A 56,446-nucleotide genomic window follows, 5' to 3' on the forward strand; every position below is an offset into this window, starting at 1 on the left:
CTTAGCTCAGCTGGGAGAGCATCTGCCTTACAAGCAGAGGGTCGGCGGTTCGATCCCGTCAGCNCCCTGTCGCGGGATGGAGCAGCTCGGTAGCTCGTCGGGCTCATAACCCGAAGGTCGCAGGTTCAAATCCTGCTCCCGCAACCAATTTTATTCCTTGTACTTCCTCGAGAAACTTCGAGTTCAAGGAAGATGGGAGTACCCGCAGGGTGCAACCAATTTTATATGGAGCTGTGGTGAAGTTGGAGTTCACGCCGGTCTGTCACACCGGAGGTCGCGGGTTCGAGTCCCGTCAGCTCCGCCATCTTTTTAAAAGATGGCAGGCATTCATAGAAGTGAAAAAATTTACTATTTGTAAAAAGACACTTGATAAACTATGAATGATTTGGTAAAATATATGAGTACGCCGGTATAGCTCAATTGGTAGAGCACCTGACTTGTAATCAGGGGGTTGTGGGTTCAAGTCCTATTGCCGGCACCATTACTGGGGAGATAGCGAAGTGGCTAAACGCGGCAGACTGTAAATCTGCTCCCTCTGGGTTCGGCGGTTCGAATCCGTCTCTCCCCACCAGTTTTATTTTTGAGAGCCATTAGCTCAGTTGGTAGAGCATCTGACTTTTAATCAGAGGGTCGAAGGTTCGAGTCCTTCATGGCTCACCAGTATTTACCCCCATAAAGTACACTGTGTCGATATAGCACATGTTTCGTACGTTCTTGGGACGCAGAAAATTCAAAATGCGGTCGTGGCGGAATTGGCAGACGCGCTAGATTCAGGTTCTAGTGGTGGCAACACCGTGGAGGTTCAAGTCCTCTCGACCGCACCAAAATACTTCACAATTAACATGCGGACGTAGCTCAATTGGTAGAGCGTCGCCTTGCCAAGGCGAAGGTCGAGGGTTCGAGACCCTTCGTCCGCTCCATATGTGCCCTTAGCTCAGCTGGATAGAGCGTTTGACTACGAATCAAAAGGTCGGGAGTTCGAATCTCTCAGGGCACGCCACTTTCTTTCCATTATTAAAATAATGTGGTAAGATTGTATGTATTGAATAGTCGGGAAGTAGCTCAGCTTGGTAGAGTACTTGGCTTGGGACCAAGGGGTCGCAGGTTCGAATCCTGTCTTCCCGACCATGATTTGCCCACCATTTTTTGCTTTGCCGGGGTGGCGGAATGGGCAGACGCAACAGACTTAAAATCTGTCGGGAGTTTCTCCCGTACCGGTTCAAGTCCGGTCCTCGGCACCATCAAAATTACATGCGGGTGTAGTTCAATGGTAGAACCCCAGCCTTCCAAGCTGGTCGCGTGGGTTCGATTCCCATCACCCGCTCCATATGTATAGAACAGGGAGCCATTACGGCACCCTGTTTTTTGTTTCTCACCTCAAAGCTTCCTTTATATGCAGCACAAAAAAGGATCCATGCACCCGTTACAGTACGGTCTGCTCAGATCCCTGGCATGTGTCGAAGTCTGTCTAATTTTTTAAGTGGTAGAAACATATGTTTTCGTGTAGAGTTAGCCTTAGATCGCTTACCAACGCAATCGGTAACGGATCTCTTGCCTCGCCTCCTGATTATCAGGGGGCTTTTTTTGCGTTGATCAGACTTTGGGGAGAGGTTGATCTGCTACAGATTCAATGGGCAGTGATACGATAAAACGGGTGCGCTTCTCATTGGAATCACAATGAATGGTGCCATGATGCTTTTCAATGATATTTTTGCAAATGGACAATCCGATGCCTGTCCCGTTTTGCTTGGTCGTAAAAAACGGTTGAAACAGACTCTCAACAATCTCCGGTGGAATCATTTCTCCGTTGTTCTCCACACTCAAATACAGCCAACCGTCCGAGGATGTGGCGATCACGCTTACAAATTTGTCCGGCCGATACTGTACCGCGTCTATGGCGTTGTTCAGTAAGTTGACGATGACTTGTTTTAGACCTTCTTCATAGCATGCTAGCGAGCAGGGGTGGATTAGTTTTTCAAAGCGTATGTTTTCTCCCAGTAAACGAGGGGTAATGAGCAATTCCACTTCTTCAAACAAGCTTTCTACCTGAACGGTCTTGAAAATTTCATCCAAGATCGGTTTTTTTGAAAAACTCAAGAAACCCGTAAGCTGCCGATGCAAATTCTCGAATTCATGCATGACAACCTGAATGTACGACTGCAATTTAGCCTGTTCCTTTGTGGATTCTCCAATCAGCTTTAGGAATCCTTCGATCGCACATAGCGGATTGCGGAGCTCATGGGCCATGTTTGCTGCTATTTTACCGAGCATCGTCAATTTGTCGTTGTGTAAGTACGATATGGTTTCTTCCTTTTGAACCAGCTCTTCGTTCATCATCTGCTCAAAATGATAGACCGCCCAAAAGACACTCTCGTCCATCGCTTTCCCGAGCTGGGTCTCCAGATAAAGCATATCTGAAGGGGACAAAGACCATTTGTGCAGTTCAGGTTGAAGAACCCGCCAAAATACATTTCGATACAGCTGATACGTACGCAAAATGGAGGAGAAGGGGAATTCCTGCGAGCGCAGCCACTCTCCCATATCCAGTGACCAAGTCTGCATGTCTTGATCCACATTTTCCACTAGATAACGAGCTAAGAGCGCCGTACGCTTTTCCGCAAAATCGCGGGGGATTGTTACAGGGATTTCCATGCTGCGAACAATTTCTTGCATCCACAACGTGGTAATACTTGGTGCCATATCTAAAATTTTCCTAGAAACATTAAAAAGGTTAAGCGTCACGGTCTCCACCATCTCTTATCCACCCCATTAAAATCGTAAAGGAAAAGGGTACGGTAAGACAAGGTATAATTCTCCTAATTTCGCAATAAAATGTTTTTTTATGGAAGTTTTTATCTACAAAATCCGCTAAAAAAATCCTTATTTCGGAAAAATCTTCAATCATGAGTCCGATTCTAGTCGCATAAAGTAGAATGGACAGACTTTGGTGGACCAGGGGAGGCAGAGATGGAAGAGCATTTTTGGCTGGGACTGGTGCATATCTTTATGATTGACCTTGTCTTGAGCAGCGACAATGCGGTTGTAATTGGGATGGCCTGCCGGGGGTTATCACGTAAAGAGAGAACGCGAGCCGTCATGTATGGGACATTGGGAGCTATTTTTTTGCGTATTTTACTGACAAGCTTGACAACCTGGATGCTTGATATCCCCCTGGTTAAGGCGATAGGCGGGTTTTTATTGCTGTGGATAGCATGCAAGCTGATGCTAGGAGAAAACGAAGATTTGGCAGATGTTTCACGCAACCAGACAGTTGGTCAGGCGGTGCGAACAATCATATTGGCAGATTTTGTAATGAGTCTGGACAACGTTTTGGCGGTTGGCGGTGCAGCTCATGGCGATTTATGGCTAGTCATGCTCGGGCTCCTGATGAGCATACCGCTACTTATGTGGGGGAGCGCCTGGGTAGCACGGCTCATGAACCGCTTCAGCTGGCTCGTCATCGTCGGAGGAGGCATACTCGCTTTTACAGCCGTTGAAATGTGTCTGGAAGATCCGTACATATGGAAATGGATCAATCCGTTTATGCTCAATCATATGTGGCTACCGGTCATTGTTGCTGCTCTCGTCATGCTGTGGGCTCGCATAAAAAGGGCGTAAAACGGTAATGAGGGTACCGTATTCTTGGGCATACTACAAAGAAAACATGTCCAGAAAGGATCCGGATGCAGATGAATTCGAGCCTCTTGATGCTCTGGGGGTTGTGGGACGACGTTTATCAGCGCTGCACGCGGCTTAGGTACATTGAAAAGGGAGCCAACATCTTCCGAGTAGTTCCACTGCGATATCGAGGTGAGACACTGGTCACATCGGACAATCAAAAGATTTACAACGGTGATCTCATTGTAAAGATACATATCCATAACTATTACTTTGCGACGCTATGCAAAGGGGTCAAGGACGATCTGCGGCTCGCCTTGCTTCTTCGGCGCCACATTATGCTCTCTTTGCCCAAGTTGGCAGCTTACTTGGAGACAATGGCGGAACGGGAAAGCATCAAAGGGATCGTCGGTACGACAATGCTGCACAAAGGTGTCCAGCCTTTGGGCTTTTCGATCTCGGATGTGCCCATGAACTGGTTTTTCCGCTACAAACGCTGGTACTTACGCCTACTCTTACGAATAATACACCCCGATGGTAAGCGTCGCGTGCAGACATGGAATCATGAAATGCCCTTGAAACGTGTGTACATGTCCAAGGAAGCATTGCTGGAGCGCTATGGCACCAACCAGTCACCTACAGGAGATTTACTCTAATGGGGAAACGATTTCTGTTAGTGACGGAAGAATGGGCTGGCAGCGGCCACCGAATGGCTGCTCAGGCTCTTGCAGAGGAATTGCGAGCAAGACCAGGTTCTGAGTCCACACGAGTCGTAGGAGGATTAGAGACGGCCAGTCCTGCTTTACGGGAGCTGTCCCGTTTTTTTTATCTGGGGATGTTGCGATATGCACCACCTCTCTGGCAGCGCCTCTATGAACAGGAGAAAATATGGAGTACGACATTGAGAAAGCCGCTGGGTTGGTGGCTTTCTTTGAAATTGACTCATGAACTACTAATAGAAGAACAGCCTGATGTAGTCATCGCGACTCATGCATATTGCTTGTCAGCCTTGGCACTCGCCAAGCAAAAAATGGACAAGCCTTTTCATCTCGTTAGCGTACCGACGGATTACCATATCAATCACTTTTGGGTACATCCACAAATCGATTCGTACATCGTTGCCCACGAGCAACTGGCAGCCGTTCTGACGAATAAGTACCAGGTGAGTGCTGACAAAATTCATGTTCACGGAATTCCGGTGCGCCCTGCGTTTCATGAAGCAGGAAAAAGGGACAAGCCTGGCTGGCGAACCAAGCTCGGCTTATCACTCGATCGTTTTACGGTGCTGGTGAGTGGAGGAGAAGGAGGGTACGGTGGAATCCAGGAGATGCTATACGAGCTGATAAAGATCCAGACTCCCCTGCAGATCATCGTAATCACTGGAAAAAATGCCAAACTGCAGATGCAGCTAGAAGCGTGGATACGACTGGAAACGAGCCAGCACCACGTCGTTTTCATTAAAGGCTACGAACCGCAGATGTGGCAATGGATAGGGGCAGCAGATGTGTATATCTCAAAGCCAGGGGGGATTAGCTGCGCTGAGGCATTGGCATTAAGGACTCCCCTCATCTTATATCGGCCACTGCCTGGTCAGGAGAGACGAAACAGTGCTTTTTTCATGCAGAATGAAGCTGCAGTCATAGTGGAGCGTCCTGAGGAAATTCATGAGGTCATAAACCGATTGAGAATCAGAGAGCAGTGGGAAAGGGTCATTGAGAAAATGGAGTCTTTGCGTCGACCTGAGGCAGCTTATCGAACCGCAGAATATCTGCTGGGGTTATAAAGTAATAAATTGGAATTGAAAATAATTCTTTTGACACGAATGAACTTCTCTTCCTTCACACATATTAAACCTACCAACGACGAGGAGGTGATATAGATGGCTAACAACAACAGATCCAGTAACAATCTGGTGGTACCACAAGCGAATCAAGCTTTGGACCAACTGAAATACGAAATCGCTTCTGAATTCGGCGTTCAGCTTGGACCTGACACCACTTCCCGTCAAAACGGTTCGGTTGGTGGAGAGATTACAAAACGTCTTGTCTCCTTCGCTGAACAGCAATTGGCTGGACGTGGCTAATTGAATAAGCTGGATGGGGAAAGGCACCTGCGGGTGTCTTTCCTTTTTGAACGTATAAGAAATCATCTGCAGATTGGCTGAAAAAGGAGGAAGAAGGATGCCAGACTGGCTTAACATAACACTTCGCTCGATAGGGGCATTGATCTATTTGTTTCTCCTCACCAAATTAATCGGCAAAAGACAAATTCGGCAGCTTACCTACATCGAATACATAGTTGGGATTACCGTTGGTTCCATCGCAGCATTTATGGCAACGGAGATGGATGGGCCCATTTATCACAGCCTCATTTCCCTCACGATTTTTGCAGCTTTCCCGGCGTTGAGTGAATGGCTTTCTCTGAAAAGCAAATGGTACCGTGATATTATGGAAGGGAAATCGACGATCGTCGTTCAGGACGGAAAGATTCTGGAAAACAATCTCGCGAAAGAGAAGCTGACCTCCGAGGATTTATTGGAGCAGCTGCGCGTGAAGAATGTATTTCGTGTAGCTGATGTAGAATTTGCCATGATGGAAACGAGCGGGGAATTGACTGTGCTATTAAAATCGGATCAACAGCCTGTCACACCAGGACAGCTTGGTCTCAATGTGGCACCAGCTAAAATGCCTCAAACGATCATTATGGATGGAAAAATCATGCCGAAACCATTGGCTACCATCGGAAAAAACCAAGTATGGTTGGAAACACAACTGAAGAAAAGAAGAACGACAGTAGAAGATGTGTTTCTCGGTCAAGTCGACGAAACTGGAAATCTCTACCTTGACTTTGTGAGTGATGCGGGTAGCAACAAGAAGAAGCCGCAAATTCAGGAAACATATGAAACGCTTAAGCAATGTCTTCAGGATCTTGAGCAGCAAGCGAATGCGGAACAAAACTCGAAGCTGCAGCAAAAATACAAAGATAATGCAACCAAGCTTGAGGAAATTTTGAAACAGATTCAGCCTCAATACAAGCATTGAAGGATGCGCAGCTGAGGTTCTTCCGAGGAATCGATTGGCGGATCTGGTAAAATACTTGAATTGAACCTTCTTTCGCCAGCTTGTAGAATGTGTGCGTAAGGAGGGGACGGTTTTATGTGGTTGAACAAAAAGACGCTGATTACCCTGCTGCTGGCAATCCTAGCCGTAGCAAGTGTTATGCCTACGGAGTCGTTTGCCGCTACGCAGCTGCAACGAGGGAGCGTAAGCGGTGATGTATGGGATTTGCAATATCGCTTGCAAATGCTCGGTTACTACAAAGACAATCTGGATGGCACATACGGTAGCAATACGAGCAATGCTGTCAAACAGTTTCAGAGAAATTACGGACTGGCCGCAGATGGTGTAGTCGGGAACAAAACGTGGAATGTCCTGAAAAAAGTGTCCGTCAATAAGACAGAGATGCAGCTGCTTGCTCAATTAGTTTATTCTGAGGCGCGCGGTGAGAAGTACGAAGGTCAAGTAGCAGTAGCTGCCGTCGCCATGAATCGCCTGCAATCGGGTGATTTTCCGGATACGGTCAAGGGTGTAATTTTTGAGCCGTACGCATTTACAGCGGTAGATGACGGACAGTTTTGGCTGACACCGAATGTAACGGCATATCAGGCTGCGTGGGATGCCGTCAGAGGGTGGGACCCTTCGAACGGTGCTCTGTACTATTTCAATCCAGACACAGCTACATCCAACTGGATTTGGACACGTCCTCAGATTAAAAAGATTGGCAAGCATATTTTCGCCCGTTAACCATACGTGGATGCCCTTGAATCAGGTGAAAGAGAGCCTGGTTCAAGGGCTTTTCTAATCGTTTTTCCAAGTAATTGGGAACAATTGTGCATTGTTTTTAAGCTCTGGTCCGATAAAATGTTATGAAAGATGTGCATATCACTAAATCGGAGGTTGATGATGAGGAAAACACTGATTCTGGCCTCGCTGGTAACCATGATGATCATAGGATCGCCAGTCGTAGAGGCAAAGACGAACGAAACCGAGACTTCTACCACCCCGTACTCAGACGTTGCAGGTCATTGGGCAGAAAAGCAGATTGAACAATTATACATAGCGGGAGCAGTAGGTCAAATGGACGCTTTTCGCCCAGATGACTCTGTGACGCGCGGCGAAATAATTACCATGTTCGTCAAGGCAAAGGGGATTGAACCCGTCAAATTGACACAATCTTCTTTCGCTGATATTCCTGCAGACAACTGGTTGTCACCTTACGCGGAGACAGCTTATCGATTGGGAATAGTTCATGGACAAAAACAAGGCAATCGGGTCTACCTGAATCCGAATCAGCCAGTACATAGAGAAGAGATGGTTTCCATTCTCACCCGTTCAATGGGGCAGAGCGGAGCTGTCAATCAGGTGAAATGGTCGACCACTGTTCAGTCCTTGGCCAAGTATCAGGACGGAGACAGCGTCAAAGAGGATTACCAGCGTCCACTCGTATACGCGTTGGAGAATCGCTTGGTCAGTCCTTACACAGATGGTACCCTCAAACCGCAAACGACGATCACACGGGCAGAAGCGGCTACCTATGCAGCCATGCATCTACTGACGTCTAAGGCAGCGGATCAACAGGCACTTACAAACGGGACAGCCTATCGTGAGAAGCTGACCGTAAAGACTACCGCCTACAGTTATCCGAGTAATTCATCGGTGCTGTCGTATCTCGAATACCCACTACGTAAAGGGGTAGTCGCTGTTGATCCGAATGTGATTCCACTCGGGACTCACTTGTACATCGATGGATATGGCTACGCGGTAGCAGCAGACATCGGCGGAGCTGTTAAACAACGCCATGTAGACTTGTACCTTCCCTCCCTTACTGAGGCACAAGGATATGGGATGAAGCAAGGGGTAAACGTATACATTCTAGATTGATCGTGATCGATGGACATAAATCCCATCTCTTCCACTCATACTATGAGGGAAAGGGTGGGATTTTTTGGTGAGCTGGCTGATTGTGATCGTAATCGTTATGGTCATCTTGTTATTCATTACTCCCGTACAGATCATGCTCTTCTACGGACGGGTCGGAGAAAACGATCATGTCATCGTTGAGCTGTCCGCATGGTTCCGCTTGATTCGCAGAAAGTACGAGATTCCCATGGTATTTCTAAAACAGTCAGAGGCGGGTCCTGAGCTGGTAGCTAAGGTAGAGACAGTTCAGCAAAAAAACAGAACCAAGGAAAAAATAAAGGATCTCACGCGAAAGCAAATGAACAAATGGTATCACAATTACCGTGACCTATTAGAGAAGATCCATGATCTTCAACCAATGTTTAGTCAGTTATTCAAGCGTATACGGTGCACCAAGCTGGATTGGCACACGGTAATGGGAACAGGACAAGCATCCGAGACAGGAGCACTGACCGGAATCATTTGGGGAGTCAAGAGCATGCTCATCGGCGTGATTTCCCACTCTATTTCCTTACGAGTCATCCCCCGTATGAGCGTACAGCCAACATGGAACCAAGCCATGATTCGTACACAGTTTCACTGTGTTCTCCATGTGACTTTGGGACATATCATTGTCGTTGCAGCCAAAATGTATTTTCAGTTGAGAAAAGGTCGAGATCGCAAGTGGCGAACAGCCCCTTCAGAGGCGTAACGCTTGAGGCAGAAATGCTGGCACAAAAAGCTTGCTGTACATGCTTCGAGTTTTTTAGGGCATGTTAACTAATGCGGAAAGATCGAAAGGAGGAAGCGACTTGGCAGACCACCCGATTCAAGGCTTAATGCGAACGGCGATGGAAAATATCAAGCAAATGGTCGATGTGAACACGATCATCGGGGATCCGGTTGAGACGCCGGACGGCAGCGTCATCTTGCCAATCTCCAAAGTGGGTTTCGGGTTTGCGGCAGGGGGAAGTGAATTTCAGTACGATCGTGACCACCCTGGCACGCTAAGTTATCCATTTGGTGGGGGGAGTGGCGGAGGCGTTTCCATCACTCCCGTAGCATTTCTAGTGGTAGGAAAGCAAGGAATTCGCTCTATCCCTCTGGAAAACTCGACGCATCTGTACGATCGAATTCTGGACTCCGTTCCTCAATTCGTGGACAAGATGCAAGCGATGTTTAGTAAAAAAGATGAGACGACGCTTCATTCCACTACGGTGGTGACAAAGGTCGAGGACAATGACCTGGAAGATTTGATGGAGCGGAGCTGACGAGAGCAGCAAAACAAAAACAGGTACGCCATCAATCCGCGGCGTACCTGCTTTTACTTGCGTTAGAACAAGAGGTTGATAAACAATCCGGTGCTGGCTACATGCAAGTAGTGCAGGCTGGATGGGGACAGTGATGCGTACGGCAGTCGGCTGCCTGCATCGTCAAAGGATCGGGAAAAGGAGCCTAGCGGCATGGTTTGGACGCGCAGGGTTTCCTCTCGAAACTGCTTCGCCAACCCTTTCATGGCTTCAGCAAAATCGTCGTAGCGGACTTGTACAGCCTCCAGCCACGTTTGGTCATCCAACTCCATCTGACCATCTGGCAACAGCCTGATGCCGTATTGATTCAGAACGCCTTTTGCAGCTTGAGCGACTCGTTCGAACGTCTCGAGCTTTTGTGTAGCCAAGGATTCCTGTTGTTCGTGAAGAAAGAGCTGCAGACGGTTAAAGGAACTCACCAATCGTCGTGTTTGTTGGAGCAAGCGTTCTGTAGCAGGTGAAACGGTGATCGATACCGTATCTCTTCCCGCTTGTAGCATCGACACGCGTACCTCACCGTTTCCGATGGTGATCTGGTTATCGGAAGAGTAGTGCAGGGATCCATCGAGAAGGTATTCGGCATCGCGAGCTGGTGTTTCTACATGCTGGACACCTAGTGCACGTACGCTGTTTCCTTTCTGATCGTGCAAAGAAAAGGAATGATCGGTTCCTGTCCCGCCGCTTTCGATGACGAGAGCTTGCATGCTACCGATAGCATCTACTCGCGGGGATACAGCGGAATGACTCTGGGTGTGTAGAGCGTTTTCTATCCGCTGAATACTCTGCGCGTGGGAATCAGAAGCGTGGGAATAAAACGCGAACGATTCTTCCTGTTCTCCCGTCACAACAGAAAACTGTTGTTGGCCTTCCGACACAGAAGTAGGGGACGCACTTTCTTTCATTTTCCCTTTGTTGGTCTGAGTTTTTGCCAAGCGGATGATGTCGAGGTGGTACGTGCGTGATTTGGCACGTGCATGTGCCTCTGCCGTCGCGGCCTCAGGATCTGAGCTGATCGCCAACCGTTCGTTGATCGCACTGTCTTTACGCTCGGGATCGAACTCGCGAGCTGCTTTATCCAGATCAGAGGAGTAGCGATAAAGTCGTGACAACGAATCGGACAGCTCTGTCATCCATTGTTGCTCTCGGGTGTAGAACGGTTGAAGGTTGTAACTGATAATCGGGTCGACAGGGGTGTGCAGTTTCGCCTGAACCATCTGAAAATGGTAGCGACCGACCCGCTGACTGAATGGGATATGGTTGATCCGGTTCACTTTCATACCGGTCACCTCCGTTCACTTTAGTTCTACACCCATTATAGTGGATCTTTATTCCATTTCAATGAGGAGATCTCCGGTCTCAATGGCTTCGCCTGCTTTTACATATACGGACTTAATTTTTCCGTCCATTGGGGCCTGAATGGTTGTTTCCATCTTCATCGCTTCACTAACCAGGAGATGCTCCCCTTTGCGTACCTTGTCACCCTCAGAGACGAGTACCTTTAGCACTTTCCCCGGCATGGAGGCCCCCAAATGAGCCTGGTTCTGCGCATCAGCCTTGCGACGTACTAGCTCACTTACGACGGCAGACTGATCGCGCACGAAGATTTCGCGAGGCTGTCCGTTCAATTCAAAGTAAATGATGCGTCGTCCGTCCGGATGCAGCTCGCCGACAGCGACAAGCTTGATGACGAGTGTTTTGCCTCGCTCGATCGTGATCGCTGTCTCTTCCCCTGGGCGCAGTCCGTAGAAGAAGGTGGAAGTATTCAGAACGGAGAGGTCTCCGTATTCCTTCATGCGTTGATCGTACTGCAGATACACCTGTGGATACATGATGTAGGAGAGGACGTCGAGCTCATTCGGTTCACGGTCGGTTTTATCTACCAGCTCCTTCGCCACTTGCGTAAAGTTGATCGGAGCGAGCAATTCACCCGGGCGAGCTGTGAAGGCATCGCGACCTTTCAAGACGAGCTCTTGCAATGGTTTCGGGAACCCGCCTGGCGGTTGACCCAGATATCCTTGGAAGAACTGAATGACCGAATCTGGGAAGTCGAGTCGTGCGCCTTTCTCCCAGATGTTTTCTTCCGTGAGATTGTTCTGCACCATAAACAACGCCATGTCTCCTACTACCTTGGAAGAAGGGGTTACCTTCACGATATCCCCGCACATCTGGTTGACGACGGCATACATTTGTTTGACTTCTTCCCAGCGTCCTTCCAATCCGACTGCTTTGGCTTGCTGCTCCAGATTAGTGTACTGACCACCTGGCATTTCGTGAACATACACCTCTGTGTTGCTCGCTTTCATGCCACTTTCAAAACCTTGGTAGTACGGGCGGACATCTTCCCAATAGTCCGAGAGTTTGTTAAAGGATTCGAGGGAGAGCTTACTGTCTCGCTCGGTGTGTGACAGACTGGCGATCAGACCGTTCAGACTAGGCTGGGAAGTCAGACCAGACATCGAGCTGACGCACGCGTCTACAATATCTACACCTGCTTCGATTGCTTTGAGGAGCATTGCTGCGCCATTTCCGGACGTGTCGTGTGTGTGCAGGTGAATCGGGATTCCAACCTCCTGCTTTAGGGCACGTACTAGCTCATAGGCTGCGTAAGGCTTCAACAAACCTGCCATGTCTTTAATCGCGAGGATATGAGCACCGGCTTTTTCCAATTGCTTCGCCAGCTCGACGTAGTAGGCTAGCGTGTATTTGGTTTTCGATGGATCGAGAATGTCACCTGTATAGCAGATCGAGGCTTCCGCAATTTTACCGGTGTCACGGACAGCTTCGATGGCTGTTTGCATGCCTGGCAGCCAGTTCAAGCTGTCAAAGATACGGAATACGTCAATGCCATTTTCAGCAGATGCCTTGACGAAGGAGTGGATGACATTATCCGGGTAGTTTGTATAGCCAACAGCGTTTGCCCCTCGCAAGAGCATTTGGAACAAGACGTTCGGAATGCGTTGACGCAAGATTTGCAATCGTTCCCACGGCGATTCCTGCAAAAAGCGCATCGAAGTGTCAAAGGTAGCGCCACCCCACATTTCCAGGGAGAAGAGCCCGGCTCCTAGCTTGCCAGTCGCTTCAGCCACGGAGGCAAGGTCGTACGTTCGCACACGCGTCGCAAACAACGATTGGTGAGCGTCGCGAAACGTCGTATCTGTAATGAGCACCTGTTTCTGATCCTGAATCCACCTTACGAGTCCATCAGCACCATCGCGATCCAGGATTTGTTTGGTGCCTTCCGGATAAGGCTGGCTAAATGGCGTACGTGGGATGCGCGGTGAATCGAAATGTGGTTTTTTCTCAGGCTTGCCGAGACCCGGATACCCATTGACAATCGTATTCCCGATGTAGGAAAGTAATTTCGTCCCCCTGTCTTGTCGACCAGGGAAAATAAATAGCTCCGGCTTTGTATCAATAAAGGAAGTGTCGTAGCTGCCACTCAGGAAATCGGGGTGAGTCACGACATTTTCCAAGAAAGGCAGGTTGGTCTTCACGCCACGAATCCGGAATTCGCGCAAAGTCCGCAGCATTTTGCGAGCAGCTTGATCAAAGCTTGTGCCATAAGTCGAGATTTTGACCAGAAGCGAATCGTAGAAAGGGGTAATAATCGCGCCAGGGTAGCCGTTTCCACCGTCGAGACGTACGCCAAAGCCACCACCGGTACGCCACGCCAAGAGTCGTCCTGCATCGGGCAGGAAGTTATTTTCGGCATCCTCTGTGGTCACACGGCACTGGATAGCAAATCCGTTCATCGAGATATCATCCTGAGAGGCAATGCCGATCTCCTCATCAGAGAGAACATGTCCTTCGGCGACGCGGATCTGTGCTTGTACGATATCAATCCCTGTGATCAGTTCGGTAATGGTATGCTCAACCTGGATACGTGGGTTTACTTCAATAAAATAAAAACGTTTGTCAGGTGTGAGCAAGAACTCGACAGTACCGGCATTGGAGTAGCCTGCTTTTTGCATCAAGGTTAGGGCTGATTGGCATATTTCATTTCGCAAAGCATCGTCGAGAGACAAGCTAGGTGCGACTTCGACTACTTTTTGATGACGGCGTTGCACGGAGCAATCGCGTTCGTAGAGGTGAACGATGTTGCCGTGGTTGTCACCCAGGATTTGAACTTCGATGTGCTTCGGTTGCTCGAGGTAACGCTCCAAATATACTTTTGCATTTCCAAACGACGAACGCGCTTCAGAGCGGGCGCGATCGAGGGAATCCTGCAGCTCGTCTTGACTGCGGACGATGCGCATGCCGCGACCGCCACCGCCAGAAACTCCTTTAATAATGATCGGATAGCCATGCTCCTTGGCAAAGAGGAGGGCTTCCTGCAGCGTTTCAATAGGCTCAGGTGTTCCAGGGATGACTGGAATGTTCGCTTCGATTGCGAGGCGTCTCGCTTCGACCTTGTCGCCAAACCTTTCAATCAGCTCTGGTGATGGACCGATAAAGATAATCCCTTCATCTTGACAGCGTTGGGCAAACTCTGCATTTTCTGCGAGGAAGCCGTAGCCTGGGTGAATCGCATCGATGTCGTTGCGCTTGGCAATTTCGATGATGCTTTCGATGTCTAGATAGGCTTCGATAGGTCCTTTTCCGGCACCTACCAAATAGGACTCGTCCGCTTTGAAACGATGAATCGAGACGTTATCCTGCTCAGAGTAAATCGCAACAGTACGGATTCCTAGCTCGGTAGCGGCACGGAAGATTCGGATGGCGATCTCTCCACGGTTGGCAACCAGTAAACGATTAATTTTTCTCTTTTGCATGGTTTCTCTCCCCTTTTGTCGCTTGTAAGAAACAATTGAAAAAAGTATATATAATTACAATATACAAAATATTCTCTAAGCAAAACAGCCTTTTTTCCCAGTATCTGAATCTGATAGAAAGATGGAGTGGTTATTTGTGAGACAGATGATACCCGTGTTTGTGTACGGCACACTTTTAGAGGGATTTCAAAACCACGGTTTATATGTAAAACCTTACCAACATCAAGCCATTCCTGCCAAAATCAAAGGCGAAATCTATCATTTGCCCCAGGGCTATCCGGGCTTGCTGGAGGGGACGGATGACGTCATAGGAGCCATTCTCTACTTTTTACCAGAGGAGTACGAGGCTGCTCTGGCTGGGCTGGACGAGCTGGAAACGTATTTCGGGCCGAATGATCCACGAAACGAATACGACCGTATCAAGGTGACTGCAGTCCTATTACATACAAACGAAGAGATGACTACCTACGTCTATCGCTATCTGGACGAGGAGTATGTCAGGAGTCTGGGATGCCGAGTGCATGATGGGGATTGGCGCAGCTATATGCTAGCTCAGGAAGCTGAATAGCTGGAGGTGCTTTTGCCAAAACTGGTAGGGAAAAGGAGGGATCCCTGCCATGGAACTGTTACATGCGGAACCAGCTCAAATATGGCGTCTGCTCATTCCACCCGGTCAATGGATGTTCCCTGATGAAGTGCCGGAAGACGAACTGATCTTTCATTACCGCGACGATATTTACTTTGTAAATAATGACGGCTCGGTTCTGTCCATGCCAAAGCCCGCTTGCTACGATCTGTTGGATTTGGGCACACTGCTGGAGTATCTGGCGACATCAGATCATACCGTTGATTTTGACGACGAGGGGGAATTTGACTACGGCTTTGTCTTGAAGCGGATGGGTTATATCGTTCCGGTCAGACAAAAAGGGAAGAGGGCGACGTACCAGATCGATATCATTAATACAGCGCTGCCCAAAGCACATACCAATCGTTACGAATTGAAAAATGTTCACTTTGTTTTCGCACTCTATCATGCTTTGATGCGCTGCCATGAGCTGAACGAGAAAACGGATTGGGAGTATGAGCACGAAGTAAAGAGAATAGAAAAGTTGGAATCCAATTCGTCAGAGAAAGTGCAACTGAATCTGTAATTTCTACTATTGGCATAGTGAAAAAAAGCAATTGATAGGGTATGATGAGTAAGTACATATGAATGATTGGTGAGGAGGAAGAAATCATGACAACTGCTGTAGAGCGCCAAGGCGCATTTGTATTCAAAGGTGGCCCTGTTACTTTGTTGGGTCCAGAAATCAAGGTGGGCGATACTGCTCCTGATTTCACTGTAGTAGGTGGCGACCTCGGCCCAGTAACTCTGGCTGATTCCAAAGGAACGGTTCGCATCATCTCCGTAATCCCTTCTATTGACACAGGTGTTTGCGATGCGCAAACTCGTCGTTTCAACGAAGAAGCAGCGAAACTGGATGGTGTAACTGTCCTGACTGTGTCCGTTGACCTGCCATTCGCGCAAAACCGTTGGTGCGGTGCTGCTGGTATCGACAAAGTGAAAACTGTGTCTGACCACAAAGACCTGTCCTTTGGTACTGCGTATGGCGTAGCCATCAAAGAATTCCGCCTCTTGTCCCGCGCAGTATTTGTAATCGACGCGAACGACAAAGTGGTACACGCTGAGTATGTTGCGGCTGCTGGTGAGCATCCAAACTACGAAGCTGCGATCGCTGCTGCACAAGCTGCGAAGTAAGCTCAAATCGCTGAAAATGAAATGACCAAGCCCTCTTCGTCTATTGGACGAACGAGGGTTTTTTCATGGATAGGCAGAGCTCGACGAAGATGCTAAGCTTGTTGTAATCCAAAAAGGTAGGAGTGGTTGGGATGTTTTTTGAAATTCATAAAGACATTCCACGCGAAGGTCCTGGGAACAACGAGAGTACGAGAAGAGCCTTTCACATGCTGACCGATCTTACCGTACATCCGCACGTTCTCGATGTGGGCTGCGGACCAGGTATGCAGACAAAAGAACTCGCCAACTTGACGGACGGTACCATTACGGCTCTCGATCGTCATGCACCGTTTCTGCAAAAGCTGGATGCTTGGATCGCGGAGAATGGACTCACGAAGAAGATCAAGACCGTACAAGGCGACATGTTCGACCTCCCTTTTGAGGAACAGAGTATGGATTTGATCTGGTCAGAAGGCGCTATTTATATCATTGGGTTTGAACGCGGTCTGCGCGGGTGGAGGAAATTGCTCAAGCCTCGTGGTTATCTGGTACTGGTAGTCTCAGAATTGACATGGTTAAAGGAAGAGCGCCCGTCTGAGATAGAGGCCTTTTGGATGGAAAACTACCCGGGGATCAAATCGGCCGTGGCAAACGAGGGGATCGCAGAGCATGCTGGCTATCAACTCATCAACCATTTTACGCTGCCCGAAGCAGGCTGGTGGGAATACTACAGACCGCTCGAACAGCGGGTCGAGATGCTTCGTGAGCAGTTCCCTGGCCAAGTGAACATGCTGGACGCACTGGATGAGACACAGAGAGAAATCGAATTGTACAAAAAGTATAGCGCCTATTACGGTTACACGTTCTACATTTTGCAGCGACAAGATCGGGAATAAAAAGCTCAAACATAGACGCTCAGCCCACTCGAGGGTAGGGCGTTTTTCTTTGTGAAGCCAGCGAAGGAGCCCAAACTCCTCGTGTTGGAAAAAAGTGTATTGACGAATTTGTAACCAGTGGTTATATTATAACCATCGGTTAGTTTCCGGTGGTTAGTAAATGCTTCATCAATATCGGCTAGGAGAGTTCATGACATGGTAAGCAAACAGGAAATGAGATCCGAAGAAACCAAAAAGGCTATTTTAACAGCGGCTGCCGAGTTGTTTTCCGTAAAAGGCTTTGATGCGGTATCCATCCGCGAGATCGCTAAGGCAGCAGGATGCTCGCATACGACACTGTACATTTACTTTAAAGACAAGGAAGCCCTGCTTCACCAGCTGTCTGTAGAGCCTTTGCAAGCTCTGCAGCAGCAGATGGAGAACGTCTTGTCTCAGCACAGCCTTTCTCCCGAAGACCAATTGAAGAAGGTCAGTACGCAGTTCATTGAGTTTTGCTTGCTCCATCGTACGATGTACACGTTGTTCTTTATAGTGAAGGCGTCTCGAATTGATGTAGAAGCCGAACCGTCAACGGAGCTGCAAAAGCTGCGTACGAAGCTTTTCGGGACCTTGAGACTGGCACTGCTGCAATGCCTTCCAGCAGGAGGAAAGGAAGAACAAGTGCTCGCATTCGCACGCATCTACTTTTATACCTTGCATGGAATCATCGGGACGTACACGCAATCAGAGGAAACGATGGAGCAGTTGAAGGAAAGGCTGGCCTCGACTTTTGAAATGTCGGTCGAGGTCGTGCTCGCGGGAAGTAAACAAATGATGGACAGAGGAGAGGGTTAACGATGAAAGTAGAACAAATCTCTCAGCACATTTGGAGTCTGCATACTTGGATGGTCATTCCTCTTCGTGTCTGGGTCGTGGTGGAGCCAGATGGCGTCACGCTGGTGGACGCAGGAATACCTTTTATGGCAAAAGGAATTCTTTCTTTTATCGATCAGCTGAACGCAGGACCACTGAAGCAAATTTTACTGACGCACGGACACTCTGATCACGTGGGGGCAGTGAAGCGCATATTGGCGAACAGGAAAGCTCCGGTGTACGCCCATGAGATCGAAATACCTTATTTGGAAGGAAAGCTTGCATATCCTCGTCGTAAAAAGGCGGAGGTTACGGTGACGCCGGGAGTCGTGCAGCCACTTCGGGCAAAGGAAGAGGGAGGCCTTGCGACTACTGCAGGACTGACGCCTTATCTCACGCCAGGTCATTCTCCTGGCCACGTAGTCTACTATCATGAAGCCGATCAAGTGATGTTAGCAGGTGATTTGTTTACGTCGAAGGCGGGGAGGCTGCACAAGCCGATGCCGATGTTTACTGCCGATATGGCAGAAGCATTGAAGAGCAGTCTGATCTTACGGGAACTTCAGCCAGTTCATTTGGAGGTATGCCACGGAAAGCCTGTAAAGAATCCAGCGGAACATCTGGAAGAGTATTTACAAGCAACAGCAGCGGCGCATGCGATTCCAAGAAGTGTGTGATCGGGTTCCATAATAAGACAAGTCGGGTGTAACATCCCGGCTTTTTTTGCGTCTTAGTACAGAGGTGATTGCATGAAAAATGTTGGAATCATTCGAATTTGTCTAGCTGCCACTGTATTGCTGACAGGCTGTCAGTTCTGGCAGACGAATCAATCCACCAACAAGCAACTCCCCGCACCACCCGATCCAGTGATTTCCTGGAAAGGCCAATCAGCTGTCACCATCCCCACGTCGTCCTGCTGGCACTATGAGGATCAAGGAGTGTGCACAGATACAGCAGCCCCTCCAGAGATCGTTGGCGAAAAAAAGCCCAAGGCGCTCTCTGTCCAACCGGGAGCGACCCTCACCGTGACGTTTCCCCAACCACCTATCGAAAAATCGTTGCGCGTCACACAATGGCTAGGAATTGATCAGATCGAGCAATTGCTGGAGAACGGCAATGAATGGAAAGCACCGAATGAGCCTGGCTGGTACTTGTTTGATGTCCGCGGTCAATGGGATCAAGGAGATGCGGGACATGCCTTCGTGATTGAAGTGAGAGAGCCGCGACTGTAACTGGCTGCGTTGTCTGCGGACTTTTCTCTGGTCTTTTTGGTATACTGACATCAGGTATGATCCAAAGGAGAGACAACATGTTAGAAGAGTTGATACGTTTTACTGCAGACGAAGCGGATGCAGGGCACACAGTTCGAGATGTGCTGCAAAAGCGATATGGAGTGTCCCGCCGCTTGCTGATTCGGGCGAAGTTCAAAGGCTTGATTACCCGCAACGGACAGCTGGTGTTCGTCAACGAAAAGCTGCAGGCAGGAGACGAGATTGCGGTCATGGTCAGCGAGGATGCGGAAGAAACCGTGGCTCCAGAAGATATGCCGTTGACGATCCGTTACGAAGATGATGATTTGATGGTGATCGCGAAACCTTCTGGCTTGGTCGTACACCCAACTGGAAATCACGCAGGGGGAACGCTGGCTAATGGAGTAATCGCTTACTGGCAAAAACGGGGGGAACACCGGAGATTTCGGGCAGTGAACCGTTTGGATAAAGATACATCAGGGCTCTTGATCGTCGCTAAAAATCAGTGGGCGCACGAGCAGTTCAGCCGGATGCAGCAGGAGCGTACCTTACACCGCATTTATCAGGCGATCGCAGAAGGTGTGGTTGAATCTGATGAAGGAAAGATCGATGCACCGATCGGACTGGCGGAAGACTCCTTTATTACAAGGCAAGTACGCCCCGATGGCCAGACGGCTGTCACCCATTTTCGTGTGCTCGATCGCGGAAATGGCATGAGTCATCTCGAATTGAAGCTTGATACGGGGCGCACCCATCAGATTCGCGTTCATATGAGCAGCCTGGGGCATCCTTTGGCTGGGGATGACTTGTACGGAGGAAGCCGAGAGTACATCGGCAGACAAGCGTTGCACGCATCCCGGCTGTCGTTCATCCATCCGCGCAGTGGTATCAGCATGGAGTTGACGGAGCCCTTGCCTGCGGATATGAGCCATTTGGCAGCTACGTTTTTTACGAAGTAGTGTTTGAAGGAGAAAGGAAAGTGCAAAAGGGTGATTTTTGGCATTTTCTTCTGGAAAAGTGTAAGCGTTTTCGTTATTATGATAGTATTGAATGATTTCCAGACAGTGGAAACAATTGGACGACAGCTGGTTGTCTGCGGGGAGGAATCCACAAGATTTTTTCTCATGTAGCAGACAGGGCCCAGCTTGCGCCTGATGCATGTTTCGGAACGTTTGACAGCGGGGAGACCCCATCTTTGTCATGCAACCGAATCGGCTTAGGGGTGAGCTGGGCTTTTTAGCGTCTTCTGATAAGCGAAAACGGTCTGGGTGGCAAAGGAGTGATACCTCTTGAAACTCGTCTCCTATCGAAAGAACAACGGAGAAGCTTGGCGGGCAGGACTTTATGAAGAGGGCTACATCGTGGAAATGAACCATCTGTTCCCTGACGCTCCTGACACGATCCCTGAATTGCTGGGAGAATGGGAAGTGTGGGGGAAAAGACTGCAGACCGAAGTGGCGAGCAAGAACGGGCAAGGTCAGAGATTGAAGAGAGAGGAAGTCCAGCTGGGTTCGCCTCTCCCTCGCCCTGGCAGCTTTCGCGACTTTTATGCGTTTGAGGCACATGTAAAAACAGCTCGTGCCCAGAGAGGACTAGAAATGGTCCCAGAGTGGTATGAGTTCCCGGTTTTTTACTTCTCCAACGCAGCTGCTTTTTCCGGTCCAGAAGCCGTCATTCGTAGACCCAAAGCGACCCAGTGGCTGGACTATGAACTGGAAGTGGCATGCGTCATTGGAAAAGCGGGGGTGAATATTTCTGTAGAAGAGGCCGCTGAGCATATCGCAGGGTATTGTATCCTCAACGACTGGAGCGCGCGCGACATCCAGAGAGAAGAGGTAAAGGTAGGGCTCGGTCCGGCAAAAGGCAAGGATTTTGCTACCTCGATGGGGCCTTGGCTGGTGACGCCAGATGAGCTGGAAAATGCCAGGATCGCAGGGGAGCGCGGTGACCGCTACGATCTGGCTATGGTCGCCAGAGTGAATGGGGTAGATTATTCGCGGGGCAATTTGAAAGACCTTCACTTTACCTTCGCTGAAATGATCGCCAGGGCTTCTGCTGATTGCATGCTTTACCCTGGTGATGTTATCGGCTCCGGTACGGTGGGAACCGGCTGCATTTTAGAGCTGGGAGCAGAGCGCTATGGCTGGCTGGCTCCCGGGGATGTGGTTGAGCTGGAAGTAGAACGGCTCGGCATTTTGCGAAATCGGATCAGCGAATAGACAGGATAACAGGGAGAAGGGGGAAGTACGATGTCCTTTTATCATCGGATGGGGGAAGTACCAAAAAAGCGGCATACAACCTTTTACAAGCCGAACGGAGAGCTTTTTCGCGAGCAAGTAATGGGGACCAAAGGATTTTCTGGCATACAATCGATCCTGTATCATCACAATCCTCCTACTCAGGTGCGTGCTACACGCAAGTTTGCAGACGTCACACCTGAATTCGTCGAGCAAGATGATTTGAAGCATCAGCATTTCAAAACATTTGATGTTCGTCCTGGAGGCGACCCGATCGGTGGACGCCGATATTTGTTGGGAAACAATGATGTGCTCATGGGGGTTTGTGCACCTACAGAGCCGATGGATTATTTTTATCGTAATGCAGATGGGGATGAAGTCGTCTTTGTCCACGAGGGAGAAGGGGAGCTCCAGACGATATTTGGCACACTGACATACCAGCCGGGAGATTACTTGGTGATTCCGATTGGCACGACGTACCGCATCGTCCCTTCCGTGCAGAGTCGTTTTCTCGTGATCGAGTCGCATAACGAAATCGTGCCACCCAAACGCTACCGCAATGAGCATGGCCAGCTTCTGGAGCATTCCCCCTTTTGCGAGAGGGACATCCGTCTGCCTGAACGATTGGAGACACACGTCGAGAGCGGAGAGTTTGAGGTGCGTGTCAAAAGGCAATCGGTCGTGTACAGCTACCTCTTTGACTTCCATCCGCTAGATGTGGTGGGCTGGGATGGGTATTTGTACCCGTACGCACTTAGCATCCACGATTTTGAACCGATTACAGGGCGCATTCATCAGCCACCGCCTGTACATCAGACGTTTGCAGGCCAAAATTTCGTGATCTGCTCGTTTGTACCGAGGCTGTACGATTATCACCCGCAATCGATACCAGCCCCTTACTTCCACAGCAATGTCGAAAGCGATGAAGTGTTATACTACTTAAAAGGCAATTTCATGAGCAGAAAAGGGATATACGAAGGCTCCATTACGTTGCACCCGATGGGCATCCCGCACGGACCACATCCGGGCAAAATTGAAGGGAGTATCGGCAAAAAAGAAACGAGCGAGCTCGCTGTCATGCTCGATACGTTCCATCCACTGAAGGTGACACGACAGGCACTGGAGGTAGAGGACGGAGCGTATATGACGAGCTGGCTGCCGCCAAGCGAGTAAGAAAGTGGGGATGGCTGCATGGAACTAAAGATGTCTGAATTGGAAAGACAAGAGAAATACAAGTTGCTCATTGGGGGCATCATCCCTCGACCGATCGCTTGGGTGACTTCGATGGATGGAAATGGACTCGTCAATGCAGCACCATTCAGTTATTTTAACGTTGCAAGCATTGAGCCCATGATGATTTCAGTCGCAGTCATGCGCAAGCCAGGAGGGAATCGAAAAGATACGGCTCGAAACATACAGGACACGGGTGAATTTGTGGTGAACATGGTGGATGTGCACAATGTCGATGTCATGAATCAGACGTCAGCTGATTATCCTTCCGAAGTGAGCGAGGTGACAGAGCTCGGTTTGGAGTTGCAACCGTCCGCTGCTGTCAAGGTGCCTCGGCTTGGTGCTTCACGCATCCACTTTGAGTGTAAGCTTCATCAGATCGTTGAATTAGGTAGCCCGACTAGCTCGGATCTCATCATCGGGGAAGTCCTTCACGTTCACCTAGAGGATGCGCTATATCATCAGGGGAGAATTGATGCTGCGGCTTTTGCTCCAGTCAGTAGGCTTGCGGGGCATAGCTATGCGACATTGGGTGAAATATTTGACCGACCGAGACCGGTTTATACCGAATCCGAAAACAAGAAATCATAACGAACAGCAAAAGGCCGCCCGAGTATATCGAGGCGGTCTTTGCCATGGGGCGAGAGTGATTACTCTGGGACGAGGCCAGGGTAGCGGGACACTGCGTCGGGCCTGATCCATCGATCGTACTCTCCAGAAGTACTGGCGTTTACGGGCGGGCCGTAGGGGGTGACGTTTGGCTCCATTCCTTGTGGGTGAACGACACTCTGTTGATAGTAATAATGGCGATCGCTTTGGATGAAGCTCCGATCTTCAGCCGGGTTCGTAGAGCAACCCGTAAGTATACAAATCGCCACCAGCCATAGGAGCGGCATGATAGATCACCTCACTTGTAGCGTGAGCGGGATCGCGGCGTTTCATGCAGAGCTTGGCCGATATCCGTCCGAGGTCGGAGGACAAATCCCTCTACGGCCCATTTTGCCAAAAGCGGCCGTGGGGTATCCTGTAGATACAAAGTAAGCGGAACCTGAAGAGAGGAAGGAATGCGACGATGGAAAGACGTTTATATCGTTCACAACAGGATAAACGATTGTTTGGGATCTGTGGAGGGATTGCTCAGTTTCTTAATATTGACTCGACGCTGGTTCGTGTCGGGGTCGTCATTTTGACAGTTTGCACTGGGGTTCCTATTTTAATTTACTTGCTGTTGGCGATGATCATGCCCAAAGAACCACGTTGGTCTGACGCGGCAGATGGATACGATATTTATGAGCGACCGTACAAAAGCCAACCCCAAGCGCGCATGAGTGATCTGGATTCCGAGATTGATCGTCTGGAAAAACGGGCTCTGGTTCAAGAGGTACAACGTCTGCGCACAGAACTGGGAAAGTACAAAAACGTGTAAACCCGCAAAGAGACTTCCTGAATTGTACAGGGAGTCTTTTTTCATTCATACCTTATTAGGCTGAACACCCCCGGTATTTTTGTGAAAAATAAAGGCCTGTCTGCCGGATGGAGGAATGGAAACAAATGGTTTCTGGCGCATAACATGTAAGGTGGAATATGTACATAGGGAGGGAAAGGCAGTGTATCTCGGCGTGTTCGATTTGAAACAGCGTTTGGAGCAGACTCGTAAAGTTTTGCGAGAAAAACAGCATCTGAAAAAGCTGATTGAAGAAGACATCCATGATCTGGAAAAAGACGTTCAAGATCTGGAGGCAATGACAGGCGATAAGAAGTTGGCAACAATTATTCAAGGGTAAGTGAGTGGAGCAGGGCATACGTCTTGGTCTGCTGGTAAACCGATGTAAAAAGTGGCTGCTGCATGAGAATGCGGCGAGCCACTTTTTTTCGTCTCACGTATCGGTTATTGGGCAACAGCTGAGTCAATCAGTTTCTCCACGATGACGGGAAGCATTTGAATAGCAGCACTGTTGGTCCCGTAGGTCTGGCTGTCCGCATACGTGCCTTCCATCAACAGACGCAGTGTGTAGGCCAACTCGTGCGGGTGGGGAGCTCCGAGCGCGGTTGACAGCTCAAGAAAGGTGTCGTGTACTCGCTTTTGATGGGCTGTGACGAGTTCACGAACGGGATGAGACGTATCGGGAAATTCTACTGCGACATTGATAAAGCAGCAGCCCCGAAAATCCGTGCAGGACGCTTTTACAGCCAAATCGCGAAAGAACTGAATGAGTTGCTCTCGGGGTTGATCAGGGTGCTTGGTTACACTAGTCGTCCATTCTGTCCAAAATGCCTGTTGCTTTCGACTCATGTAAGCCAGGATCAGGTCAGTTTTGGAAGCAAATTGTCGGTATACGCTCATCTTATTGATACCGGCCCGTTCGACCACGGCGTCTACACTGACTGCATGGATGCCCTCCTGATAAAACAGCTCTTCGGCGGCGTTCAAGATGATTTCTTGTGCCTCCGTCCGCGGGATTCGCGTTCGTTTACTGGAAGTCATGTCGTTACGCTTTCCAGACGTCTGCGACGATTTCGTAGGAGTGGAGACGATCAGCGTGCTCGAACATTTGCGTGGTAATCATCAGCTCGTCCGCCTGCGTCGAGTTCAGCAGTTCCTGTAGTTCTTTTTTCACCGTGTCAGGACTTCCAATAATCGAGGAGCGTAGCTGAGATTGAACAGATAGCTTTTCAAACTCGCTCCACAGGTCATCCATGTCGTCGACAGGCGGTTGGATCGGTTTGAGATCGCCGCGAATGATATTCAGGAATGCCTGAAAATGAGAGGTAGCGAGTCTTTCTGCTTTTTCGTCCGTATCTGCAGCCATGACATTGACGCCGACCATCGCATATGGCTTATCCAACACGTCGGATGGACGGAAGCTGTGACGGTACGTCTGCAGGGCAGGCAACGTATAGTTCGGCGAAAAATGGCCGGCAAAGGCAAAAGGCAATCCGAGCATTCCGGCTAGACGAGCACTAAAATCACTGGAGCCAAGTAGCCAAATCGGGATATTCAGCCCTTCACCGGGAATAGCGCGAACGCCTACGGGAGAATCACTCAAGCTCGGGTTCAGATACTCACGCAGCTCTTGCAGTAGCTCAGGAAAATCTTCTCCGCCGATTCTCAGATCGCGGCGCAACGCACGCGCCGTACGTTGGTCTGCACCTGGCGCTCTTCCTAGGCCGAGATCGATACGTCCAGGATATAGTGATTCCAAGGTGCCGAACTGTTCTGCAATCACCAGAGGGGCATGATTAGGCAGCATGATTCCGCCGGAGCCGACACGTAGCTTGGTCGTTCCGCCAGCGATGTGCCCGATTAAGACGGATGTAGCAGAGCTGGCTACGCTGGGCATGGAATGATGCTCTGCTAACCAGTAACGATGATAGCCCCACTTTTCCACATGCTGCGCCAGATCGAGGCTTTTCTTGTACGATTCGGTGGCGTTGCTTCCTTCTACAATCGGTGCGAGATCTAGAACGGACAGGGGAATATCCCGGAGCTGTTTGGGTGCTTGGCGTTCATTTATTTGTTCGGACATGTATAGGAAACCTCCTTTGAAGGTTTGTTACTAGGTAGTAACAAGTGTATTTGCATCATACGAATCAGGTAAGCAGCTGTCAAGGTATCGATGTTCGATCCAGCACATTGAAGGCACGTAAATAAAGGACTCCGCATAATTGTACAAGACTAATATGTGTAGTGGCGTTCACCCGTCCTTGTAGGTGTGCGGGAACGATTGCCTGACGCAGGCTAAGTGTGCTGATGCTAAACATGGATATGCCCAGCCCAAAGCAAAACTGGCCGGCTGAAAGAACGAGGGCCGTCATTCCGTCCGAGCCAAATGCCATCGGCGCGAATGGTCCTCCGTATGCAGCGATTGTACAAGAGCTGATCACAACTGTACCCATTCCAAACCGACGGAAGATGTTGGCGGGTCAACGTGGAATGCAATGACGTTTATGAAGAACAGAGCAGGCCAATCGTGAGGAACTACGAATCGAAGAATGCTATCATTCATAAAAAAAGAGGATATATGCTCTAATGCAGAGCATGATATCCTCTATTTATTTACGTCTAATGATTTCGCGTGGTTCTATTGTTTGGTCAAAATGACAGGTCCATCCGCAGTAATGGCGATAGTGTGCTCATACTGGGCAGAAAGCTGGCCATCACGTGTACGTGCTGTCCAACCATCTTCATCGATTTTGGCGTGATAGGTCCCGATGTTGAGCATAGGCTCAATCGTAATGACCATGCCTTCCTTCAGACGCTGTCCGCGTCCAGGAGGGCCAAAGTGGGGAACGTAAGGCTCCTCATGCATATCTTTTCCAATTCCATGACCGGTAAAGTCACGGACAACCGAGTATCCATTTGCCTGCGCAAAGGTCTGGATGGCGTGGGAAATGTCCCCGATCCGATTGCCGACGACAGCCTGCTCGATGCCTAAGTACAGCGACTTTTCGGTTACCTCCAGAAGACGTTTGGCTTCCGGAGAAACGTTACCTACTTCATATGACCAGGCCGAATCGGCGAGCCATCCGTCTTTTCGAACAACCATATCGATGGTTACAATATCACCGTCACGAAGCGGTTCTTTCTTGGGAAAACCATGGCAAATCACATCGTTTACAGAGCCGCAGGTCGCATACGGATAACCGGAATAACCTTTTTGCTCAGGGGTTGCTCCGTTTTTGACTAAGAACTCTTCCACAAATTGATCAATGTCCCAGGTAGTTACGCCGGGACGAATCATCGTCTTAATCTCTCGATGGCAAGCAGCCAAAATACGTCCTGCTGCGCGCATCAATTCGATTTCTTCGGGTGTCTTGAGGATAATCATCGATTCTCTCCTTGTCCTCGCTTTTGATTCGCAGATAAGTGATAGAAGAATTCTTATCTGCACAAGTGCTCGAAGACTCCACCAAACAAGCTTAGGGGAGCCAAGCTATCTAATCTTCTCTATCCATTATATAGTGTAGACCGATTTTCGGCTAATTGCCACCGTGAAAACTGCGTGGTAGGATGAGGAAGAAATAATCAACCCGGGGGGTAGGAAGCATGGACAAGTTTCAAGAACATCTGGCGAACTACCAGATACATGTAAAAGAAGACGCAGAAAAACGCGTCGCCTTTATTCGCGAGCAAATTGACGGACCAGGGTTGGGTGGAGCGGTCGTAGGTATTTCTGGTGGGATCGATAGTGCCGTGACAGCTGCGCTCTGTGTACGAGCACTTGGCAAGGAACGAGTCATCGGGGTTTGGTTGCCTGCCTATTCCCAAGATGTCCATGCAGAGGATGCACAGCGTCTGGCTGATGAGATTGGCCTGAATCTGGTGACAGTTGACGTAGGAGCTGCCTTTGATGCGATTGTTCCTGCTATTGAAGGCGTGTTGACACTGGACGCGAAAACAAAAGGAAATACAAAGGCTCGACTGCGCATGACAGCCTTGTATGCGGTCGCCAACCAAAAAGGATACCTGGTAGTAGATACATGCAACCGTAGTGAAGTCTACGTAGGATACATGACGAAGGGCGGCGATGGATTGGCTGACATCAATCCGGTTGCGAGCCTGACGAAGCATGAGGTGCGAATCCTGGCAGCAGAGCTGGGTGTGCCGACCACGATTATTACAAAGGCGCCATCTGCAGATTTGTGGGAAGGTCAAACGGACGAGCAGGAAATGGGCTTTACATATGAAGATCTGGATCGTCTCCTCATTACAGGTGAGACAAGACCAGAGGCAAAAGAACGTATTGAGTACCTCCATCGCATTTCCGAACATAAGCGTAAATTGATGCCGGAAATTTAATGGTTGGGTTACAGAGCCAACAGTTGATTCCTGGGCGATTTTGTACGATAATAGAAGTTATGCACAGATCTATCTGAGAAAGAGGTGGAACAGATGTCGACGACTGAATTGATGCTGAGAACAAGTCTGGAAGGACGTGTGAAGCGTACGTTGCAAACGTACTTCCGTCGCCCCAACTACGTGTTGATCAGTGAAAGCCTGGGAGCGAACGGCCTGTCCCCAGAGCAAGTGGAAGTAACCCTGGAGCTCTTGAAGCAAGATAGTACCGTTGCCGAAATCATGGAGCAACTGCGGGATAAAGGCTACTTCGCATAATGGTATGAACCAAATGAAAAGACCGGTCTGACGTATTACGCAGTCAGAACCGGTCTTTTTTTGTAAGCGAGGATCAGGCAGGGACAATCCAAGTCTTTTTCAAGAAGTGGATCGTCCTTGTACCGAGCGTCGCATTTTTTTGCGACGATATAACTGTAAGGCAGCGTGAACGATAAAGTAGCTGGATATTGCGACAACAAAACCCATCACAGCACTACCTGTAAAGTAGGCAAGACCTGTGTCTTTCATCCACAAAAGCCATTTTTCCCACGGTGGCATTTCTCCACCATGGACGAGGTGCTCATTTAATGGTTTGCCGACAATCGCGTACCCAATCTTGTAGTTGATTACCATGAAGACTGGCAATACGAGCTTGCCAATGACAAAAGCGATCAATCCAGCAGGTATGCTGGCTCGAAAAAATTTTAATAAAGGAAACAACAATAGGAACGCCAGACCGAAAGTAGGTAGTGTTATGAATTCGACGAAAATACCAATTGAAAAGCCACGGGCGACAAAAGAAGGTGCACCCTTCATTCGAATCAGCTTGTAATATTCGTACTTCAATTTGCGGTAGATTTTTTTCCACATCCGGCCTGTCCCTCGTTTTATCCCGTTTCTATTTATCTAGCTAATTATAGCGAATCGGCCTTTGGAAAGCCACGGGCACTTGCACATGATTCGCTATTTTTCTACAAAAAGTGCATTCATACGCAACGTAAATCGTGCTGCATTCTTCGTGAACTAGGTAAACGTACAACGAGGGCGAAATAAAGTCAACCGGGCTGATTTGAGAAAGGTGTAATCTTTTGGCATAATGAGTGTAGGGCAGACAGGCCGGAAAAGTGGTGACGCATGTGGAAGAGATGATGGCGAGTTTTGGCGGTTATATTACGCAGTATGGATATGGAGCACTGTTTGGTTTGTTTTTTCTGGGGATTCTGGGAATGCCTCTTCCAGAAGAAACGTTGCTCGTTTTTTCCGGATTTCTTGTCTCTACGGGCAAACTGGAGTATTGGCCTACCTTTTTCGTTTGTTTTCTCGGTTCAGTAACAGCAATGACAGCAGCATACTGGATTGGGAGAACACTCGGGTTTCCTTTTCTCGAGCGTTATGGCAAACGAATGGGAATGGGATACACCGTCTACAAAAAAACCGAGGATTGGTTTAATCGGGTAGGAAAGTGGGCGCTACCTGTCGGCTACTTTATTCCAGGAGTACGGCAGTTTACGGCATATTTTGCCGGAATTACGCGGTTGCCGTTTCCAACCTTTATGCTTTACACATACGTAGGAGGTCTTTTTTGGAGCCTTCTGTTTGTCACGCTAGGCTGGCAGCTAGGGGAACGCTGGGATGATGTGTTTGATCTCATTTCCCGCAACCTCGCTATCTTTTTCCTTGCTGTGCTGGCTGTTATCGCCATTTGGTCGTACATTCGGCATAAACAAAATGCGGCGAGAAAACCAAAAAGGGAGGAATCGCAATGAACGAAGAGGATCGCAAACCGGAAGAAAACGGCATGACAGAGGATAATCACAAGGCCAAGGCCGAAGAAAATCACAAGCCCGAAGAAAAAACACTGGAAAACTTGCCTTCCGTGCGTCAAACGCAAGAGCTGATTCCCGTCGTTCTACCTGAAAAGCATCAGCGCTTTTACGATAAACTCCGTGAAAAAATCGAGAGCTTCATTAAGGATAAAGGGGTCAATGATACAGTCGCCAGCTATATCTTATTGGCTCCGGACCTGTTCGTCCTACTTGCCCGCCTGATGCTGGACAAGCGTGTGAGTGTACCGTCCAAAGCGATTGCGGGCGTTGCCGTAGCGTATTTCATCGCGCCGATTGATTTCATTCCAGAAGTGCTTGTCGGCGGTTTTGGATTACTGGATGACGTGATTCTGGCAGTGTACGCCTTGCGTCGCATTCTCGTAGATGTGGATGAAACGATCGTTCGCGAGCACTGGAATGGGGAAGAGGATTTGCTCGGGGTGATTACCAAGGTCATCAAATCGGCCGATGATCTGGTCGGGAAAAAGATCGTGAAAAAGCTAGAAGAGACGCTGTTTCGAAAAAAATAGGCTGGGATGGGAGAGCAGATGAAATATTTAGCGGAGTATCAGGAAGGAGAGCGGGTTGTCGCTTTTTGCCTGGTGAAATCAAAAGAATCCGGTGTGGCCAGTAATCAGAGTGAGTATCTCAATCTGGAGCTGGGTGATCGCTCCGGGACGATCATGGCAAAGCTATGGGATGTCAACGCAGAATTGAAGGAATCGATCGTAGTCAAAGCAGTTGTCAAAATCGATGCCACGGTACAAAATTATCGCGGGAAGAAACAACTCGTTATTCAGCGGATCAGACCTGCGTCTTCTTCAGACGAGGTGCTCATGGAGTCGCTGATTCCCATTTCCCCTGTTCCGGTTAACGAGCTGTGGGAAAAGCTGGAGAACACGGTCGAAAGTTTGCAGAGCAAGACGCTGCAGGCCATCATCAAGGATGCTTTGTCCAGTGAAGAGATCAGTGACCGACTGCGTCACTACCCAGCAGGCGTGCGTATGCATCACAGCTACTATCACGGATTGCTCGAGCATATCGTTTCGTTGTTGACGGCAGCTGAAAGGCTCTTGCCGCTCTATCCACAGGTCGACAGAGATGTGCTATACGCTACTTGCATCATGCATGACATCGGGAAATTGTACGAGCTCTCCGATCCGATCGCACCGGATTACACGACACCTGGTCAATTGATTGGACATTTGGTTATGGGTGTGGAAATCGTGAGCGGGATTTGCCGCGAGCTCGATATTCCTCTGGGCGATGCAGAAGTATTGCATCTCAAGCACTGCATCCTCAGTCATCATGGTGAAGTGGAAAATGGTTGGGGAAGTGCCGTATCCGGAAAAACACCTACTGCGGTCCTTTTTCATTATCTCGATCAGATTGACAGCAAGATGAACGCCTTGGGCCAGACATTGGCTGACGCAGGCGAGGAAGAATGGGCGTATGCCGGAGTGCTCAGAAGAAAAGTGTGGCGTGGTTATTAATTCACAAGATGTAGTCGTCTGTAATCATACAGGCGACTATTTTTTTAGTACAAAAGAAACGTTTTCCAGAATGTAACCGTCTTTATTAGGAACTACTTCAAAAGGGAGGAGTACACATGAAAAAATGGAACAAGGCTGCTTTTTTAGTGGTAGCTGCCAGTTTGCTCGCAACATCTGCTGTATTAACCGGACCAACATCTGCTTATGCGATCAACAAAAGCGAGGCAGAAGTCATACCATTACCAGCAGACCTGGTACAGGTACTTAAAGATCTGAAAGAAGACTATGTACCGGCCCTAGGTAACTTGCATACGGATTCGTTTGTCAAAGACGGTTCTGAATACCGGATTGCGCTTTCCGATAAGAAGAGCAAGATCACTGCAGGGATCTCACTCTCCCTCGTTGTAGATGAGAATGGAAACATCCTGTCCCTCGAACTGTCTGATCCGGATCGTGATAAGACCAAACATTTTGACAAAGAGGTACAATACAAACAGGCAGTCAGCTTCATTCGGGAGCAAGTCGGTATCGATCATGCTGTCGCCTCGCAAGGATTCCTGTCCACACGCAAGGGAACAGGAACAGAGAATTTGATGGTGGTTCCTTTTTATCAGAAACAAAACGATATCCCAGTGAAAAAACAAATGGGGGAGGTCATGGTAGACGCTGACGGTCAAATCGTAAAGTTTTATCAAAAGAAACAGAAGCTCCCTCTCGTCCTAGACATAGCGGACCCGAAGAAAGCTGTAGCGAACGGTCTTGCCAAACAATCGTGGGAAGAAGCTCTGTCGATGAAGCTCGTCTACGATCAGGAAAAGGCGAAGCTCGTTTACATCCCTGAGAATGAGCCGATGATCGATAGCTTGACAGGTCAAGTCGTCCCTGACATCTACGTTGAGGACCAAGAAGAGCTGAAAATCAAAGGAACCGCTACAAAAGACTTGTGGAAAGATCAAAAGAACTTGGAAAAAATGCTCAGCGAAAGCTTAAATCTGACCGTCAGCCGACTCAAATACGATTTCGTGACGGAAAAGGATAAAAAGAGCGACATCGATGTGTACGAATGGAAATCCGTTGTGAATGAGACTGCAACAATCACGCTAGACCGTAAGACGCGTACGCCGATCCAGGTTAAATTGGATGGGCAAGCCGAAGCGATACCGGAAAAGCCGCTCACCGTTAACGAAGGCAAGAAATTGGCATTGCAATACGTCGAGAAGTATTTGCTCACGAACGAGCAGTCCTTTGAATTGAAAACGACTAGTTTGACTGACAAATTGCCTGCGTGGGTGGATCAGGAGCAGGGACGACTTCAGCCTTCGTACCGTTTTGATTTTTATCCACAAACCGATGGAATCCCTACGAAAAAACCGCTCTATACGATTGAGATCGACGCCAATAAAGGCAAAGTCGTTCTGGTCCGAGTGTCTGATACCGTCAGTCCGCCAAGCAATCTGAACCAAAAGGGATTGATCGGTGAAAAGCAAGCAAAAGAATCGTTCCTGAAGACAGTCTATCTGCGTCAGGATTACTGGTACGCAAAAGCAGGCAATCAGACAGCAGATATCCCACAGCTCGTTTACGTAGCGACAGAAAGCAGTCTCTCCCATGCGATCGATGCACACAGCGGCGCTACAGAAGACGATTGGCTGGAGTGGGAAGAATAAGAGTGTAAGTCTGGCATCTTTGTGCCAGGCTTTTCTTATACGTTTGAATCATAGCGGACAACCACGCTCCGCAGGTTTCAGGCACCTTAATTATCGGAATAGAGAAACACTTTGTACGAGGTAGGATTTTTTTTCTTTTTGTAGAATAACTCTTTGATTCCCATTTGATTGGCAAACAACGCCGGTCACGAGAAGGAGAAAGTTCATGAAACGGCCAACTTATACCCTACCAAGTATTGTAAAAAAGGTATTCCGGTCCGGTGAGCGCTCCCTCCCCCGAACAGAAGTCTGCTCCCGGATGGAAGCGAACGAGCTGAATGCTTTTTTGAATCTAGACAGTGCTGCACTGCTTGATAAAGTGCTGGTACTGGAGCAGTCGCCCGTACGGGTTGGGAGCTCTGACGCGATTGTGGAATTGACCTACCAACCTCATCAGTTGTTTGATCTGGCGTACCGTTTTTTGCGAGAGACCCTCACACCTAAAAAAATGGACCAGATCGTGGCGGAGCTTCGTCGTCAAACTCAGTTTGGCTGGAATCAAATTCAACGGCTTTTGCAGTTGGAGAAGGATCCTCGCTTTGTGCAGTATCAAGGCGATCCTCGCTGGTTCCTGGCTGAGTGGACGTTGGGCAACGATCAAGTATTCGCCTTTTGCCGTGACAATGGCATCACACAGGTAACTTCGCGCTCCCTGGTGCACTTTTTGGAGCAGGAAGTGGGTATTGCTGCTGATGCAGCTTTCCTGCCAGTTCTGGATGATCGATTCCGGATTGATGGAGAACGCTTGTACATCATTGTTCGCAGTGAAGAGCCAAATGAAGAAGAGTCGGCGGTTATGGAAATTGCAGTCACCGTCGCTTCCGAAACGATAACGAAGACCGAGGAAGAAACAGAAGAAGACCTGACCGAATCGGGACAAAACGTGCAGCTTTTGGAAGAACATCATGAATCAACTTACACTAAGGAGGAAAAGACAATGAATACCGTTACCAATGAGCAAGTCTTACAAGAGGTTCAAGAGCTGTTGCAGCAGGCAATCGAGCGTCTGGAATCCCGTCAGCATGAAATGTCCCAAGAAGTCGTGAACCATTTTCAACAAAGCAATATGCAAGCTATAGAAGTGCTGATGAAAGAGAAACATAAGCATGAGCAGATCGTACTCGGCATTCAACAAGTGCTGGCTACCAGTGAACAACAATGAGTAAGCTTGAGGCTACGATCCGGTTGGAGCAGAGGTTTGCCTTGCTGCGCGAAGTCATCGCGATGTATCGGATTCGGCTTCAAGAAATGGAGCAAGAAGTGGTGCAGCTTTTCACCACCAATCAGCTCTCTGCTATATCTGCATGCATGGGCGAGAAGCAGCGCATCGTCAGGCTGATGAACCGTTTGGAGCAGTTTATCAACCAGTGGGAACACAATGGCGAAGTGGGTATCGTACATGAATCAAAACGAGAACACTTGAACACATGAAGAATAATGCGGTAAAATAGGGGGATTGTGCAGGATTCCCCGCGCATGCCGCGTGGGATGGAAAGGAGATCCAAACCCTCTATGTCTGTTGGAAGAAACGAATTGTGCCCCTGCGGGAGCGGGAAAAAATACAAAAAATGCTGCGGCGTGGTCACACCGATCACGGAGCTGCGCAGTCGCCATGAGCAAAAGCTGCAGAAGGAATACGCTGGCTGGGTGGAACGTTTGAACCACTTTGTGGGTGCAAATGTGACCAGTGAGGTAATTTCGGATGCACGTAGTCTTTTTGCCGAGGAGATTGGTCTTTCAGAAGAGAGTGTCATGCGTCCGGAATGGGCAGCTCACTTCTTCAACTGGTGTGTGCTCGATGTGAAAACAGGTGGCAGTACGCTGCTGGAAAATTACGTAAAGCAGCACGGCCGCAGAATGGAGCCAGATCTTCGTCGTGCGTTCGCTCGACTACACCTAAATGTGTATGAGGTCATGGAGGTAGATCGTGATGTGCTGACGGTTCAACAACCGATCAGTCACGAAACGCACTATTTGCTGCGATCCAACAATTTGCAGGTGGAGCCAGGTCAAGTCATCGTAGGACGTCTGTTGAATCTGGGATTGCGTGATATGCTGTTCTCGGGCAGCATCATCCTGCAACCACATGTTAAACAGCCGATTCTGGAATGGCTAAAAGAGCATCCAGAGGTAGAGGAAGCGGCCAACGATACAGCCAAACGTGTGTATACGACGGACTTGTACCGCTTTATCGTTCAGTTTGGCGATGAAGGAAGCGACGAAGTGAAGAGCGCAGATGCCTTGCTACGTCGTAGCTATGCCGTTGTGAACCGCAATCAGCTAATCAAGGAAATGGAAGCGACTCGCTCCTTTGAACTGAAGAGAAAAGACGCTGCCAACGAAATCTGGGTGTATGCGACACGCAAAGAGGAGCATCTGTTCCCTGCATTGAAGGGGGCATTGCTCGAGTTGTATGAAGTACAGGCAGAGGTCCTGATCCAGGATGACAAGATCATGCTGGAAGGATACGCGCCACAGCTAGATGAAGTAGCGGATCTGCTGCAGCTGCACCCTTTGCAGGACGAAGAAGAAATTCGCGTCTTGTCCTCGACGGGCTCCAAGCTCTCGAAGGGCACGCTCTTTATCACCAGCCAGCCTACATTGCCTCCAAAAGTGCTGCAATGGGCGGTTCAAACGTACTTCGCAGAAAAATGGCTGGTTACACCGCATGAGTCGTTGGACGAGCTTGCACCGATCCTGGTCGCAGCATCGGATAATGCAGAGCTGAATGGCAAGCTGCAAAGCCTCATGGAACAGATGGAACAAGACAACAAGCTGGGACAAGGATTGGCACGGTTCATTCGCATGGACATGCTCCGTCCCCGTTTGGCCCTCGAAAATAAAGACCTGCATGTAAACAACTTGTTGCGACGCCCATTGATCGAGGGATTGCCGGAGAGCGTGTATACGGTCCATCCTGATCGTCTGGCGGACATGAGCCGTTTTGTGCAGGAAATGACAGAAGGCAAGTCTGAAGCAACTGTCAAAAAGTATGATGAGGTCATGAACAATTTCCGATCCTTTGTTCGTGGAGCATTCGGTCCGACCTTTACGTGGGATCAGTTGCGCAAAGAAGATCTCGTCTACTTCCTGGTGCATGATATTTACGTCCGCACGGATGCTACGACGAAGACATTGGCTACGAACCTGTTGTCTGTCTTGACCGCGTTCTTCAAGTGGTTGGACAAGCAAGGTGTCGCAGGTCTGCATTCCGAGACCCAGCCATTGTTGGTCGAGCTGAAAGAGACGCTTCCAGAAGCGTATCGCTTGCGCGGTGTGCTGGAGAAGGAAGCAAATCAAAATCTCTACGGAAACACGAATGGCCTTACCCAATTGGCAGAAGAAACGATTATGCTTCTGGAGCCAGACAAGAACGGGTGGATTGCCAAACGTTCCAACGGAGAAAAGATCAAGCTGTCGCTGGAAGCAGATGCCGGACAGGTATTGTCTTCGGATTGGTTGATCGCTGGACTCTTTGGCCAAACAGAGGACGGCAGCTGGAAGGTGTATGGTACACCAGAGCTGTATCCACCTGTTGTTGCCCTGCTGTTGGGTGTTCCGACGAGCGTCTTGGTATAAAAAAGAAGGGTGTTCCCTTGTAGCTGCGTCTACACGAGGGGGACACCCTTTTTTAGTCGAAAAAAAGGGGCCATCCCAGTATCGGGACAGCCCCTTTCGTTATTTTTACCTTATGTGCGAGCCCATTCACGAACGGTTTCATCTTTGGGAAGGAAGAACCCGAGAATCCCGATCAAAGGCAACAGAGAGCAAAGAGTAATGACAAAGGTCAGATCAAACTTGTCAGCGAGAGAGCCGAACACGAGGCTACCCATCCCGCCCATTCCAAATGCCAGTCCGGTAATGAGACCGGAGACAGTCCCGATTCGACCAGGGAGCAATTCCTGAGCGTACACGACGGTAACAGAAAAGCTGGAAAGCATGATCAATCCGCTCAAGAAGAGGACGGGATAGACCCAGATACCAGATACGTAAGGAGTGAGGATCGTTAATGGAACGGCACCGAGTGTCGATAGGATCAGCAAGTTGCGTTTCCCGAAACGGTCAGAGAGAGGTCCTCCCAAGAACGTTCCGATAGCGCCTGCCATCAAAAATCCAAAGACGACAACTTGCGCGTGCGAGTACTCAACTCCTTTAACGTACATCAAGAAAAACTGATAGAAGCTTTGGAATCCAGCATTCATCCATGAACGTACGCTGACGATCAGCACGAGCAGTCCGAGTGCGATAAATCGTTTTTTACGATGTGTATAAGCGACCGTAGTAGAAACTGCTTTTTTCAACCGCTGTTGACCACGGTACCAGAGAGCGACGTAGAGCAGAACACCACTTGCGACAATGGCAGGCATCAGAAACCACTTGGCTCCGGTCTGTCCCAGGTTGGCAAAGATCAAAATAGTCATCAGTGGAGCAAGTGCCTGGCCAGCATTTCCCCCTACCTGAAAGATGGACTGTCCCAAGCCTCTGCGTACGCCGGAAGCTTGATGGGCAAAACGGGATGCCTCTGGGTGGAAGACTGCTGAGCCGATCCCTACGCAGGCGACCGCCAACAGGACCAGAAAGTAATTGCCAGCAAAAGCGAGGGCTAACATACCGAGACCAGAAACGAGCAATGCGATAGGAGGCAGGAATGGGCGAGATTTTCGATCAGATAAGTAGCCGACAATGGGCTGTAGGACAGAGGAGGTAAGATTCATAACCAACAGAATAAGGCCGACTTGCGTAAAGCTCAATGCGAGGTTTTTTTCCAGGATGGGCAGCAGCGCCGGGATAACGGATTGCAAGCTGTCATTCAATAAATGAACGATACTAATTGCAAACAGCATCCGATACACAGTAGGAGCCGCCTTCTCCGTAGGCGATGCATGAATGGGTGTAGATGTGGCACTCATATGGTTCATCTCCAATTTTTTTCTGTGAAAAACGTCCAGCCGTTTTTCTTCTCTAAGGATAGGACTGTTTCCTAGTTAACAGTTTCGTTCTCACTTTAGCACGGAATACGCCATACGTCATCCATGTAATACTGTCATATAGAGGAGTTCTATAGAAGACAAATGACGAAGGATCTTTTCAAAGAAGTAGGAATTGTAAGGCTCTTGTCGAAAAAGAGAGAAAGAGATGAAAGCTGATGGAACAAAGAAGCGAAAAATGGAACGAACATGACCGTGTGCAAATCGGCAAAAGAGGGGTGCTTGTATGCTGGAGGGGATGAAAGAGTACTGGATGTGCGTAGGTGGCGCCAATGTGGATGTACAGGGGGTCACGTCCGCCCGATTGCTCCCTGGGACCAGTAACCCGGGAATCGTCCATCAAGCGGCAGGTGGAGTGGCTCGTAACGTGGCAGAAAATCTGGGATGGCTGGGGGAAGAAGTCCATTTGTATGCATTGGTTGGTGAAGATGCTGATGGCGAATGGCTACGCCAGATAACAGCGGACAGTGGCGTGGCTACACACGGGATGATGAGAGTCTCTGGAAAATCCACAGGGCGGTATTTGGCCATTCGTGATCTGGATGGAGAATTGTACACGGCAGTGGCCGATATGGCCATCAATGAAGCGTGGACAGATGCGATGGTGCGAGATGTGATAAAAAGACTCCCACAGGTAACGGGGGTGTTTCTGGACGCCAATCTTCCTGTTCATGTAATGGAAGCGTTGCTGGAAGAAGCGAATCGAAAAGGGAAAAAAGTAATCGCAGACCCGGTCTCCGTTAAGAAGGCGAAAAAATGGAGGGGGAGATTGGAGGGAATGTTCTCGCTCGTAGGCAGCATCGATGAGATGGAAGCCCTGAGTGGACAGTCACTTCATTCCTATAATGACGTGGAGAAATGTGCCCATGCATTAGTGGTAGGTGGGGTAACCCAAGTCATGGTGATTTGCGGGGAGGCAGGCTTGTACTTATGCAACGAGAGGGAATCGCTGTGGCTGCCGGCACCTACTACCCAAATCAGAGAAATGGCAGGAGACGCGTTTGTAGCCGGTGTGATCTTCGCCCAAGACAAAACGTCTTTCCTGTTTGAACAAGCCGCTTACGGTATCGCATTGGCGGAAATGAGCATACAGAAAAAAGGGAAAGTCGACTTGAATGAATTTTTGCTGCGAAAAGAGTTCTTCGCTTCCAAACAGAACCAAATCATGAATCGGGATTCGGAAGGAGCGGTATGAGAGGAAGAACCTTGACGAACACTACCGAGTAGCTTCACATACAAGGAGGAGTGTACTCGTGGAAAAGAAGTCAAATGATGTAAACGGAAAACAGGAGAGCCACGTTCGTCAGGGAGGCGACTCTCATCGCTCCACACAAAAGCGTCCTGAAGGTCCTGTCCAAGGATTTAGCCAGGCGCCACGCGGTTTGCAATAGGACGGAAGGAACGACCCCTATCGACAAAAGATAGGGGTTTTTACGTGCAGGGAACATTTTTCTACAAATGCAGACAATGGTATGTTACAATACCGTAATCAGAGTATTACCATCAGAAGAAAATATTAGTGCATCTTATCGAGTGGCACTTTTTACAATTGTGCCTCCCTTTCCCTTTTCAAAAAGCGTGCGCGAACAAGGAGACTGATACATATGCCTGAGAAGGTAACGAGACAACGCGCCTCCGCTCCCCGCAAAAAGCAACAGGGACGCAGTCGCAAACTTCGCAGATTCGTGGTTTTTTTTAGCTTACTAGCCTTGATCCTAGTCGGGGGTGTGGCGGGAGCGATTTATTGGAAAATTGATGACACTCTAAATACGGTGACAAAACCCAAAGACAACTTTGTTTCGAATGTTTCCCAAAATGTAGATCCTGAATACCACAATGATAAGCCAATGTCATTTATCATCCTCGGATCGGACAGCCGTCCTGAGACAGGTTCCATGAACACCGATGTGATGATCGTAGCGGTAGCGAATCCATCCACAAAAAAAGTGACGATGGTATCTATCCCTCGGGATACGAGGGTAAAGATCCCTGGTTACCGTGATTACCACAAAATCAATTCTGTATACGCAAACGGTGAAGCAGAACGTCGTCAGGCTGAGCGCAACAACCAGACGCCGACAGAAGATGGCATCTCGTTGACAAAGAAGACGATTAACGAAATTTTGGGCATTCCTATTGAGCACTACGTCGCAGTTGATTTTGATGGATTCAAGGCAGTGATTGACGAGCTGGGCGGAGTCGAAGTAAATGTAGACCGCAGACTGGTCTACGATGATCCGACAGACAACACACACATCAATCTGAGCGAAGGCCTCCAGGTTTTAAATGGCGAACAAGCATTGGGTTATGTCCGACATCGTCATGACAATCGCGGAACCAAATACTACTCCAGCGACTTTGACCGCAATCGCCGTCAGCAAGAAGTCATCAAAGCTGTAGTGGATAAAGCGGGTTCCTTGGAAGGTCTGACGAAAATCTTTAACATCATGGATGTTGGAGCGAAAAACATACATACGGATCTATCCAAAGACCAGATTAAAGGGCTCGCTTTTGACTTCAAGGGCTTCAGTGCTTCTATGGTCAATGCTCTGGATAACGGTGCTTACTGGCAAGGTGGCTACACGTATTTGGAGAAAGAAAAACTGGAAGTCATCCGCGATTCCTTGCAAGCTGAAATGGGAGTGACCGGCAATGTGGTTGCCCAGCTGAACAACTCTCCTGTATTGGGGTCCAGCGAATCAGCAGTAGCGGCTTCCAGCAGCAACAAGACCACAACGAAAAAGAAAACGACGCAATCTGCGACACAGGCAGTAACCAAGACAAAACGTCCGGTAGAAGAGACTAAAAAGGAAGACGAAGTGGCTGAGGCACCAGTTGATGCAATCACAGGCGATACGCCACCACCGGATGTCGTGAACCCGGAGCAACAGGGACAAACGACACCTCCGGATTCTACAAATCCTGCTGGAACCGTTCCAGTTGCACCTGATGCAGGGGCGACACCTCCACCGGATATTATCCAGCCTTCGGGACAGGATGCAAACTCAAAGCCTGTTACGAATAATCCAAAAACCACTTCTTGATTAGAAAAGACACCCGTTCTCAACAGAGCGAGTGTCTTTTTTCTTTTATGCTGGTCCTATATACTCATATGAAAAAAGTTTTTATATAAAATATTGTAAGGAAAGGTTTAGAAAACACCAAAAACATGGTACAATAATAATATGCTGATAAGACAGATTAATCTGATAATTATAGCACTTGACTGGAGGGATTTGGATGACAATTTTCTTGGTGAATCTGTTCCTGGTGATTGCCTTCGTGTACCTGATCAGCCGCCAACAAAATGAAGAGTTTGTGTACGATGAAGATTTTTTCCTCCAGAACCCCTCAGCCCTGGAAGAATATCAGCAGATGCCGATTGATTTCCAACACGCTTTTTTCCGCAAACACAAGGAGTGGATTAAGGAAAAATACATGCGTGGAGAAAGCTATATTTTAGGGTATTGCCCGAACAAAGAAGTTCGCAGAGCTTGGCTATCAGAATTTATGAATCAAAAAAATATGAATAATACACCAACCCCTTCCTCGTGAAGGGGTTTTTCGTGACTTACCCCCTCATGATATACTGCAAAGAGAGCTACAAAGTGACAGGAGGAGCCAAACGACGTGCTGCAATTTATGGTGGAACAATTAAATGAACAGTTATCTTTACATGGGACGATTGTCGATGTGATCTTGCGTTCGGATCAGTCGTTAGTGGAAGAGGAAGAAATACGGGAAGTCATCCTCACCTTTACAGAAGCAGAAGACGAGGGTAAACCAGTAGCAACGATCCATCTTTTTGAATTGGCAGAAGAGAACAGCTGTGAAGTGGAAGTAGAAGTGGAGTATCCTGGGGCACAGTCCGCCGAGCTGACAAGCCACCTCTGGGAACAGGCGAAAAGGCTGGTACCGGAAATTTCACTGACGGAGAAAAGGAGATTCCTAGAGCCCAAAAAGCCTGCACAGGAAACAAGGACATTGGATTTCCACTTTGTCGTGGAACAGCCGCTTACAGAGGAAGAGCTTCAACAATTTACCAGTACGCTGGAACGGTTTTCTGCTGATCTGGGAAAATTGGTTCGCATGGCCTGATTCTCAGACAGGGTGTCAAATGAAGAAGAGCTCGGGATCTCATTCCCGAGCTTTTTTCGAAGAAAGGAAGCATCTTGGAAAATGAATTTTCGTAATGTTTGAAATAGAGGGGGGAGGATTTTGCGGGGGAGAAGAGAATGGATTATCTAAATGAATGAATGTTCACTCGTAAAAGAGCAGGAGGGAAAAGGGGTATGGGAATATCCAACATACTGGAACCGATTCAGATCGGGTCGATGACGCTACGAAATCGCGTATTGATGGGTTCGATGCATGTAGGCTTTGAAAAGCTGGAGGATGGAGTAGAACGCCTGGCTGCCTTTTATGCGGAGCGTGCCAGAGGCGAAGTTGGGTTGATTGTTACTGGTGGAGCGGCGGTTTGCCAGGAAGGGGGCATGGGGGATCAGTACTGCAATGTCTACATGGATGAACATATCGAGCCCCTCCGGGTAATTACAGCAGCCGTTCACGAGGCAGAGGGAAAGATTGCCCTTCAACTTTTTCATGCAGGACGATACACCAATCAGGATGCGACTGGGGTGGAATCCGTAGCTCCATCAGCCCTGCAAGCTCCTATCAATCGTCACAAACCGCGTGAAATGAATGCGACGGATATCGAAAGGACGATTCAATCCTTTGCGGATGGAGCAGTCCGTGCCAAAAAAGCAGGCTTTGACGCTGTCGAAATTATGGGATCAGAAGGTTACCTGATCAATCAATTTTTGTCCCCTGTCACCAACAAGCGAGAGGATGAATGGGGCGGCGATTTTACTCGACGGGCACGCTTTGGTGTGGAGGTATCCAAACGGGTGAGAGCAGCAGTTGGTCCTGACTTTCCGGTGATTTTCCGCATGTCGGGGCTTGATCTGGTGCCCGACAGTACGACAATGGAAGAGACACTGCAATTCGCAGTGTTGATTGAACAAGCGGGTGTAAGCGCTCTCAATGTGGGGATTGGCTGGCATGAGTCAAAGGTACCTACGATTGCGATGATGGTGCCACGAGGTGCATATGTCTGGGTAGCGCAGCAGGTAAAGGAAGCAGTCAAAATCCCGGTAATTGCCAGCAATCGGATTAATGACCTTCGTCAGGCAGAAGCCATTATCCAGGAAGGGCGTAGTGACATGGTCTCGATGGCGCGTCCACTGTTGGCTGATTCGCAAATCGTCCGCAAAAGCCGAGAAGGTCTGTTCGACGAGGTGAATACGTGCATCGCCTGTAATCAAGCTTGCCTGGATCACATTTTTGATGGCAAGATCGCTTCCTGTATGGTCAATCCGGTCGTGGGTCGTGAAAAGGAATGGGCGCTTATCCCGGCTGAAGTGAGCAAGAAGGTGGCTGTCGTAGGAGCAGGGCCGGCGGGGCTGGAAGCGGCACGTGTGCTTGCAGAGCGTGGACATCAGGTCGTTATTTTTGAAAAGCAAAATCAGGTCGGAGGCCAACTCAACTACGCTCGTCAAGTACCGGGGAAAGAAGAGTTCAATGAAACGCTTCGCTACTATCGGGCGCAACTAGACAAATTGGGAGTGGAAGTCAGACTGGAGACAGCTGCGACTGCAGATTCATTGTCTGATGAAGGCTTTGAGGAAGTCGTCGTAGCGACAGGTGTCATCCCGCGTCGTCCTGAGATCCCTGGGGTGGACCTCCCGCACGTCGTCAGCTATGACCGCGTTTTCGAAAAGCAGGCAAAAGTCGGTCGCCGCGTAGCAATCGTGGGCGCTGGTGGAATCGCTTGTGACTTGTCTCATTTACTCGTGCAAGATCAGGTCGTCTCTCCTCAATCTGCGCAGTATTTGCTGGAATATCGGATTCTCGATGCCAAAGCCGTCCACCACCTGCAACAGAGCGGTAGAAAGGTGTATATGCTCCGTCGTGGAAAACATGTTGGGACAGGACTGGGGAAAACGACACGCTGGGCTGTACTCGCCAATCTGAAACGACATGGCGTAGAGATGGTGACACAGATTGACTATAAAGAAATTACAGCGGAAGGGGTCATCATTCGCAATCAGGAGGAGGAGCAGCTGGTGCAGGCTGACACGGTCATCATCGCTGCGGGTGCGACTTCCAATGACAGCTTGTATCACGCCTTGCAAGGCAGTTTGCCAGTCCATCTGATTGGAGGGGCCAAGGAAGCAGGGGAGCTGGATGCCAAAAGAGCGATTTATGAAGGGGCTGCTGTCGGTAGAGCTATTTGATTCATTGCTCCATCATGTTTTTTTATTCCGAAAATAAGCAACGTAGTGTATGATGGAATCAGATGTCACCTTTTAAGAAGTTTTGTCGAAAGACTTTTCATCGTTCTTAAATTCTTGCAAAATAATAGCATAATGTTCAAATTCATTTGATTGGGGGCACTCGCCTTGATGAATCATAACGGCATATTGCTTGGAAAACGCCATTTCTTGTACTCGCTTTCACCGTTAATAGAGGTGGAAGGATGGACGTTTACCATTGCCCCGGGCTTTAAAGTGATCGCAGGCGGTAGTGCAAACCCCCTGCAAACGTTGATTAGCGTATATCGTGATAATGAAAAGGTAGCCCAACTCGTACTCAACCATAGACGTTCTGATTCCGATGTAACGGTGCAAGCCGTCTCCAGTGAGATCTTGTTGGAAATAGCCCCGGCGACACGAACCGTTAGTGTGGCAGTGAAGCAGTAAGGCACTCTTAACGGAGTGCTTTTTTGCTGTAAACGAGTGGCGGCAGGGTATAAAAGATCGCTAGATGTAGGAGGCAAGGTCATGAAGTTGAATGAATGGAAAGCAGGAGCCTTTCAGCTAACATGGTTAAAAGGCGGACTCACACAGCTGGATGGTGGAGCGATGTTCGGTGTGGTGCCGAAACCACTTTGGAGCAGAAAGTATCCGTTCAATGAGCTCAACCAGGTTCCACTGCGCGCAGACCCCATTCTCGTGGAGGTCTATGGAAAGCGAATTCTCATCGAAGCAGGTATGGGGAACGGTCGTTTGACGGACAAGCAGAAACGCAACTTTGGATTAGAGGAAGAATCCCAAGTGATCGAATCCTTGGCGGCAAAGGGACTTACTCCCGCAGATATCGATATCGTCATCATGACACATATGCATTACGACCATTGCAACGGTCTGGTGAGCTTACAGGACGGTAAGCTCGTTTCGACCTTTCCGCGATCTGTGATTTACGTCCAGGAGCAGGAATGGGCGGAGATGCGTGAGCCTAACATCCGTTCACGGAATACATATTGGGAGGAGAATTGGCGCCCAATCGAACAGCAAGTCCAGACGTATGGAGAGAGGTATGAGGTGTTGCCAGGAATCACTCTCCATCATACAGGCGGGCATAGTCAGGGACACGCGATCGTGCGGATGGAGAGCGAAGGCAAGCTGGTGCTCCATCTCGCCGACATCATGCCAACCCATGCCCACCAAAACTCATTGTGGGTGATGGCGTATGACGATTACCCGATGACATCCATTTTCGCAAAAGAACAGTGGATCAAAGACGGAATCGCGCAAGGTGCATGGTTTACGTTTTACCATGATGCGATCTACCGAGTTGTGAAATGGAATGAGAATGGCGAAATCATTGATCAACTGAATGTGGAGCTGTAAAAACGAACCGGGTGAAAGCCCGGTTTTTTCTTTGTAATCCACATAGCGGAGGAGGGGAGAAGCAAGTTTCCGATCTCCGCTCCAGCCTACCCCCCGCAAAGGAGTATATACTATCCGCTCCACAACGAATTCACGGGGAAGCGGTAAAGTAGTAGCCGCTTCGCCTGGAAACCTGCTTCTCCTGCGAGCTTTTGTGGTTTCTAGCCACCTTTTTTAGCGGTCATTCAACGGGAAAAAGCTTTTTCTCCCAATCGATTCTGCTTCGCATGGTGTTGGTGAAACAAGAAAAGAACGAAGTCGTCCAATGTGTCTGTTCGACGTGTCTCGAGAACTACGGGATAGAGAGAAGCAAGCTTCCGTTCATCGTAGGCATCCCTATATAGCGTTTTTCAAAGCCCCCAAGAAAAGGATAGTTGGATAGTCAAGGCTGGTCGAGGAAAAAGGGGAAAAAGCGGAGGCGTTTGGGACACAGCTCAAGCGGAGTGGAAAAAGCGAAACACGCTTGAGTGTCCACCTCTGAGAAGCTCCCCCGAGCCGGCTACTTTGGACGCCGTTTCGCTTTTGGAATGGAGCTGGACAGTCAATCGTCCAAGCAGTGTCCCTATCGCCGGAGCGTTTTCTCCTTTTTCCTCTCCTCCACCACAGTCCGATTGACCCCCAACCAAAGGACGCGGGTGAATCTTGTTTTATGTACTATCGAAAAAATGATAAACCTAATAGAAATTTTTCATAATCCAAAAATTTTGAATGCTCATTGACGAACCGGTTTCTCCTCTCTACAATGAGTACATTGTAAAGCGTCTGTTCTGGCAGACAGAACGAGCAGAACAGCTGCCGAGGAGCGAGAGAAATATGGGTAGGGTCACGTCGATGTTGAAGGAGTTTCATCCGATCGTCTGGTCACTAGTGGTCGGGACTGTTTTTGTGAGGGCAGCCAGCTCAATGAGCATGCCATTCTTGTTTTTATATCTGTCCAACAATACGGATATGGACTTGGCGACAATCGGTTTGACGATCGGAGCAGGACCACTAGCAGGGACAGTGGGAGGTTTTATTGCAGGGACACTGTCCGACCGAATCGGACGCAGAAGGGTGATGCTGGGCGCCCTTTATGTGTGGACACTCGTTTTTGTAGGATTTGCGCTCAGTAAAAATCCGATGATGCTGTTAATGCTGAATATCGTCGGTGGGCTCTGTCGCTCGTTTTACGAACCGGTTTCCCAAGCCTTAATGGCTGACGTAACAGAGCCTGAAAAGCGATTTCGAGTCTTCAGCCTTCGTTACACAGCCATCAATGTAGGGGTAGCGGTAGGTCCGATCGCAGGTGCGGTGCTGGCAAAGACTTCGGTTGCGCTGCCTTTCATGATTACCGCCGTCATCTACTTGATTTATGTGATCAGCTTGCAGGGTTTGCTGAACAAGTTCGGTATTAAGAAAATTGAAGGGCAAAAGAAAGAGGCTGTCACGTTCGGTCGTGCGTTTAGCGTCGTGGTAAATGACAAGGCATTCCGCTTTTACATGATCGCAGGGATGCTGGGAGCGGTCGGTTACTCCCAGATGTCGTCGACGCTGGCCAAATTCGCCGAGATGACGGTAGTCAACGGGACGGAATTGTTCGCGATTCTGATGAGTATCAACGCGATTGTCGTCGTGGTGATGCAGTTGCCGTTGACGAGCTGGGCAGAAAAAAAGACGCCCCTCACGGCGATCATCGTGGGGAACGTCATGTATGCGATTGGTGACATTGGCTACGCCTTTGCCAACTCGTGGTTAATCTTTATCATCGCCATGGTCTTCTTCACGTTTGGTGAAATTCTCACCTTTACCTCTGGGGACGTTTTGATCGACCGGATGGCACCCGAAGGAATGCGGGGCAGCTACTACGGAGCCAAAAGCTTTAGCAGCGTGGGCCAATTTATTGGGCCGTGGATGGGCGGTATCTTACTCGCAGCCTACGGAGGAACGACTTTGTTCCTCATCGTGGCCGCATTCTCAATGGTTAGTAACGTATTTCAGTGGGCTGGGCAACGCGCTTATATGGCGAGCACCGGTAAGTCTATAAACTACGCGCGGGTTGATTCACTCTAATGCTTGCATGATGCGAGCTGCCATGCGCTCGTAACCAGCCGTATTTGGATGAAAATGATCGGTATAGAGATAGGCTTTCTCTTTGTTGGCAAACAAGTCGTAGGTAGGGACGACGATGACGCGCGGGTACTTAGCAGCAATCTGCGAGGCGGTATTGTTCCAATCGAGTACGGGCTGGATCGTATCGACAGATGCTTCGGTATCTCCAAACGGATTGTACAACGTCGTATAGACGATCGTCGCTTTAGGATTGACGGCACGAATTTGTTTGATTACTTCTTCATAATTGGTCGTGAGCTGTTTCGTAGCCGCGGCCAATTTTTCTTTATCTATCGTATAGAGACCGCCCGTCTGACGGAACATGTCATTGCCGCCAATTGTAAACAAGACGAGATTGGCTTCAGACAGCAGCGATTTGACTTGCTCCTGTGACAGCTGTTTGACCAGATCGGTGGATTCTTGACCGTTTATAGCCAGATTGGAGAACGTGATGGACTTCCCGAGCTTTTTTTCCAGTGCTTGACGGACGAGACCTGCATAGCCTTGACCGTTGGCGTCTCCAGCTCCACGAGTGAGTGAGTCCCCCAGGGCGACTACTTTTTGGACCCCATCCGCGGGCATGGGTGATGCTTGTTCGGGTGTTTCGGTTGGTGCTGTAGCTTTGGCTGGAGCTAGCTGCTGCGGATTGAGAGCGAGAACGAACCCTGTGGCAAAGAGTAAGAAGGAAACGAAAGACAAGAGACCTGCCGTGCGCCAGAGCATTCGGCCGGATGTGCGCATCGGATACCCCTCCTATTCGGTGTTGGATGGAAGAACGTGGTATAATATGGATGGACATCTTTTGACAGTGTACCATAAACAGAACGCTTCGTCAGGCAATGGGGCGGTAATTGAACAGGAGGGTGCACTTTGGCTGAAGTACTTTCTGTAAAAGGATTGCGCAAAAAGATCGGCGGTAAACCGATCATTCACGATATTACATTTGATGTCTTTTCCGGCGAAGTCTTCGGGTTTCTCGGGCCAAACGGTGCCGGGAAAACAACGACAATTCGTATGCTTGTCGGACTGGCTACAGCAGATGGGGGAGAGATTCGAATCGGGGGAATATCCTTGCAAGAGCAGTTTCCCCAAGCAATCGCGCAGGTAGGGTGCATCGTAGAAAATCCGGAGCTGTACAAGTTCTTGACCGGCAGGGAGAATCTGGAGCAATTTGCCCGCATGAGCGGAGGGATTTCCAAAGAGCGGATCGAGGAAATCGTGCGCTTTGTCGATTTGGAGAGAGCGATTGACGACAAGGTCAAGACGTACTCGCTGGGGATGAGGCAACGCCTGGGCATCGCACAGGCACTCCTGCACCGACCTAAAATCCTCATTCTGGACGAACCGACGAATGGACTGGACCCAGCCGGGATTCGGGAAATGCGTCAATTTATTCGCAAGCTGGCGGAGGAAGAGGGACTGGCTGTCTTTATTTCTAGTCATCTACTGAGTGAGATCGAGATGATGTGTGATCGGGTGGCGATCATCAGTCAGGGCCAAGTGATTTCGGTTGGATTGGTAAAAGAATTGATGGCGCAATTCGCTGATCAAGTGGATTGGGACGTACAACCTGCATCGATGAAAAAAGCGATGGATGCACTACAGGGGCATCCAGCCGTAAAGGAAGTCTGGGAAGTGGGCGAAGAACGCCTGAAATGCCGCATGGATGTCGAGCGAGTCAGTGAGGTGAATCAGGCATTGGTGCGCGCAGGAATAGCAGTCAAGGGTATCGCCACGAAGACCGTTACACTAGAAGACTTGTTCCTGACCTTGACTGGAGGAGGTGGCAAGCGTGGGACTGAGCATGTTGGGACTGGTACAAAATGAGACGATGAAACTGCTGCGTCGGCGTCGTTTTCTCGTTGTCGTACTGATATTGGCAATCCTGATTCCGATTTTTACATACGCGCAATACCGCTCGGTCATTACGGCCCAGGAGCGCATGGGAACGTCTGATTGGCGGCCGTTACTGACTCAGCAGATCGTAGACATGCAAAACAGGCTGGCATCCAGCCGATTGCCAGATGAGTGGCGGGACTTTATCAAAGTGCGCATTCAGCAGCAGCAGTACTATCTCGATCACGACATCAACCCGATGGCACCGGGGGGACCTACATTTGCCCGAGGATTTATGGATCAGGCTGTTTCCATGTTTTTACCGATGATCATCGTCGTCTTAGCGGTGGATTTGGTCTCAGCAGAGTTCAGTGAAGGCACGATCAAGCTCCTCCTGACCAGGCCTGTCCGAAGGTGGAAGGTATTGACCAGCAAGTACATCACACTGCTGCTCTTTACGTCTCTCACCGTGTTGATGACTCTCTTATTGGCGTACGTCATGTCTGGCGTCGTATTTGGCTACTCGGGATGGACGTTGCCTATCCTGACAGGTTTCGAGGTGACAGGAGGCGAGCTGGAGACGTCCGGTGCCTTTATGGTGCCGCAATGGCAATTTTTGCTCCTGCAATACGGTTTAGGTTGGTTTGTGTGCGTAGTGGTGGGCACTGTGACCTTTATGGTCTCCGTGCTCGTGCGGAGCGCAGCAGCAGGTATGGGGATCATGATGGCAGCCTTGATCAGCGGAACGATATTGACGCAGATGGCATCGTCTTGGGAGTCCTCCAAGTACTTGTTCGTTGTGAATCTGCAGCTGACGGATTACTTGAATGGAACGCTGCCGCCGATAAAAGGGATGACCTTGCCGTTTTCGCTGACGGTGCTGACCATCTGGGCAGTCGCGGCTTTGATCGTGGCGTATACGGTGTTTACCAGAAGAGACGTTACTTCCTAAGCTTCTCTAGAAAAACGAAAACCCGCTTTTGCTGTGTACAGGCAAGGGCGGGTTTTTGCGTAGGTAAGGCTTCTACTCATGCAACGACGTCGACCTCCAGATCTGATCCGTCTCTCGAATGAGCATCAGAATCAAAATATACACGATTAACCCAATGATGATGAGCGGGATGACCAGGAGAAGAATTGCAGAAGGAACAACAAGTGCGAAGATAGGGAGAATGAACATGCTAAGAGTAATCCACAAGTAGTACTTCCATCTCTTTTCTGATTTTTGCTCCAGTTCTGGTGCCCCGATATGTCTTCCTATGTAGCCGATACCTTTACATAAAGGAAAGACCATGAACAAGTAGAGCAGCGTCGACACGATCGACATGAAGATGATAGGTACGCTGAGGGAAGAAGGGCCGGTTGTAGAAATTTGATATTGGGTTGGAATTTGGAACAGATCGAGGATCGAAAAGAGCAACAGCGGTATAGTCGCATATTTTGCTTTTTCGAAATGGCGATGAAAAGAAGACAGCTGAGAGAACCCTGTATAAGCGATTATAAAACCGATCAAATCCGGTAAGATATCAAAATTATTCAAACGTATGTCAACAAAAACCAATAATAATCCCCAAAATACTTTTGATAACCCGGTCATGATCGATCCCTCCTTTTGTAATAGTACCAATATTAGGTAAAAAAGGAAATGAAAAGATCGTGCCGGGTATCGTTTACTCCTGCTGCTTTTTCCTCGCGTAGAACTCAGCTGCCTTGTGCCGGTTCCCGCACGTTTCCATACTGCACCAGCGCCGTTTCCCTGATTTGGATGTATCGATAAAATGCAAAATGCAGTCTTCATGCTCACATGTACGAATTCGATCTTTTGATACCGTCTGCAAGGTGTGGATCATCGATGCGATGACGTGATAGGAGATGTGATCACCAGTAGTAACTCCTTCGTTTACGAGCTCCAAACGTCCTGCTGACGAAAGGAGGGCGAGACGCACATTTACATCATCGGCCATATCTTGCAATCGTTTCACGTTCATTGGGGAGATCCCTTTTTGCTCCACATCCGAGAGAACAGCAAAGCAGATGTCACGCAAGGAACGAAGTGTAGAAACGATGAGTAGAAAGTGTTCTTTGTCTTCCAAATCTACAAGATCACTCTCGCGAAGCAAATGATTTTTCTGAAGCCAGAGCATGACACTCGCAGGGTCATCCAGCATATCCACGAGTCGCTTATTGATTGTATTTACCAAATTGATCCATACTGCTCCACCTAGCGTACAGCGATGGTTATCCATAGGTGCTCACCTCATTTTTTATTATAACCGTTAAAAGTGTATTTACAAGGTTTGTGGCCTTGTTCTGTTATGAGCCGAGTGGCATTCGGATCGAGCTGACCACGACAGAAAGAGACCAGGAAAATGAGATTCCGATTATCGGCGGCTGCGGTACTGTAACGGAGTAAGCATTCAATAGAAAAGGACACGTAGGCTTATGCTAGCACCTCGTGTCCTTCTTCTTATTCCCATGTCAGTTGTTTCGATGTTTCAATCAACTCATCCAGACTGATGCCGTTGGCTGAAATCACTACATACAGGGATTGATTTTCTGCTTGCGCATTAAAGTGAACCGCATGCTGTACCGTTGATGATTTTGCTCCTTGCTGATCAAACGATACGCCAATCGCCTGCTCTCCGCCTATAGTAAACAACTGAGTAGCCGTAAACGTACCTGGAATGGAGAGGCTCCGTTTTCCATGTGTGTTACGGACCACATCGATTTTAATCCAGCTTTTGTTGCGTTTGTAGTCCGCCGTGAGCCGTGTCGCTTTTTGGCTCGTCTCGGATTCGTATTGTACCGAAATATCCGATACGGCAAAACCGCTGGTCGCTGGTGCCAGAACGGGAACAGGCAAGTCAGATGCTTGTACAGCTGTCTCTAGATCCGAGAAGGTAGAGAGTGTAATGGCTGCTTTTTGCACTGTAGGCAATGGTGGCCCAACCATAGATTTTGCGGAAGCATTCTGATCGGCTTCAGGTAATGTCTGAGCAGTCAACGAAAAGACGGGTTCGTTGGAAGCTGCAGCTGATTGATCCGTATTTTCAGCAGCTTGAGATGGACTCTTGCTTGCTATCGAGTTATCCGCTAGAGCAGTCTCTTTACTCGCAGACTCGGAGGCTGGTTGATTCGTCTTCGCGCTCCGGGCTGTGGGGGACTCCGGGTGGGTCGCACGAGATTGGGGACTCACTGTTTTTGCTTCCGGATTAGCCAAGGCGAGCGTAGAATTTGCCATCACGGACGGTGTTTCAGCCGTTTTTGGGGCCATTGCCGATCCGGCAGGTGCTGTCTCAGCTAGCGGCTGTTGATTCTCCGTACCCGCTGTTGCTGGAGCAGCTGTTGTGCTCGACATGTCAGGGCTTTGAGCCGGTGTATCTGCTTTTGCCATCTGAGGCTGGTTCTCGGCGTTATACGCGATACCTTGGCTGGCACCACCATTCGCACTTTGTGGCTGTGCGGCCATCTGCTGACCATCGGATTGGAGCTGTTGGTATCCTGCTAAACCTACTACAAGCAAGACGGCTGCTGCGCTGACCCAGGCGAGTGAAGGGAAGCCCTTGGTCCGACGCTTGCTTGCGATAGGAGTCGGTGGTTGTAGCGATTCAGTAGCGGCATGAGGGGGCGTGCCTTTTCCGGCGTCCTGGTAGATGGCCTGCATAATTCTCTCTTCCAGGTTCACCGATGGTAAAGGAACCTCCTTCAAGAACTGCACCTCCTCGTCAGTTGTCATCTGATTTTCAATCCATGCGATGCATTCCTCACACGTTTCTATATGAGAAATCACATCGCTATCTGTGTCTTCTAACCATGCTTTTCTAAATGCCTGGCAGTTCATGTACGAGCCCCCCTTCCTTGCGGGTTAACAATTTTGCTAGTTCCTGGCGAGCGCGCAGATATCGAACACGGGCGGTCGACTCGGCAATACCGAGGAGTGAAGCGATTTTTTCGAACGGATATTCATGCGTGCAACGAAGCACGATAACTTCCCGATAGGTATCTGACAATAAAGCGAATGCCTCTTCGATTTCACGACGCTGCTCCTTGTTCATGAGCGATTCTTGTGGGGACTCATCTCGCGTATTGGCTGGCACATAGGCCAACTGCTCATCCGAGTCATGAAACTTCCGGCGCCGCAAGAAATCGATGCTCTTGTTTCGGGCAAGCGTGTGCAACCATGAAGAGAATTGACTATCCCCGCGAAAGGTGGACAGCTTTTCATACGCTTTAACAAATACTTCCTGAGTGAGATCCTCCGCATCGGAGCGATTGTTCACCATCTTGTAAATGAATACATAGATCATATGCTGGTATCGTTGGATGAGGTCGCGATACCCTTCGATGTCGCCCTGAAGAATCCGCTGAATGATTTCGGCGTCGGATTGCATTGAATCTCCGGCCTCCCTTCCCTCTATGAGACGCTGGTATTTTTAAAACGTTTCAAACCAGCGTTTCCATTTCTATAATATCGTATGGATAGCCTTGTTCCACGAGAAAAAGCTGACGATGAAGAGAAAATTCCTGCTCCCGCGTATCCCGTGTGACTAGCGTATAAAAATGCGCCTTGTTCTCATCTGTCTTGGGACGTAGGATTCGTCCAAGCCGCTGCGCTTCTTCTTGTCGGGAGCCGAATGTCCCCGAGATTTGGATCGCGACGTTGGCGTCTGGCAGATCCACGGCGAAGTTTGCGACCTTGGAAACGATGAGGCGCTTGATTTTCCCCTGTTTAAACTGCTGGTACAACAATTCCCGTTCACTCTCTGGTACTTTCCCGGTGATGAGTGGCAGTTGTAGAGCATGTGCCATTTGATCGAGCTGGTCGACATATTGGCCGATAATCAGTACCTGGTCATGAGGATGCTGATCCAGTAAGTAGCGGACTACCTCCAGCTTTCTAGGATTCTCTGCAGCGATACGAAACTTTTGCCGAGCAGTAGCACGAGCATAAGCCTCTCGCCATTTGGCTTCAAACGGCAGGCGGATTTCCCGACAGCGCGCTTCGGCAATCCATCCCTGTTCCTCCATCATTTTCCATGGAACTTCATATTTTTTTGGACCAATCAAGGTAAAGACGTCTTCCTCCCGTCCGTCTTCACGAACGAGCGTAGCCGTCAATCCCAGTCGTCGCGTGGCCTGGATGCCGGATGTAACCCGAAAAACTGGCGCTGGCAACAAATGAACCTCATCGTAAATAATAAGCCCCCAGTCGCGCTCTGAAAAGAGTTTCATGTGAGGAAATTCATCCTCCGCACTGGGACGGTACGTCAATATTTGGTAAGTAGCCACCGTAATCGGTTTTACTACCTTTCGATCACCTGTGTATTCACCAACTAAGGAAGAATCCAGCCCCGTTTTGTCCAGGAGCTCACTGATCCACTGGCGAACGGATGTAGTGTTCGTGGTCAGAATGAGTGTCGCTGTCTGAAGCTGGCAAATGGCACCGAGGCCAATCACAGTTTTACCTGCACCGCATGGCAAGACGAGAGTACCACTCCCTCCAGTAACAGCGCCTCCGGAGTAGAAAGCGTTGACTGCCTCCTCCTGATAAGGTCGAAGGGAAAACGGTCGTCCTGTTGAGGTGATTTTTCGCCATTTTACGGGACAGCTCTCACCTGTGGTGTAGCCAGCGATATCCGAGACGGGATAGCCTAGATGGATGAGCTCTTGCTTAATCAATCCGCGAGCGAATGGCTTAATGACATAGCCCTCTTCGCGTGATTCTTCGATCAGTTGGGTAATAGATTTGTACCCGACGAGCTCTGCAAGCAAGAGGGGATCTTCACTTTTTAAGATCATGTCGTCCCCTGACTTTTCCAGCCGGATACGACCATAACGGCACATTGTTTCCTCGATTTCCTTGACGATTGTTGGAGGAACTCCGTATTTACTATACGCGGCGAGGACCTCGGATACCTGCTCGTGTGTTAATCCACCTGCTGCCGCATTCCACAGCGATAGGGGGGTAATCCGGTACGTATGCATGTATTCCGGGCTTTTGATCAGTTCTGCAAAGCCATGGATGGCTTGTCTCGCTTCAGTAAACATAGGATGCTGTGTCTCCAGCAGGATCGTTCGGTCA

At 49.1% G+C, this 56,446-nt stretch carries 58 protein-coding genes and 11 tRNA genes (1 of these 69 cut by a window edge); 54 read left to right on the forward strand and 15 right to left on the reverse strand.

Translation table 11 applies throughout. The annotated features are described in order from the left end of the window. Positions 1–70 precede the first annotated feature (70 nt). From AN963_RS20170 to AN963_RS20220, 11 genes are all read left to right on the forward strand, one after another. Positions 71–147 (forward strand) — tRNA-Met (locus tag AN963_RS20170). An 80-nt stretch (positions 148–227) separates the two neighbouring features. Continuing rightward, positions 228–304: transfer RNA gene (locus tag AN963_RS20175), tRNA-Asp, on the forward strand. Between the two features lie 101 nt (positions 305–405). Continuing rightward, positions 406–481, forward strand: a tRNA-Thr gene (locus AN963_RS20180). A gap of 5 nt (positions 482–486) precedes the next feature. Next, positions 487–571: transfer RNA gene (locus AN963_RS20185), tRNA-Tyr, on the forward strand. Positions 572–584: 13 nt separating this feature from the next. Next, a tRNA-Lys gene (locus tag AN963_RS20190) sits at positions 585–660 on the forward strand. A gap of 77 nt (positions 661–737) precedes the next feature. Beyond that, positions 738–824: transfer RNA gene (locus tag AN963_RS20195), tRNA-Leu, on the forward strand. 20 nt (positions 825–844) lie between these two features. After that, positions 845–920, forward strand: a tRNA-Gly gene (locus AN963_RS20200). A gap of 3 nt (positions 921–923) precedes the next feature. Next, a tRNA-Arg gene (locus AN963_RS20205) sits at positions 924–1,000 on the forward strand. 51 nt (positions 1,001–1,051) lie between these two features. Beyond that, positions 1,052–1,128, forward strand: a tRNA-Pro gene (locus AN963_RS20210). Between the two features lie 25 nt (positions 1,129–1,153). After that, a tRNA-Leu gene (locus tag AN963_RS20215) sits at positions 1,154–1,241 on the forward strand. Positions 1,242–1,253: 12 nt separating this feature from the next. Continuing rightward, positions 1,254–1,327 (forward strand) — tRNA-Gly (locus AN963_RS20220). Between the two features lie 266 nt (positions 1,328–1,593). Here AN963_RS20220 and AN963_RS20225 read toward each other — a convergent pair. Next, complete coding sequence (locus AN963_RS20225) at positions 1,594–2,754, reverse strand: sensor histidine kinase (RefSeq protein WP_055746381.1); 1,161 nt, start codon at positions 2,752–2,754, stop codon at positions 1,594–1,596. 213 nt (positions 2,755–2,967) lie between these two features. Between AN963_RS20225 and AN963_RS20230 the strand changes: the two genes are divergently transcribed. The 9 genes from AN963_RS20230 (at position 2,968) to ytfJ (ending at position 9,847) form a co-directional block, all read left to right on the forward strand. Further along, on the forward strand, positions 2,968–3,618 hold the full coding sequence (locus AN963_RS20230) for a TerC family protein (RefSeq protein ID WP_055746382.1): 651 nt from the start codon (positions 2,968–2,970) through the stop codon (positions 3,616–3,618). Positions 3,619–3,689: 71 nt separating this feature from the next. Then, positions 3,690–4,274: a YkoP family protein gene (locus AN963_RS20235; RefSeq protein WP_055747801.1), complete on the forward strand. Its 585-nt coding sequence runs from the start codon at positions 3,690–3,692 to the stop codon at positions 4,272–4,274. Then, positions 4,274–5,401, forward strand: a complete 1,128-nt coding sequence (locus AN963_RS20240) for an MGDG synthase family glycosyltransferase (RefSeq protein WP_055746383.1) — start codon at positions 4,274–4,276, stop codon at positions 5,399–5,401. The genes AN963_RS20235 and AN963_RS20240 overlap by 1 nt, the downstream gene beginning before the upstream one ends. A gap of 96 nt (positions 5,402–5,497) precedes the next feature. Then, positions 5,498–5,701: an alpha/beta-type small acid-soluble spore protein gene (locus AN963_RS20245; protein ID WP_007717155.1), complete on the forward strand. Its 204-nt coding sequence runs from the start codon at positions 5,498–5,500 to the stop codon at positions 5,699–5,701. A gap of 97 nt (positions 5,702–5,798) precedes the next feature. After that, positions 5,799–6,659, forward strand: coding sequence for a DUF421 domain-containing protein (locus tag AN963_RS20250; RefSeq protein WP_055746384.1), 861 nt, complete (start codon positions 5,799–5,801; stop codon positions 6,657–6,659). Between the two features lie 114 nt (positions 6,660–6,773). Beyond that, positions 6,774–7,421, forward strand: coding sequence for a spore cortex-lytic enzyme (sleB, locus tag AN963_RS20255; protein WP_055746385.1), 648 nt, complete (start codon positions 6,774–6,776; stop codon positions 7,419–7,421). 159 nt (positions 7,422–7,580) lie between these two features. Next, positions 7,581–8,558 carry an S-layer homology domain-containing protein gene (locus AN963_RS20260; RefSeq protein ID WP_055746386.1) on the forward strand — a complete coding sequence of 326 codons (978 nt, stop codon included), beginning with the start codon at positions 7,581–7,583 and terminating at the stop codon, positions 8,556–8,558. Positions 8,559–8,625: 67 nt separating this feature from the next. Next, positions 8,626–9,288, forward strand: a complete 663-nt coding sequence (locus tag AN963_RS20265) for a DUF2953 domain-containing protein (RefSeq protein ID WP_055746387.1) — start codon at positions 8,626–8,628, stop codon at positions 9,286–9,288. A gap of 100 nt (positions 9,289–9,388) precedes the next feature. After that, positions 9,389–9,847: a GerW family sporulation protein gene (gene ytfJ / locus AN963_RS20270; RefSeq protein ID WP_055746388.1), complete on the forward strand. Its 459-nt coding sequence runs from the start codon at positions 9,389–9,391 to the stop codon at positions 9,845–9,847. A 62-nt stretch (positions 9,848–9,909) separates the two neighbouring features. Here the strand turns inward: ytfJ and AN963_RS32025 are convergent, their stop codons facing one another. Further along, on the reverse strand, positions 9,910–11,163 hold the full coding sequence (locus tag AN963_RS32025) for a flagellar cap protein FliD N-terminal domain-containing protein (RefSeq protein ID WP_055746389.1): 1,254 nt from the start codon (positions 11,161–11,163) through the stop codon (positions 9,910–9,912). A gap of 48 nt (positions 11,164–11,211) precedes the next feature. Further along, positions 11,212–14,658, reverse strand: a complete 3,447-nt coding sequence (pyc, locus tag AN963_RS20280; protein WP_055746390.1) for a pyruvate carboxylase — start codon at positions 14,656–14,658, stop codon at positions 11,212–11,214. A 145-nt stretch (positions 14,659–14,803) separates the two neighbouring features. On the opposite strand from pyc, the gene AN963_RS20285 reads away from it, so the two are divergent. The 11 genes from AN963_RS20285 (at position 14,804) to AN963_RS20335 (ending at position 23,452) form a co-directional block, all read left to right on the forward strand. Beyond that, a complete protein-coding gene (locus AN963_RS20285) occupies positions 14,804–15,226 on the forward strand; it encodes a gamma-glutamylcyclotransferase family protein (protein WP_236708118.1) in 423 nt (140 codons plus the stop codon). A 49-nt stretch (positions 15,227–15,275) separates the two neighbouring features. Then, on the forward strand, positions 15,276–15,809 hold the full coding sequence (locus tag AN963_RS20290; protein WP_055746392.1) for a hypothetical protein: 534 nt from the start codon (positions 15,276–15,278) through the stop codon (positions 15,807–15,809). 86 nt (positions 15,810–15,895) lie between these two features. Further along, positions 15,896–16,417 (forward strand): thiol peroxidase, encoded by a 522-nt coding sequence (gene tpx / locus AN963_RS20295; protein WP_055746393.1) that lies wholly within the window; start codon positions 15,896–15,898, stop codon positions 16,415–16,417. A 131-nt stretch (positions 16,418–16,548) separates the two neighbouring features. After that, on the forward strand, positions 16,549–17,292 hold the full coding sequence (locus AN963_RS20300; protein ID WP_055746394.1) for a class I SAM-dependent methyltransferase: 744 nt from the start codon (positions 16,549–16,551) through the stop codon (positions 17,290–17,292). A gap of 195 nt (positions 17,293–17,487) precedes the next feature. Continuing rightward, complete coding sequence (locus tag AN963_RS20305; RefSeq protein WP_055746395.1) at positions 17,488–18,126, forward strand: TetR/AcrR family transcriptional regulator; 639 nt, start codon at positions 17,488–17,490, stop codon at positions 18,124–18,126. 2 nt (positions 18,127–18,128) lie between these two features. Next, a complete protein-coding gene (locus AN963_RS20310; protein WP_055746396.1) occupies positions 18,129–18,821 on the forward strand; it encodes an MBL fold metallo-hydrolase in 693 nt (230 codons plus the stop codon). A gap of 72 nt (positions 18,822–18,893) precedes the next feature. Beyond that, complete coding sequence (locus tag AN963_RS20315; RefSeq protein WP_055746397.1) at positions 18,894–19,376, forward strand: hypothetical protein; 483 nt, start codon at positions 18,894–18,896, stop codon at positions 19,374–19,376. Between the two features lie 77 nt (positions 19,377–19,453). After that, a complete protein-coding gene (locus tag AN963_RS20320) occupies positions 19,454–20,353 on the forward strand; it encodes an RluA family pseudouridine synthase (RefSeq protein WP_055746398.1) in 900 nt (299 codons plus the stop codon). A gap of 330 nt (positions 20,354–20,683) precedes the next feature. After that, on the forward strand, positions 20,684–21,613 hold the full coding sequence (locus tag AN963_RS20325) for a fumarylacetoacetate hydrolase family protein (RefSeq protein ID WP_055746399.1): 930 nt from the start codon (positions 20,684–20,686) through the stop codon (positions 21,611–21,613). 30 nt (positions 21,614–21,643) lie between these two features. Further along, positions 21,644–22,804 (forward strand): homogentisate 1,2-dioxygenase, encoded by a 1,161-nt coding sequence (locus AN963_RS20330; protein ID WP_055746400.1) that lies wholly within the window; start codon positions 21,644–21,646, stop codon positions 22,802–22,804. 18 nt (positions 22,805–22,822) lie between these two features. Beyond that, positions 22,823–23,452, forward strand: coding sequence for a flavin reductase family protein (locus tag AN963_RS20335; RefSeq protein WP_055746401.1), 630 nt, complete (start codon positions 22,823–22,825; stop codon positions 23,450–23,452). 59 nt (positions 23,453–23,511) lie between these two features. Here the strand turns inward: AN963_RS20335 and AN963_RS30435 are convergent, their stop codons facing one another. Then, positions 23,512–23,757 (reverse strand): hypothetical protein, encoded by a 246-nt coding sequence (locus AN963_RS30435; RefSeq protein ID WP_083497009.1) that lies wholly within the window; start codon positions 23,755–23,757, stop codon positions 23,512–23,514. Between the two features lie 176 nt (positions 23,758–23,933). On the opposite strand from AN963_RS30435, the gene AN963_RS20340 reads away from it, so the two are divergent. Both AN963_RS20340 and AN963_RS31565 read left to right on the forward strand, forming a co-directional pair. Continuing rightward, entirely contained in the window at positions 23,934–24,287 is a 354-nt protein-coding gene (locus tag AN963_RS20340; RefSeq protein ID WP_055746402.1) for a PspC domain-containing protein, read from the forward strand. Between the two features lie 181 nt (positions 24,288–24,468). Further along, positions 24,469–24,645 carry a hypothetical protein gene (locus tag AN963_RS31565; RefSeq protein WP_169791935.1) on the forward strand — a complete coding sequence of 59 codons (177 nt, stop codon included), beginning with the start codon at positions 24,469–24,471 and terminating at the stop codon, positions 24,643–24,645. A gap of 104 nt (positions 24,646–24,749) precedes the next feature. Here AN963_RS31565 and AN963_RS20345 read toward each other — a convergent pair whose 3' ends face one another. Both AN963_RS20345 and AN963_RS20350 read right to left on the reverse strand, forming a co-directional pair. Continuing rightward, positions 24,750–25,346 carry a TetR/AcrR family transcriptional regulator gene (locus AN963_RS20345; RefSeq protein WP_055746403.1) on the reverse strand — a complete coding sequence of 199 codons (597 nt, stop codon included), beginning with the start codon at positions 25,344–25,346 and terminating at the stop codon, positions 24,750–24,752. Positions 25,347–25,350: 4 nt separating this feature from the next. Beyond that, on the reverse strand, positions 25,351–26,388 hold the full coding sequence (locus AN963_RS20350) for an LLM class flavin-dependent oxidoreductase (protein WP_055746404.1): 1,038 nt from the start codon (positions 26,386–26,388) through the stop codon (positions 25,351–25,353). Positions 26,389–26,612: 224 nt separating this feature from the next. On the opposite strand from AN963_RS20350, the gene AN963_RS20355 reads away from it, so the two are divergent. Then, positions 26,613–26,804: a hypothetical protein gene (locus AN963_RS20355; RefSeq protein ID WP_152985705.1), complete on the forward strand. Its 192-nt coding sequence runs from the start codon at positions 26,613–26,615 to the stop codon at positions 26,802–26,804. 139 nt (positions 26,805–26,943) lie between these two features. On the opposite strand, the gene map is transcribed toward AN963_RS20355, so the two are convergent. Continuing rightward, positions 26,944–27,690, reverse strand: coding sequence for a type I methionyl aminopeptidase (map, locus tag AN963_RS20360; RefSeq protein ID WP_055746406.1), 747 nt, complete (start codon positions 27,688–27,690; stop codon positions 26,944–26,946). A 218-nt stretch (positions 27,691–27,908) separates the two neighbouring features. Here map and nadE point away from each other — a divergent pair, with 218 nt between their 5' ends. Further along, positions 27,909–28,661: an NAD(+) synthase gene (gene nadE / locus AN963_RS20365; RefSeq protein WP_055746407.1), complete on the forward strand. Its 753-nt coding sequence runs from the start codon at positions 27,909–27,911 to the stop codon at positions 28,659–28,661. A gap of 93 nt (positions 28,662–28,754) precedes the next feature. Beyond that, entirely contained in the window at positions 28,755–28,976 is a 222-nt protein-coding gene (locus tag AN963_RS20370) for a hypothetical protein (RefSeq protein ID WP_055746408.1), read from the forward strand. A 99-nt stretch (positions 28,977–29,075) separates the two neighbouring features. Here AN963_RS20370 and AN963_RS20375 read toward each other — a convergent pair whose 3' ends face one another. After that, the gene (locus AN963_RS20375) at positions 29,076–29,567 is read right to left on the reverse strand and encodes a DUF2062 domain-containing protein (RefSeq protein WP_055746409.1); all 492 of its coding nucleotides are present in this window, start codon (positions 29,565–29,567) and stop codon (positions 29,076–29,078) included. Between the two features lie 275 nt (positions 29,568–29,842). Between AN963_RS20375 and AN963_RS20380 the strand changes: the two genes are divergently transcribed. The 7 genes from AN963_RS20380 to AN963_RS20410 all read left to right on the forward strand — a co-directional run bounded on the left by AN963_RS20380 (position 29,843) and on the right by AN963_RS20410 (position 37,301). After that, positions 29,843–30,463 (forward strand): DedA family protein, encoded by a 621-nt coding sequence (locus tag AN963_RS20380; protein WP_407922565.1) that lies wholly within the window; start codon positions 29,843–29,845, stop codon positions 30,461–30,463. 32 nt (positions 30,464–30,495) lie between these two features. Continuing rightward, on the forward strand, positions 30,496–31,053 hold the full coding sequence (locus AN963_RS20385; protein ID WP_055747802.1) for a YkvA family protein: 558 nt from the start codon (positions 30,496–30,498) through the stop codon (positions 31,051–31,053). An 18-nt stretch (positions 31,054–31,071) separates the two neighbouring features. Continuing rightward, entirely contained in the window at positions 31,072–32,016 is a 945-nt protein-coding gene (locus AN963_RS20390; protein WP_055746411.1) for a 3'-5' exoribonuclease YhaM family protein, read from the forward strand. Between the two features lie 116 nt (positions 32,017–32,132). After that, complete coding sequence (locus tag AN963_RS20395) at positions 32,133–33,683, forward strand: YcdB/YcdC domain-containing protein (RefSeq protein ID WP_055746412.1); 1,551 nt, start codon at positions 32,133–32,135, stop codon at positions 33,681–33,683. A 205-nt stretch (positions 33,684–33,888) separates the two neighbouring features. Continuing rightward, positions 33,889–34,884 (forward strand): hypothetical protein, encoded by a 996-nt coding sequence (locus AN963_RS20400; protein ID WP_055746413.1) that lies wholly within the window; start codon positions 33,889–33,891, stop codon positions 34,882–34,884. Beyond that, a complete protein-coding gene (locus AN963_RS20405; protein WP_055746414.1) occupies positions 34,881–35,153 on the forward strand; it encodes a hypothetical protein in 273 nt (90 codons plus the stop codon). The genes AN963_RS20400 and AN963_RS20405 overlap by 4 nt, the downstream gene beginning before the upstream one ends. Before the next feature lie 81 nt (positions 35,154–35,234). Next, positions 35,235–37,301, forward strand: coding sequence for a YecA family protein (locus AN963_RS20410; protein ID WP_055746415.1), 2,067 nt, complete (start codon positions 35,235–35,237; stop codon positions 37,299–37,301). Between the two features lie 110 nt (positions 37,302–37,411). On the opposite strand, the gene AN963_RS20415 is transcribed toward AN963_RS20410, so the two are convergent. Continuing rightward, positions 37,412–38,632: an MFS transporter gene (locus AN963_RS20415; RefSeq protein ID WP_055746416.1), complete on the reverse strand. Its 1,221-nt coding sequence runs from the start codon at positions 38,630–38,632 to the stop codon at positions 37,412–37,414. A 304-nt stretch (positions 38,633–38,936) separates the two neighbouring features. Between AN963_RS20415 and AN963_RS20420 the strand changes: the two genes are divergently transcribed. The 9 genes from AN963_RS20420 (at position 38,937) to AN963_RS20455 (ending at position 48,489) form a co-directional block, all read left to right on the forward strand. Further along, complete coding sequence (locus tag AN963_RS20420; RefSeq protein ID WP_055746417.1) at positions 38,937–39,905, forward strand: carbohydrate kinase family protein; 969 nt, start codon at positions 38,937–38,939, stop codon at positions 39,903–39,905. Between the two features lie 58 nt (positions 39,906–39,963). Further along, positions 39,964–40,101 carry a hypothetical protein gene (locus AN963_RS31570; RefSeq protein WP_169791936.1) on the forward strand — a complete coding sequence of 46 codons (138 nt, stop codon included), beginning with the start codon at positions 39,964–39,966 and terminating at the stop codon, positions 40,099–40,101. 213 nt (positions 40,102–40,314) lie between these two features. Continuing rightward, positions 40,315–41,754: an LCP family protein gene (locus AN963_RS20425; RefSeq protein WP_055746418.1), complete on the forward strand. Its 1,440-nt coding sequence runs from the start codon at positions 40,315–40,317 to the stop codon at positions 41,752–41,754. Positions 41,755–41,950: 196 nt separating this feature from the next. Further along, positions 41,951–42,265 (forward strand): hypothetical protein, encoded by a 315-nt coding sequence (locus AN963_RS20430; RefSeq protein WP_007717017.1) that lies wholly within the window; start codon positions 41,951–41,953, stop codon positions 42,263–42,265. 75 nt (positions 42,266–42,340) lie between these two features. Continuing rightward, positions 42,341–42,808 (forward strand): hypothetical protein, encoded by a 468-nt coding sequence (locus AN963_RS20435; RefSeq protein WP_055746419.1) that lies wholly within the window; start codon positions 42,341–42,343, stop codon positions 42,806–42,808. Between the two features lie 194 nt (positions 42,809–43,002). Further along, entirely contained in the window at positions 43,003–45,006 is a 2,004-nt protein-coding gene (locus AN963_RS20440; RefSeq protein WP_055746420.1) for an oxidoreductase, read from the forward strand. Positions 45,007–45,174: 168 nt separating this feature from the next. Further along, positions 45,175–45,471: a hypothetical protein gene (locus AN963_RS20445; RefSeq protein WP_055746421.1), complete on the forward strand. Its 297-nt coding sequence runs from the start codon at positions 45,175–45,177 to the stop codon at positions 45,469–45,471. A gap of 81 nt (positions 45,472–45,552) precedes the next feature. Then, entirely contained in the window at positions 45,553–46,401 is an 849-nt protein-coding gene (locus tag AN963_RS20450) for a YtnP family quorum-quenching lactonase (RefSeq protein ID WP_055746422.1), read from the forward strand. Positions 46,402–47,253: 852 nt separating this feature from the next. Beyond that, complete coding sequence (locus AN963_RS20455) at positions 47,254–48,489, forward strand: MDR family MFS transporter (RefSeq protein WP_055746423.1); 1,236 nt, start codon at positions 47,254–47,256, stop codon at positions 48,487–48,489. On the opposite strand, the gene AN963_RS20460 is transcribed toward AN963_RS20455, so the two are convergent. Beyond that, positions 48,481–49,269 carry a GDSL-type esterase/lipase family protein gene (locus AN963_RS20460; RefSeq protein WP_055746424.1) on the reverse strand — a complete coding sequence of 263 codons (789 nt, stop codon included), beginning with the start codon at positions 49,267–49,269 and terminating at the stop codon, positions 48,481–48,483. The genes AN963_RS20455 and AN963_RS20460 overlap by 9 nt on opposite strands. A 129-nt stretch (positions 49,270–49,398) precedes the next feature. On the opposite strand from AN963_RS20460, the gene AN963_RS20465 reads away from it, so the two are divergent. Next, positions 49,399–50,355 carry an ABC transporter ATP-binding protein gene (locus AN963_RS20465; RefSeq protein ID WP_055746425.1) on the forward strand — a complete coding sequence of 319 codons (957 nt, stop codon included), beginning with the start codon at positions 49,399–49,401 and terminating at the stop codon, positions 50,353–50,355. Then, the gene (locus tag AN963_RS20470; protein WP_055747803.1) at positions 50,333–51,316 is read left to right on the forward strand and encodes an ABC transporter permease; all 984 of its coding nucleotides are present in this window, start codon (positions 50,333–50,335) and stop codon (positions 51,314–51,316) included. Before AN963_RS20465 ends, AN963_RS20470 begins: the two co-directional genes overlap by 23 nt. A gap of 72 nt (positions 51,317–51,388) precedes the next feature. Here AN963_RS20470 and AN963_RS20475 read toward each other — a convergent pair whose 3' ends face one another. The 5 genes from AN963_RS20475 to AN963_RS20495 form a co-directional block, all read right to left on the reverse strand. Further along, positions 51,389–51,961 (reverse strand): hypothetical protein, encoded by a 573-nt coding sequence (locus AN963_RS20475; RefSeq protein WP_055746426.1) that lies wholly within the window; start codon positions 51,959–51,961, stop codon positions 51,389–51,391. Positions 51,962–52,034: 73 nt separating this feature from the next. Then, positions 52,035–52,610, reverse strand: a complete 576-nt coding sequence (locus AN963_RS20480) for a CGNR zinc finger domain-containing protein (protein WP_055746427.1) — start codon at positions 52,608–52,610, stop codon at positions 52,035–52,037. A 221-nt stretch (positions 52,611–52,831) separates the two neighbouring features. Beyond that, the gene (locus tag AN963_RS20485; protein ID WP_055746428.1) at positions 52,832–54,205 is read right to left on the reverse strand and encodes an anti-sigma factor; all 1,374 of its coding nucleotides are present in this window, start codon (positions 54,203–54,205) and stop codon (positions 52,832–52,834) included. Continuing rightward, positions 54,186–54,755 (reverse strand): RNA polymerase sigma factor, encoded by a 570-nt coding sequence (locus tag AN963_RS20490; RefSeq protein ID WP_055746429.1) that lies wholly within the window; start codon positions 54,753–54,755, stop codon positions 54,186–54,188. Before AN963_RS20490 ends, AN963_RS20485 begins: the two co-directional genes overlap by 20 nt. Positions 54,756–54,807: 52 nt before the next feature. Further along, positions 54,808–56,446, reverse strand: partial view of a DNA repair helicase XPB gene (locus AN963_RS20495; protein WP_055746430.1) — the 3' portion only. The gene runs 38 nt beyond the window's last position; the window shows 1,639 of its 1,677 coding nt (coding positions 39–1,677); the start codon falls outside the window, past its right edge; it ends in the stop codon at positions 54,808–54,810.

The organism is Brevibacillus choshinensis (genome assembly GCF_001420695.1).
Taxonomy (GTDB): Bacteria; Bacillota; Bacilli; order Brevibacillales; family Brevibacillaceae; genus Brevibacillus; species Brevibacillus choshinensis.

Excerpts from the sequence above, each read along its gene's own strand:
- AN963_RS20225 (WP_055746381.1), bottom strand. The coding sequence starts at position 2,754 with ATGGTGGAGACCGTGACGCTTAACCTTTTTAATGTTTCTAGGAAAATT.
- AN963_RS20230 (WP_055746382.1), top strand. The coding sequence starts at position 2,968 with ATGGAAGAGCATTTTTGGCTGGGACTGGTGCATATCTTTATGATTGAC.
- AN963_RS20235 (WP_055747801.1), top strand. The coding sequence starts at position 3,690 with ATGAATTCGAGCCTCTTGATGCTCTGGGGGTTGTGGGACGACGTTTAT.
- AN963_RS20240 (WP_055746383.1), top strand. The coding sequence starts at position 4,274 with ATGGGGAAACGATTTCTGTTAGTGACGGAAGAATGGGCTGGCAGCGGC.
- AN963_RS20245 (WP_007717155.1), top strand. The coding sequence starts at position 5,498 with ATGGCTAACAACAACAGATCCAGTAACAATCTGGTGGTACCACAAGCG.
- AN963_RS20250 (WP_055746384.1), top strand. The coding sequence starts at position 5,799 with ATGCCAGACTGGCTTAACATAACACTTCGCTCGATAGGGGCATTGATC.
- sleB (WP_055746385.1), top strand. The coding sequence starts at position 6,774 with ATGTGGTTGAACAAAAAGACGCTGATTACCCTGCTGCTGGCAATCCTA.
- AN963_RS20260 (WP_055746386.1), top strand. The coding sequence starts at position 7,581 with ATGAGGAAAACACTGATTCTGGCCTCGCTGGTAACCATGATGATCATA.
- AN963_RS32025 (WP_055746389.1), bottom strand. The coding sequence starts at position 11,163 with ATGAAAGTGAACCGGATCAACCATATCCCATTCAGTCAGCGGGTCGGT.
- pyc (WP_055746390.1), bottom strand. The coding sequence starts at position 14,658 with ATGCAAAAGAGAAAAATTAATCGTTTACTGGTTGCCAACCGTGGAGAG.
- AN963_RS20285 (WP_236708118.1), top strand. The coding sequence starts at position 14,804 with ATGATACCCGTGTTTGTGTACGGCACACTTTTAGAGGGATTTCAAAAC.
- AN963_RS20290 (WP_055746392.1), top strand. The coding sequence starts at position 15,276 with ATGGAACTGTTACATGCGGAACCAGCTCAAATATGGCGTCTGCTCATT.
- tpx (WP_055746393.1), top strand. The coding sequence starts at position 15,896 with ATGACAACTGCTGTAGAGCGCCAAGGCGCATTTGTATTCAAAGGTGGC.
- AN963_RS20300 (WP_055746394.1), top strand. The coding sequence starts at position 16,549 with ATGTTTTTTGAAATTCATAAAGACATTCCACGCGAAGGTCCTGGGAAC.
- AN963_RS20305 (WP_055746395.1), top strand. The coding sequence starts at position 17,488 with ATGGTAAGCAAACAGGAAATGAGATCCGAAGAAACCAAAAAGGCTATT.
- AN963_RS20310 (WP_055746396.1), top strand. The coding sequence starts at position 18,129 with ATGAAAGTAGAACAAATCTCTCAGCACATTTGGAGTCTGCATACTTGG.
- AN963_RS20315 (WP_055746397.1), top strand. The coding sequence starts at position 18,894 with ATGAAAAATGTTGGAATCATTCGAATTTGTCTAGCTGCCACTGTATTG.
- AN963_RS20320 (WP_055746398.1), top strand. The coding sequence starts at position 19,454 with ATGTTAGAAGAGTTGATACGTTTTACTGCAGACGAAGCGGATGCAGGG.
- AN963_RS20330 (WP_055746400.1), top strand. The coding sequence starts at position 21,644 with ATGTCCTTTTATCATCGGATGGGGGAAGTACCAAAAAAGCGGCATACA.
- AN963_RS20335 (WP_055746401.1), top strand. The coding sequence starts at position 22,823 with ATGGAACTAAAGATGTCTGAATTGGAAAGACAAGAGAAATACAAGTTG.
- AN963_RS30435 (WP_083497009.1), bottom strand. The coding sequence starts at position 23,757 with ATGCCGCTCCTATGGCTGGTGGCGATTTGTATACTTACGGGTTGCTCT.
- AN963_RS20340 (WP_055746402.1), top strand. The coding sequence starts at position 23,934 with ATGGAAAGACGTTTATATCGTTCACAACAGGATAAACGATTGTTTGGG.
- AN963_RS20345 (WP_055746403.1), bottom strand. The coding sequence starts at position 25,346 with ATGACTTCCAGTAAACGAACGCGAATCCCGCGGACGGAGGCACAAGAA.
- AN963_RS20350 (WP_055746404.1), bottom strand. The coding sequence starts at position 26,388 with ATGTCCGAACAAATAAATGAACGCCAAGCACCCAAACAGCTCCGGGAT.
- AN963_RS20355 (WP_152985705.1), top strand. The coding sequence starts at position 26,613 with ATGCTAAACATGGATATGCCCAGCCCAAAGCAAAACTGGCCGGCTGAA.
- map (WP_055746406.1), bottom strand. The coding sequence starts at position 27,690 with ATGATTATCCTCAAGACACCCGAAGAAATCGAATTGATGCGCGCAGCA.
- nadE (WP_055746407.1), top strand. The coding sequence starts at position 27,909 with ATGGACAAGTTTCAAGAACATCTGGCGAACTACCAGATACATGTAAAA.
- AN963_RS20370 (WP_055746408.1), top strand. The coding sequence starts at position 28,755 with ATGTCGACGACTGAATTGATGCTGAGAACAAGTCTGGAAGGACGTGTG.
- AN963_RS20375 (WP_055746409.1), bottom strand. The coding sequence starts at position 29,567 with ATGTGGAAAAAAATCTACCGCAAATTGAAGTACGAATATTACAAGCTG.
- AN963_RS20380 (WP_407922565.1), top strand. The coding sequence starts at position 29,843 with ATGATGGCGAGTTTTGGCGGTTATATTACGCAGTATGGATATGGAGCA.
- AN963_RS20385 (WP_055747802.1), top strand. The coding sequence starts at position 30,496 with ATGACAGAGGATAATCACAAGGCCAAGGCCGAAGAAAATCACAAGCCC.
- AN963_RS20390 (WP_055746411.1), top strand. The coding sequence starts at position 31,072 with ATGAAATATTTAGCGGAGTATCAGGAAGGAGAGCGGGTTGTCGCTTTT.
- AN963_RS20395 (WP_055746412.1), top strand. The coding sequence starts at position 32,133 with ATGAAAAAATGGAACAAGGCTGCTTTTTTAGTGGTAGCTGCCAGTTTG.
- AN963_RS20400 (WP_055746413.1), top strand. The coding sequence starts at position 33,889 with ATGAAACGGCCAACTTATACCCTACCAAGTATTGTAAAAAAGGTATTC.
- AN963_RS20405 (WP_055746414.1), top strand. The coding sequence starts at position 34,881 with ATGAGTAAGCTTGAGGCTACGATCCGGTTGGAGCAGAGGTTTGCCTTG.
- AN963_RS20410 (WP_055746415.1), top strand. The coding sequence starts at position 35,235 with ATGTCTGTTGGAAGAAACGAATTGTGCCCCTGCGGGAGCGGGAAAAAA.
- AN963_RS20415 (WP_055746416.1), bottom strand. The coding sequence starts at position 38,632 with ATGAGTGCCACATCTACACCCATTCATGCATCGCCTACGGAGAAGGCG.
- AN963_RS20420 (WP_055746417.1), top strand. The coding sequence starts at position 38,937 with ATGCTGGAGGGGATGAAAGAGTACTGGATGTGCGTAGGTGGCGCCAAT.
- AN963_RS20425 (WP_055746418.1), top strand. The coding sequence starts at position 40,315 with ATGCCTGAGAAGGTAACGAGACAACGCGCCTCCGCTCCCCGCAAAAAG.
- AN963_RS20430 (WP_007717017.1), top strand. The coding sequence starts at position 41,951 with ATGACAATTTTCTTGGTGAATCTGTTCCTGGTGATTGCCTTCGTGTAC.
- AN963_RS20440 (WP_055746420.1), top strand. The coding sequence starts at position 43,003 with ATGGGAATATCCAACATACTGGAACCGATTCAGATCGGGTCGATGACG.
- AN963_RS20445 (WP_055746421.1), top strand. The coding sequence starts at position 45,175 with ATGAATCATAACGGCATATTGCTTGGAAAACGCCATTTCTTGTACTCG.
- AN963_RS20450 (WP_055746422.1), top strand. The coding sequence starts at position 45,553 with ATGAAGTTGAATGAATGGAAAGCAGGAGCCTTTCAGCTAACATGGTTA.
- AN963_RS20455 (WP_055746423.1), top strand. The coding sequence starts at position 47,254 with ATGGGTAGGGTCACGTCGATGTTGAAGGAGTTTCATCCGATCGTCTGG.
- AN963_RS20460 (WP_055746424.1), bottom strand. The coding sequence starts at position 49,269 with ATGCGCACATCCGGCCGAATGCTCTGGCGCACGGCAGGTCTCTTGTCT.
- AN963_RS20470 (WP_055747803.1), top strand. The coding sequence starts at position 50,333 with ATGTTGGGACTGGTACAAAATGAGACGATGAAACTGCTGCGTCGGCGT.
- AN963_RS20475 (WP_055746426.1), bottom strand. The coding sequence starts at position 51,961 with ATGACCGGGTTATCAAAAGTATTTTGGGGATTATTATTGGTTTTTGTT.
- AN963_RS20480 (WP_055746427.1), bottom strand. The coding sequence starts at position 52,610 with ATGGATAACCATCGCTGTACGCTAGGTGGAGCAGTATGGATCAATTTG.
- AN963_RS20485 (WP_055746428.1), bottom strand. The coding sequence starts at position 54,205 with ATGAACTGCCAGGCATTTAGAAAAGCATGGTTAGAAGACACAGATAGC.
- AN963_RS20490 (WP_055746429.1), bottom strand. The coding sequence starts at position 54,755 with ATGCAATCCGACGCCGAAATCATTCAGCGGATTCTTCAGGGCGACATC.